The 57,671-nt window shown below is 63.1% G+C and carries 50 protein-coding genes and 1 pseudogene (1 of these 51 running past the window's edge); 33 read left to right on the forward strand and 18 right to left on the reverse strand.

What is annotated here, in order from left to right:
• Positions 1–801: 801 nt before the first annotated feature.
• Positions 802–1,272, reverse strand: coding sequence for a hypothetical protein (locus AB4Y34_RS00005; protein ID WP_368714853.1), 471 nt, complete (start codon positions 1,270–1,272; stop codon positions 802–804).
• Positions 1,273–1,684: 412 nt separating this feature from the next.
• Here AB4Y34_RS00005 and AB4Y34_RS00010 point away from each other — a divergent pair, with 412 nt between their 5' ends.
• From AB4Y34_RS00010 to AB4Y34_RS00020, 3 genes are read left to right on the forward strand one after another with little or no spacing between them, the layout of a single operon-like run.
• Entirely contained in the window at positions 1,685–2,134 is a 450-nt protein-coding gene (locus AB4Y34_RS00010; RefSeq protein WP_368714854.1) for a hypothetical protein, read from the forward strand.
• On the forward strand, positions 2,131–2,745 hold the full coding sequence (locus AB4Y34_RS00015) for a hypothetical protein (protein ID WP_368613002.1): 615 nt from the start codon (positions 2,131–2,133) through the stop codon (positions 2,743–2,745). Before AB4Y34_RS00010 ends, AB4Y34_RS00015 begins: the two co-directional genes overlap by 4 nt.
• Positions 2,742–3,455 carry a hypothetical protein gene (locus AB4Y34_RS00020; protein ID WP_368714855.1) on the forward strand — a complete coding sequence of 238 codons (714 nt, stop codon included), beginning with the start codon at positions 2,742–2,744 and terminating at the stop codon, positions 3,453–3,455. Before AB4Y34_RS00015 ends, AB4Y34_RS00020 begins: the two co-directional genes overlap by 4 nt.
• 62 nt (positions 3,456–3,517) lie before the next feature.
• On the opposite strand, the pseudogene AB4Y34_RS00025 reads toward AB4Y34_RS00020, so the two are convergent.
• Positions 3,518–3,688: pseudogene (locus AB4Y34_RS00025) on the reverse strand (integrase core domain-containing protein); the annotation flags it as partial.
• Between the two features lie 313 nt (positions 3,689–4,001).
• Between AB4Y34_RS00025 and AB4Y34_RS00030 the strand changes: the two are divergent.
• From AB4Y34_RS00030 to AB4Y34_RS00045, 4 genes are all read left to right on the forward strand, one after another.
• A complete protein-coding gene (locus tag AB4Y34_RS00030) occupies positions 4,002–5,039 on the forward strand; it encodes a M14 family zinc carboxypeptidase (protein ID WP_368598036.1) in 1,038 nt (345 codons plus the stop codon).
• Complete coding sequence (locus tag AB4Y34_RS00035) at positions 5,036–5,884, forward strand: alpha/beta fold hydrolase (protein ID WP_368714856.1); 849 nt, start codon at positions 5,036–5,038, stop codon at positions 5,882–5,884. The genes AB4Y34_RS00030 and AB4Y34_RS00035 overlap by 4 nt, the downstream gene beginning before the upstream one ends.
• A gap of 198 nt (positions 5,885–6,082) precedes the next feature.
• The gene (locus AB4Y34_RS00040) at positions 6,083–10,921 is read left to right on the forward strand and encodes an NAD-glutamate dehydrogenase (protein WP_176379321.1); all 4,839 of its coding nucleotides are present in this window, start codon (positions 6,083–6,085) and stop codon (positions 10,919–10,921) included.
• A gap of 171 nt (positions 10,922–11,092) precedes the next feature.
• On the forward strand, positions 11,093–11,998 hold the full coding sequence (locus tag AB4Y34_RS00045) for a cation diffusion facilitator family transporter (protein WP_368714857.1): 906 nt from the start codon (positions 11,093–11,095) through the stop codon (positions 11,996–11,998).
• A gap of 82 nt (positions 11,999–12,080) precedes the next feature.
• Here the strand turns inward: AB4Y34_RS00045 and AB4Y34_RS00050 are convergent, their stop codons facing one another.
• Positions 12,081–13,061, reverse strand: a complete 981-nt coding sequence (locus AB4Y34_RS00050) for an aldo/keto reductase (protein WP_368714858.1) — start codon at positions 13,059–13,061, stop codon at positions 12,081–12,083.
• Positions 13,062–13,401: 340 nt separating this feature from the next.
• On the opposite strand from AB4Y34_RS00050, the gene AB4Y34_RS00055 reads away from it, so the two are divergent.
• Positions 13,402–21,699, forward strand: a complete 8,298-nt coding sequence (locus AB4Y34_RS00055) for a hemagglutinin repeat-containing protein (RefSeq protein ID WP_368714859.1) — start codon at positions 13,402–13,404, stop codon at positions 21,697–21,699.
• Between the two features lie 171 nt (positions 21,700–21,870).
• On the opposite strand, the gene AB4Y34_RS00060 is transcribed toward AB4Y34_RS00055, so the two are convergent.
• Both AB4Y34_RS00060 and AB4Y34_RS00065 read right to left on the reverse strand, forming a co-directional pair.
• On the reverse strand, positions 21,871–22,101 hold the full coding sequence (locus tag AB4Y34_RS00060; protein ID WP_368714860.1) for a SymE family type I addiction module toxin: 231 nt from the start codon (positions 22,099–22,101) through the stop codon (positions 21,871–21,873).
• 74 nt (positions 22,102–22,175) lie between these two features.
• Complete coding sequence (locus tag AB4Y34_RS00065) at positions 22,176–22,664, reverse strand: hypothetical protein (protein ID WP_368714861.1); 489 nt, start codon at positions 22,662–22,664, stop codon at positions 22,176–22,178.
• Between the two features lie 365 nt (positions 22,665–23,029).
• On the opposite strand from AB4Y34_RS00065, the gene AB4Y34_RS00070 reads away from it, so the two are divergent.
• The 6 genes from AB4Y34_RS00070 (at position 23,030) to AB4Y34_RS00095 (ending at position 28,385) form a co-directional block, all read left to right on the forward strand.
• Positions 23,030–24,004, forward strand: coding sequence for a hypothetical protein (locus AB4Y34_RS00070; protein ID WP_368714862.1), 975 nt, complete (start codon positions 23,030–23,032; stop codon positions 24,002–24,004).
• Between the two features lie 233 nt (positions 24,005–24,237).
• Positions 24,238–24,684: a hypothetical protein gene (locus AB4Y34_RS00075; protein ID WP_176379325.1), complete on the forward strand. Its 447-nt coding sequence runs from the start codon at positions 24,238–24,240 to the stop codon at positions 24,682–24,684.
• An 88-nt stretch (positions 24,685–24,772) separates the two neighbouring features.
• Positions 24,773–26,530 carry a ShlB/FhaC/HecB family hemolysin secretion/activation protein gene (locus AB4Y34_RS00080; protein ID WP_176379326.1) on the forward strand — a complete coding sequence of 586 codons (1,758 nt, stop codon included), beginning with the start codon at positions 24,773–24,775 and terminating at the stop codon, positions 26,528–26,530.
• 58 nt (positions 26,531–26,588) lie between these two features.
• The gene (locus tag AB4Y34_RS00085; protein ID WP_368714863.1) at positions 26,589–27,269 is read left to right on the forward strand and encodes a CsgG/HfaB family protein; all 681 of its coding nucleotides are present in this window, start codon (positions 26,589–26,591) and stop codon (positions 27,267–27,269) included.
• Positions 27,270–27,355: 86 nt separating this feature from the next.
• Positions 27,356–27,709 carry a DUF4810 domain-containing protein gene (locus tag AB4Y34_RS00090; protein ID WP_176379563.1) on the forward strand — a complete coding sequence of 118 codons (354 nt, stop codon included), beginning with the start codon at positions 27,356–27,358 and terminating at the stop codon, positions 27,707–27,709.
• A gap of 10 nt (positions 27,710–27,719) precedes the next feature.
• A complete protein-coding gene (locus AB4Y34_RS00095; protein WP_176379328.1) occupies positions 27,720–28,385 on the forward strand; it encodes a DUF799 domain-containing protein in 666 nt (221 codons plus the stop codon).
• Positions 28,386–28,638: 253 nt separating this feature from the next.
• Here the strand turns inward: AB4Y34_RS00095 and AB4Y34_RS00100 are convergent, their stop codons facing one another.
• The gene (locus tag AB4Y34_RS00100; protein ID WP_176106557.1) at positions 28,639–28,944 is read right to left on the reverse strand and encodes a DUF4148 domain-containing protein; all 306 of its coding nucleotides are present in this window, start codon (positions 28,942–28,944) and stop codon (positions 28,639–28,641) included.
• 210 nt (positions 28,945–29,154) lie between these two features.
• Positions 29,155–30,159, reverse strand: coding sequence for a LysR family transcriptional regulator (locus AB4Y34_RS00105; RefSeq protein ID WP_176365981.1), 1,005 nt, complete (start codon positions 30,157–30,159; stop codon positions 29,155–29,157).
• Positions 30,160–30,335: 176 nt separating this feature from the next.
• On the opposite strand from AB4Y34_RS00105, the gene AB4Y34_RS00110 reads away from it, so the two are divergent.
• The 6 genes from AB4Y34_RS00110 to AB4Y34_RS00135 all read left to right on the forward strand — a co-directional run bounded on the left by AB4Y34_RS00110 (position 30,336) and on the right by AB4Y34_RS00135 (position 40,109).
• The gene (locus AB4Y34_RS00110; protein ID WP_176379329.1) at positions 30,336–31,202 is read left to right on the forward strand and encodes an alpha/beta hydrolase; all 867 of its coding nucleotides are present in this window, start codon (positions 30,336–30,338) and stop codon (positions 31,200–31,202) included.
• Between the two features lie 34 nt (positions 31,203–31,236).
• Positions 31,237–32,460, forward strand: coding sequence for an efflux RND transporter periplasmic adaptor subunit (locus AB4Y34_RS00115; RefSeq protein WP_176379330.1), 1,224 nt, complete (start codon positions 31,237–31,239; stop codon positions 32,458–32,460).
• Between the two features lie 43 nt (positions 32,461–32,503).
• Positions 32,504–35,689 (forward strand): efflux RND transporter permease subunit, encoded by a 3,186-nt coding sequence (locus tag AB4Y34_RS00120; protein WP_368714864.1) that lies wholly within the window; start codon positions 32,504–32,506, stop codon positions 35,687–35,689.
• 13 nt (positions 35,690–35,702) lie between these two features.
• Entirely contained in the window at positions 35,703–37,337 is a 1,635-nt protein-coding gene (locus AB4Y34_RS00125) for an efflux transporter outer membrane subunit (RefSeq protein WP_368714865.1), read from the forward strand.
• A gap of 233 nt (positions 37,338–37,570) precedes the next feature.
• Positions 37,571–38,722: an acyl-CoA dehydrogenase family protein gene (locus AB4Y34_RS00130; RefSeq protein WP_368715156.1), complete on the forward strand. Its 1,152-nt coding sequence runs from the start codon at positions 37,571–37,573 to the stop codon at positions 38,720–38,722.
• A 58-nt stretch (positions 38,723–38,780) separates the two neighbouring features.
• On the forward strand, positions 38,781–40,109 hold the full coding sequence (locus AB4Y34_RS00135; RefSeq protein ID WP_368714866.1) for an Nramp family divalent metal transporter: 1,329 nt from the start codon (positions 38,781–38,783) through the stop codon (positions 40,107–40,109).
• 153 nt (positions 40,110–40,262) lie between these two features.
• Here the strand turns inward: AB4Y34_RS00135 and flhC are convergent, their stop codons facing one another.
• The 6 genes from flhC to AB4Y34_RS00165 all read right to left on the reverse strand — a co-directional run bounded on the left by flhC (position 40,263) and on the right by AB4Y34_RS00165 (position 44,117).
• Positions 40,263–40,832, reverse strand: a complete 570-nt coding sequence (flhC, locus tag AB4Y34_RS00140) for a flagellar transcriptional regulator FlhC (protein WP_176106550.1) — start codon at positions 40,830–40,832, stop codon at positions 40,263–40,265.
• A gap of 14 nt (positions 40,833–40,846) precedes the next feature.
• A complete protein-coding gene (gene flhD, locus AB4Y34_RS00145) occupies positions 40,847–41,167 on the reverse strand; it encodes a flagellar transcriptional regulator FlhD (protein WP_018434215.1) in 321 nt (106 codons plus the stop codon).
• A 746-nt stretch (positions 41,168–41,913) separates the two neighbouring features.
• A complete protein-coding gene (locus AB4Y34_RS00150; protein WP_176379334.1) occupies positions 41,914–42,450 on the reverse strand; it encodes a GNAT family N-acetyltransferase in 537 nt (178 codons plus the stop codon).
• A gap of 41 nt (positions 42,451–42,491) precedes the next feature.
• Positions 42,492–43,340 (reverse strand): helix-turn-helix domain-containing protein, encoded by an 849-nt coding sequence (locus tag AB4Y34_RS00155; protein WP_176379335.1) that lies wholly within the window; start codon positions 43,338–43,340, stop codon positions 42,492–42,494.
• Between the two features lie 172 nt (positions 43,341–43,512).
• Complete coding sequence (locus AB4Y34_RS00160) at positions 43,513–43,815, reverse strand: addiction module antidote protein (RefSeq protein ID WP_013092181.1); 303 nt, start codon at positions 43,813–43,815, stop codon at positions 43,513–43,515.
• The gene (locus tag AB4Y34_RS00165) at positions 43,812–44,117 is read right to left on the reverse strand and encodes a type II toxin-antitoxin system RelE/ParE family toxin (protein ID WP_368714867.1); all 306 of its coding nucleotides are present in this window, start codon (positions 44,115–44,117) and stop codon (positions 43,812–43,814) included. The genes AB4Y34_RS00160 and AB4Y34_RS00165 overlap by 4 nt, the downstream gene beginning before the upstream one ends.
• Before the next feature lie 342 nt (positions 44,118–44,459).
• On the opposite strand from AB4Y34_RS00165, the gene AB4Y34_RS00170 reads away from it, so the two are divergent.
• The 6 genes from AB4Y34_RS00170 to AB4Y34_RS00195 all read left to right on the forward strand — a co-directional run bounded on the left by AB4Y34_RS00170 (position 44,460) and on the right by AB4Y34_RS00195 (position 46,940).
• On the forward strand, positions 44,460–44,828 hold the full coding sequence (locus AB4Y34_RS00170; RefSeq protein WP_176379337.1) for a nuclear transport factor 2 family protein: 369 nt from the start codon (positions 44,460–44,462) through the stop codon (positions 44,826–44,828).
• A 22-nt stretch (positions 44,829–44,850) separates the two neighbouring features.
• Complete coding sequence (locus tag AB4Y34_RS00175) at positions 44,851–45,132, forward strand: hypothetical protein (protein WP_368714868.1); 282 nt, start codon at positions 44,851–44,853, stop codon at positions 45,130–45,132.
• A gap of 62 nt (positions 45,133–45,194) precedes the next feature.
• On the forward strand, positions 45,195–45,665 hold the full coding sequence (locus AB4Y34_RS00180) for an RbsD/FucU domain-containing protein (RefSeq protein ID WP_176106544.1): 471 nt from the start codon (positions 45,195–45,197) through the stop codon (positions 45,663–45,665).
• The gene (locus AB4Y34_RS00185; protein ID WP_176379339.1) at positions 45,662–46,069 is read left to right on the forward strand and encodes a VOC family protein; all 408 of its coding nucleotides are present in this window, start codon (positions 45,662–45,664) and stop codon (positions 46,067–46,069) included. Before AB4Y34_RS00180 ends, AB4Y34_RS00185 begins: the two co-directional genes overlap by 4 nt.
• A 102-nt stretch (positions 46,070–46,171) precedes the next feature.
• The gene (locus AB4Y34_RS00190; protein ID WP_176379340.1) at positions 46,172–46,606 is read left to right on the forward strand and encodes a DoxX family protein; all 435 of its coding nucleotides are present in this window, start codon (positions 46,172–46,174) and stop codon (positions 46,604–46,606) included.
• Between the two features lie 61 nt (positions 46,607–46,667).
• On the forward strand, positions 46,668–46,940 hold the full coding sequence (locus AB4Y34_RS00195) for a hypothetical protein (RefSeq protein WP_368715157.1): 273 nt from the start codon (positions 46,668–46,670) through the stop codon (positions 46,938–46,940).
• Between the two features lie 22 nt (positions 46,941–46,962).
• Here the strand turns inward: AB4Y34_RS00195 and AB4Y34_RS00200 are convergent, their stop codons facing one another.
• Both AB4Y34_RS00200 and AB4Y34_RS00205 read right to left on the reverse strand, forming a co-directional pair.
• The gene (locus tag AB4Y34_RS00200) at positions 46,963–48,423 is read right to left on the reverse strand and encodes an MFS transporter (protein WP_368714869.1); all 1,461 of its coding nucleotides are present in this window, start codon (positions 48,421–48,423) and stop codon (positions 46,963–46,965) included.
• Positions 48,424–48,580: 157 nt separating this feature from the next.
• On the reverse strand, positions 48,581–49,882 hold the full coding sequence (locus AB4Y34_RS00205; protein ID WP_176379342.1) for an MFS transporter: 1,302 nt from the start codon (positions 49,880–49,882) through the stop codon (positions 48,581–48,583).
• Positions 49,883–50,174: 292 nt separating this feature from the next.
• Between AB4Y34_RS00205 and AB4Y34_RS00210 the strand changes: the two genes are divergently transcribed.
• The 7 genes from AB4Y34_RS00210 to AB4Y34_RS00240 all read left to right on the forward strand — a co-directional run bounded on the left by AB4Y34_RS00210 (position 50,175) and on the right by AB4Y34_RS00240 (position 56,042).
• Positions 50,175–50,882, forward strand: a complete 708-nt coding sequence (locus tag AB4Y34_RS00210) for a response regulator transcription factor (protein ID WP_368714870.1) — start codon at positions 50,175–50,177, stop codon at positions 50,880–50,882.
• 225 nt (positions 50,883–51,107) lie between these two features.
• On the forward strand, positions 51,108–52,064 hold the full coding sequence (locus AB4Y34_RS00215) for a 4-hydroxyproline epimerase (RefSeq protein ID WP_176379344.1): 957 nt from the start codon (positions 51,108–51,110) through the stop codon (positions 52,062–52,064).
• Positions 52,061–53,212 carry an NAD(P)/FAD-dependent oxidoreductase gene (locus tag AB4Y34_RS00220; RefSeq protein WP_368714871.1) on the forward strand — a complete coding sequence of 384 codons (1,152 nt, stop codon included), beginning with the start codon at positions 52,061–52,063 and terminating at the stop codon, positions 53,210–53,212. The genes AB4Y34_RS00215 and AB4Y34_RS00220 overlap by 4 nt, the downstream gene beginning before the upstream one ends.
• Entirely contained in the window at positions 53,205–53,480 is a 276-nt protein-coding gene (locus AB4Y34_RS00225) for a (2Fe-2S)-binding protein (protein WP_368714872.1), read from the forward strand. Before AB4Y34_RS00220 ends, AB4Y34_RS00225 begins: the two co-directional genes overlap by 8 nt.
• Complete coding sequence (locus tag AB4Y34_RS00230) at positions 53,477–54,769, forward strand: NAD(P)/FAD-dependent oxidoreductase (RefSeq protein ID WP_368714873.1); 1,293 nt, start codon at positions 53,477–53,479, stop codon at positions 54,767–54,769. Before AB4Y34_RS00225 ends, AB4Y34_RS00230 begins: the two co-directional genes overlap by 4 nt.
• 158 nt (positions 54,770–54,927) lie before the next feature.
• Positions 54,928–55,695 (forward strand): AraC family transcriptional regulator, encoded by a 768-nt coding sequence (locus AB4Y34_RS00235; protein WP_176120213.1) that lies wholly within the window; start codon positions 54,928–54,930, stop codon positions 55,693–55,695.
• A 17-nt stretch (positions 55,696–55,712) separates the two neighbouring features.
• Positions 55,713–56,042, forward strand: a complete 330-nt coding sequence (locus tag AB4Y34_RS00240; protein ID WP_176106534.1) for a hypothetical protein — start codon at positions 55,713–55,715, stop codon at positions 56,040–56,042.
• A gap of 72 nt (positions 56,043–56,114) precedes the next feature.
• Here AB4Y34_RS00240 and AB4Y34_RS00245 read toward each other — a convergent pair whose 3' ends face one another.
• The 3 genes from AB4Y34_RS00245 to AB4Y34_RS00255 form a co-directional block, all read right to left on the reverse strand.
• Complete coding sequence (locus tag AB4Y34_RS00245) at positions 56,115–56,369, reverse strand: hypothetical protein (protein ID WP_176106533.1); 255 nt, start codon at positions 56,367–56,369, stop codon at positions 56,115–56,117.
• A 153-nt stretch (positions 56,370–56,522) separates the two neighbouring features.
• Positions 56,523–56,855, reverse strand: coding sequence for a hypothetical protein (locus tag AB4Y34_RS00250; protein WP_176379349.1), 333 nt, complete (start codon positions 56,853–56,855; stop codon positions 56,523–56,525).
• A 202-nt stretch (positions 56,856–57,057) separates the two neighbouring features.
• Positions 57,058–57,671, reverse strand: partial view of a bifunctional sugar phosphate isomerase/epimerase/4-hydroxyphenylpyruvate dioxygenase family protein gene (locus AB4Y34_RS00255; protein WP_368714874.1) — the 3' portion only. The gene runs 1,276 nt beyond the window's last position; the window shows 614 of its 1,890 coding nt (coding positions 1,277–1,890); the start codon falls outside the window, past its right edge; the stop codon is at positions 57,058–57,060.

Here is a 57,671-nt window from a genome sequence, read left to right on the forward strand (position 1 = left end):
GGATGATCCTCAGGAAGCTGAGGCTTTTTTACGCCGCTGTTCTGGCCGCTTTGCTCAACCGCTCAATCGCTGTCGAATACCAGCCGTGAGGGCAAGCGCCGTCCAAAACGAATTATTCAGACCCGACTAGATATTGTAGACAGTTCGAATCATCTATAGCTTCGTCGGCATATATTGAATGAAAGCCGCCCAAAGCCACTACTAATACAAAACATTTGATAAGTCTATATGACAATGCCTTTCCCGTGCTGTGCATCATAATTCCCTGTTTCAAAAAGTCGTGCCTCAAGTGCGCGCCTCCATTCAATTCCTCGCGCGCGATACGCGCGAATATAGGCCGGTAATTTACCGTATTCTGCGGTGTTGACCTTGTCAACCAGCTCTGCAATTCCATGTCCCGGTCCGGCGTTAAAAAGCCATGCTTACTAGTGCATCATATTCATACTGGAGCAACGGAACCCGTATCCGGCGATTAATGGCAGACTCACATTCTTCAAAATTTGTTTTTGCGAGTTGTCGCGCACGCTCCACTGAAATCACATCGCCAACGTGCAGATGATCTGAGGGAGAACCTTATGCCCGAATCCAACTGTAGGATATCCCTTGCTATCAACATAGACTTTAAGGATCATCCCATCAACAACGGGCAAGCCCTTATAAGTTCCGTTCAAAACGCCACTTTCACATACGGCCATAAACGCCAATCCATCATTCGAAAGACGCCAGGGTTTGCCGTGCCTACTGCAATGCACGTCAACACACGAATTCGGGTCTGTATTTGTTAGTACTGTTGCAAGCGCATCAGGCATTGCGCCCCCTATGACCGATGTAAATGTCGATGGATTGCGCGCCGCGTGTCCTGTACCGGGCTGTACGCCCCGCGTGATCTGTAACGCCGTGCGTCAGTTCGCCCGATGGCAAACGGACCGTATAAAGGGTGTCGGGTAGCGCGCGCCCGTTGTGGTCTTTTAGCGTGAACTGTTCATCGAACGGGCCCGCAGATCGATTGCGACAGCGGCATTCGTCGTCTTGCCCTAAAGCCCGCGTCATGTCGTAACCAGTTGGGAGAGTCCTGATCGCATTAATCGAAATCCACTCTCCGGTTTTCTTGTTCGTCGTCATTGCGTGAGGCATATCAGTAAATCCTTTGTATATCTTGAATGTAATACGACAACCAAGACATTCCCGGCCATCTGATCCCTCGAACATATCCGAAAAGCCAGCCTTCATTTCTTCAATGATCTCCTTTGCGGAGCGCATTCTTTCGTACATTGGACATCCATAGGTTAATTGTCGATCTCAGACCATCAGACCTCGACCATGCGTAACAATGGCACCAGTGTCCCACGCGCTATGGTTCAGGTTGAAGCACACCCGCGAATAAACCATCCAAGATGCTTAGCCGTCAACCGCCTTAAATCGGGATAAGGGCGTTTTGACAACTATTTACGACTGTGTCCGGTATCTTGATTTCTATTGCATATTCCTGCTGGCGCAGGATGAAAGAATGGCGACATTGAGTCGCCCTATCGTCATGGATTGAACCCGGTCAGTGCTTCGTTGAGGAAGGATTCGTAACGGCCACTCTGTCCAAAACGGGCTTATCCCGATTTAAAGCGGTTGACCGTGGTCCGTTTCGATGATTAATTCGCGAGGCGTCGTCTGAAAACTCTTGAGGAGTGTAATGGAGCAACTGAATCAGCAGAGCAGTGGAAAGGATTGGACAGTCGAGGAAGAATGCGACCTTTGCCGTATCACCTATTCGATCTATTCAAACTTCCCGCCGATGCCGCACGCTCAGGCCCTGAACGCTGAAACCGGCGAGTTCTTTCCGTTTGACAGGGTTCGTAAGATGAAATCCGGTTATGCCATGGCCGAAGCGCTGGGTTACGCATGGGCGTGCAATTGTCGCGGACGCAAGGCAGCGCCGAAGTTTGAGGAACTCGAGCAATATTTCGAGCTTGTTGACGCGAAGACCAAGGCTCCCGTCGAAGGGATGACCTATAGGCTATCCAGCGATGGTCAATGTCTTGTCGACGACGCGACGCTGGCAGGCGGGAGAACGCGCGCGTTCTCATTGAAGCGGCATCCGAATCTAACCTTCGTGGCGTGGCGTGAGGGGGATGTGCGATGAGCGGCGCAATCAGCCAGGAGGTGCGATTGCTTGCCGCGATCGCTTACGGGGAGGCATCCACGGCCAACGACCCGCATGAAATCGGGGGAATTGCGTTTGCCGTGGCAAATCGGTGTCGTGCATGGGGCGGAAAGACCGTGTCCGAGTTGCGCGCCGCAGACCCGAACTATTCCTACGCATGGGATGGCTCCAACGCTAGATTCAACAAATTGATGCGTGCCACTGACAGTGAAATTGAACCGAATCCTGGGATGAAGCTGGCTCTCGATTGGGCTCAAAAGGCATTGGCCAACGATGGACCGGACCCGTCGAACGGTGCATTCTGGTGGGACGGGCTCGACTTCAAGACCAGATACGCGAGCCGTCCCAAGGTGCTAGACGGGTTCAAATGGGGCTCCCCATCTGACAACATTTTCGGCGTGCCAGAGAAGCGGCGCGAAGTCATCAAGTATTGGAGAGTCCGTAATAAGAAGACTGGGCAAATCGTCGACGGCGGCGAACGCGGCCGCTACGATTCGGTATGGGTTTCGACGGCCGCTCACGGTGGCACCGTATTTTGGCGGCACAACCCAGATTACCTGAACGCTAACGGAGCAAAGGCATACCGATGAAATCCACCGTGATGCTGATGGCGGCTCTGGCCGCCATGTCGAGCAATGCACACGCGGTCCGATCTTACGACAGTTACGATGCGCTCTATTCCGCCCAGCCGGGCGTGGTGTTCGGTGCCCCGATCAAGCAACCTGCCGGGCCTCTCCACCTTCATTCAGATCTCGGGGGGCAGGGTAGTTACACGGAACTGAGAACCACTCTGGACGGAAAGCCTGTGCGAATCGAGGTTGCAGAGAATCACATAACGGTCAATGGCAAAAGCTATCGCTTTGCGCGCGCGACGATGTTTCCGGATGAGTATGCAATAGACATTTATCCGGGCAACGCTCAGGTGTTCTTGGCGGGAGGGACGAGCAATCGTCCTCCGCTTCTGTGTATGGAAGGGTACGGCAGTGGTTCAGGCGAAGCCGACCGGCACCAGCAGATATTCCTTTTGGTGAACCCTCTAGCTCGCAAGCCGACATTGTTGCATCTGCCAAGTCTGCTTTCGTCATGTCTGGCTGTAGTGGCGACGAAGGACGGCAAGCTTGCCTTTCCGAAGAACAGTTACCTGTTCGATGATGCACAAGAATCCCGCGTTGGGTTGTTAGTGACGTACTACGCGTTTGAGAATCAGCGCTTTGTCCCGGTCCCGGCTCTAAGCCAACTTCGGCTCAGATTTGCGCAGCCAGAGATACCGTTTCAATTTTCGGTCCAAGACAAGAACTAAGCGACCGACCATCTCCCCTCGCGCCGGCTTACTTACAGAGCCGGTATCGGGTTGCCGATCGCCAGAGATTCGAACCAGTGCAGGTTCAGGCATTCATCCCGGGATGGGCCGTTGAACGTTTGGATGAAGCTGTTATCCGTCGGTTTGGCTGGACGGCTGAAGTCGATCTGTACCTTGTAGTGGTACGCCCACATGTCCAGCAGACGACCAGAGAACTCGCTGCCGTTGTCGGCGCTTTCCGGGAAGTCCAGTCGATTCCGTGCTTCCGAGCCTGGCTAACTGTGCGTTCGTCCAACGAGTTTCGTTTCCCGGCACGCCCGAATCGATGTTTACGAATTTACGGGGTGCGTCAGCTGCGTCAAGCGTTTGCATCTGCTTATCTCCTTCTCTCTAACCGCGGCACGGCCCACGCATCGACGCGGCGCTGCACCTCGATCCTACGCAACTGCCGATCGGCTGGACGCTCCCGCCTACTGACACACAGCCAGGCTATAGTGCGTGTTTTCCGGCCGCCCTTAAAAATCCCGACACCCCGGTCACGCCGTCATGCCGACACCTTTGAGCTTCCTTCCGGACAGTTTTGCCGAATATGAAGATCTCAAGTCAATCCTCGACCAGGGCAGGGCGAGCTTCGAAATCCGCGCGATCTGCGAGACCGAGGTACGCAGCCGGCGCTTTTCCATCTACACCGCGAGCATCGGTTCATCCGATCCGCTCGCGCCGGCCATTGGCTTTTTTGGCGGCATTCACGGGCTCGAGCGAATCGGCTCGCAACTCGTGCTCGACTATATGCGCTCGCTGCTCGCGCGGCTCGAATGGGACGAACTGCTGGTGCGTGAATTGCAGTCCATCCGGTTGATCTTTTTGCCGATCGCGAATCCCGGCGGCATGTGGGCTGCGACCCGCGCCAATCCGCGCGGTGTCGACCTGATGCGCAACGCTCCGCAAGACGCCGACGCGCGTGTGCCCCTGCTTGCGGGCGGCCAGCGCGTCGGCGCGTGGCTACCGTGGTATCGCGGCCGCGCGGGCGAGCCGATGGAGGTCGAGGCGGCCGCGCTGCTGCACGTGGTCGAAACGCAACTCGCCGCGCGGCCGCTGAGCATCGCGCTCGATTGCCATTCCGGTTACGGCTGGAGCGACAGCATCTGGTTTCCGTACGCGCGGACCCGCCAGCAGATGCCGCATCTTCCCGAAATGTACATGCTGAAGAGCATGTTCGAACACGCGCATCCGCATCACGGCTACACGTTCGAGCCGCAAAGCCATCAGTATCTGCTGCACGGGGATCTGTGGGACTACGCGTACGACCGCACGCCGGTGCCGAACATCTTCCTGCCGATGACGCTCGAACTCGGCTCGTGGCTGTGGATCAAGAAGAACCCGCGCCAGCTGTTTTCGCGGCAGGGCATGTTCAATCCGGTCATGGAGCATCGCACCGCGCGCGTGCTGCGGCGCCATGCGAACCTGTTCGACTTCCTCGCGCGCGCGGCGTTTTCGTCGCGGCGCTGGCTGCCGCAAGGCAACCAGCGCGAGCAGTTGCTGCAAAGCGCGCTCGACCACTGGTACAGGCCGGATCGCGAATGAGCACATGGATCCTGCTGCGCGGACTGACGCGCGAAACGCGGCATTGGGGGCGCTTGCCGGCGGCGTTGCGCGAAACCCTGGGCCAGAGCCCGGACGCCGCCACCCCCAACGCAACGACCACGACCGGCCTCCATTTGCTGCTGCTCGATCTGCCCGGCAACGGTGAATACGTGCGGCGGCGCGCGCCCGCGAGCGTCACGGGCATCGTCGCCTTCGTGCGGCAGTCGGCGCGCGAAACGGGCGTGCCGGGTCCTTACAACGTGATCGCGATGTCGCTCGGCGGCATGGTCGCGACCGACTGGGCGCAGCGTCATCCCGGCGAAATCGAACGGCTCGTGCTGATCAATACGAGCATGCGGCCATTCAGCCGCATGCACGAGCGGCTGCGGCCGTCGGCGTGGCCGGGTCTGCTCGGCGTCGCCGCCCACTGGGGCGATGCGGCCGATGCCGAGAGCGGCATCCATCGCCTCACGTGCAACAACCTCGACACCTTGGGCGCGGATCTCGCCGCTTGGACCACGATCCGCCGCAGCGCACCGGTGAGCCGCGCGAATGCGCTGCGGCAATTGTGGGCGGCCGCCCGCTTTAGCGCGGCGCCCGCCGCGCCGGGGTGTGCACTGCTAATTTTGTCGTCGGCAGCCGATGGGCTCGTCAACCCGCTCTGTTCGGCGAAGCTCGCGGCGGCGTGGGGCGCGCCGCATCGCGAGCATCCATGGGCCGGCCATGATCTGCCGCACGACGATCCCGCGTGGACCGCGGCGCAGATTCGCGCATGGCTCACTCAGCGCGCCGAAGACAGCAATGCGGCCGCGCCGGGACCCGCACCGGCCAAGCCCGCGCGTTGAGCATCGCGCGGCATTGCCGCGCCGCAGCGACGCGGCCCTTTCCAACCCAACTGTGACAATTCTTCGACGACCCGTCAGCGGGTATTACCTGACTTCGCGAAACGGACGCATCGCACACTGCAGGCGCATAATTCCAAGTCAGACGTTGCCTGCGAATCACGCGATACTCACCATTGCCGCCAGCCAGGGGAGTCGATCATGCAAGCAAAGAACGAAGAAGCCGTCACGCACCTGCTGAACGATGTCGTCGAATTTGCGCGGGGGCGGTTGCCGGAACCGACCTTCAATATCGTCGAACCCTTCCTGCGGCATTACTACGATTTCGTCGACACAGGCGATCTGCAAAGCCGCTCGATCGCCGATCTGTACGGCGCGGCGCTCGCCCACTGGCAGACCGCGCAGCGCTTCGTGCCGGGCGAGCAGCGGCTGCGCGTATATAACCCTATCCTCGAACAGCATGGCTGGCATTCCGATCACACGGTGATCGAGATCGTCAACGACGACATGCCGTTCCTCGTCGATTCGGTCTCGATGACGGTCAACCGCCATCGGCTCGCGCTGCATTCGGTCGTGCATCCGGTGTTTCGGATCTGGCGCGCGGCGGACGGCAGCATCGCACGCGTGAGCCAGGGCGCCGAAGAAGCCGGCGATACGCGCTCGCATCTGACCTCGTGCATCCATTTCGAAGTCGATCGTTGTGGCGATGCCGCAAAACTCGACGCGTTGCGCGACGATATCGCCCGGGTGCTCGGCGACGTGCGGGCGGCGGTCGAGGACTGGCCGAAGATCATCGAACGCGCGAAGCAGACGATTCAAGATATGAAGGCGCGCGAGACTGGTCCCGAGGGTGTCGAAGCGCGCGCGTTCGTCGAATGGATGGTCGCCGATCATTTCACGTTCCTCGGCCAGCGCGATTACGAACTGGTGCAGCTCGACGGCGGCTTTGGTTTGCGGGCGGTGGCGGGCTCCGGTCTCGGCATTCTGCGCGATGCGCAGGGGGCGGGCGGCGCGCCGGAAGTCACGCCCTTGCCGCCGGCGGCTGCGGAGATCATCTCCGGCTCGTCGCCGATCTTCCTGACCAAGGCCAATTCGCGCGCCACGGTGCACCGGCCCGGCTATCTCGACTATGTCGGCATCAAGCTGAGCGGCGCCGATGGCAGGGTGACGGGCGAACGGCGCTTCATCGGCTTGTATACGTCGACCGCTTATTTCGTGTCGGCCGCGGAGATTCCGATCGTGCGGCGCAAATGCGCGAATATCGTCAGACGCGCCGCATTCCTGCCGAAAGGTCATCTGGCGAAATCGCTGGTCACGGTGCTCGAAACCTATCCGCGCGACGAACTGTTCCAGGCCGACGAAGACCAGCTGTACGACACCACCCTCGGTGTGCTGCGTTTGCAGGAGCATCAACGCACGCGGCTGTTCGTGCGGCGCGATCGCTTCGATCGCTTCGTGTCGTGCCTCGTGTTCGTATCGCGCGACAAGTACAACACCGATCTGCGGCAACGCATCGCGAACCTGCTCGCCGACGCATTCAATGGTGAGAACGTCGAATTCACGCCGCTGCTGTCGGAATCGACACTCGCGCGAATTCATTTCGTCGTTCATGCCAAAGCGGGGGGCATGCCGAGCGTCGATACGCGCGAGCTCGAAGCGCGCCTCGTGCAGGTCGCGCGACGCTGGCAGGACGATCTGGCCGACGCATTGCTCGACGCGTACGGCGAAGAGCAGGGCAACCGTTTGCTGCAGCACTACACTGACTCGTTTCCGGCCGGCTATCGCGACGACTATCCGGCGCGCACGGCGGTGCGCGATATCGAACTGATCGAGCGCGTGCAAGGCAGCGAGCGGCTCGCAATGAACCTGTACCGGCCGATCGAATCGGGACCGCGGGCGTTCCGCTTCAAGGTGTATCGCGCGGGCATGCCGATCGCGCTGTCGCGCAGCTTGCCGATGCTCGAACATCTGGGCGTGCGCGTCGACGAAGAGCGGCCTTATCTGATCGAGGCGCCGGGCGCGATGCCCGCGTGGATCCACGACTTCGGCCTCGAACTTGCGGACGATACCGAGTTCGACATCGAGCGGGTCAAGGATCTGTTCGAACAGGCGTTCGAGCAGGTGTGGACCGGCACGATCGAAAGCGACGACTTCAACCGCCTCGTGTTGCGTGCGCAGCTCAATGCGCGCGAGGTGACGATTCTGCGCGCGTACGCGAAGTACTTGCGCCAGGTCGGTTCGACGTTCAGCGACGCGTATATCGAACGCGCGGTGACCGGCAATCCGGCGATTGCGCGCATGCTCGTAGACCTGTTCGTCGCGCGCTTCGATCCGGCGCTCGGCGCGGTACGCGAAGCCCGCGTCAACGCCTGTCTGGAGTCGATCGACAGCGCGCTCGACCAGGTGCCGAATCTCGACGAAGACCGCATCCTGCGGCAGTTCCTCGGCGTGATCAAGGCGACCAAGCGCACCAACTACTACCGCCACGACGCTCAGGGGCAACCGAAGCCGTACCTGTCGTTCAAGTTCGATCCCGCGCAGGTGCCCGGCCTGCCCGAACCGAAGCCGATGTTCGAGATCTGGGTCTATTCGCCGCGCGTCGAGGGCGTGCATCTGCGAGGCGGGCGCGTCGCGCGCGGCGGCCTGCGCTGGTCGGATCGGCGCGAGGATTTCCGCACGGAAGTGCTTGGCCTGATGAAGGCGCAGATGGTGAAAAACGTCGTGATCGTGCCGGTCGGCTCGAAGGGCGGCTTCGTCGTCAAGAATCCGCCGCCGCAGAGCGAGCGCGATGCGTGGATGCGCGAAGGCGTCACGTGCTATCAGACCTTCCTGCGCGGCTTGCTCGACGTAACCGACAATCTGGCGGGCACCGACGTCGTGCCACCGCCTGCCGTGGTGCGCCACGATCCCGATGACCCGTATCTGGTCGTCGCCGCCGACAAGGGCACGGCCACGTTCTCCGACTACGCGAATGCAATCTCGCAGGAATACGGATTCTGGCTCGACGACGCGTTCGCGTCGGGCGGCTCGGTCGGCTATGACCACAAGAAAATGGGCATCACCGCGCGCGGCGCGTGGGAGTCGGTCAAGCGGCACTTCCGCGAAATGGGCGTCGACACGCAGAGCCAGGACTTCACGGTGGTCGGTGTCGGCGACATGTCGGGCGACGTGTTCGGCAACGGCATGCTGCTGTCTCCGCATATCAAGCTGCTCGCCGCGTTCGATCACCGCCATATCTTCCTCGATCCGAATCCCGATCCCGCCGCGAGCATGGCGGAGCGTGCGCGGCTCTTCATGCTCGACCGCTCTAGCTGGGCCGATTACGATCCGTCGCTGATCTCGGCGGGCGGCGGCGTGTTCCCGCGCAGCGCGAAGACGATTCCGCTGTCGCCGGCGGTGCAGGCGGCGCTCGGCACCAGCGCGGCGGCGCTGTCGCCGGCCGAGCTGATGCGGGTGATTCTGCAGGCGCCGGTCGATCTGCTTTATAACGGCGGCATCGGCACCTACGTGAAGGCGAGCCGCGAAACCAACCAGCAGGCGGGCGATCGTGCGAACGACGCGATCCGCGTGAACGGTGCCGACCTGCGCTGCAAGGTGGTGGCCGAGGGCGGCAATCTCGGCTTGACGCAACTCGGCCGCATCGAGTTCGCGCAGCGCGGCGGCCGCATCAATACCGATGCGATCGATAATTCGGCCGGTGTCGATTGCTCGGATCACGAGGTCAACATCAAGATTCTGCTGGGTCTCGTCGTCGCCGATGGCGAGATGACGGAGAAGCAACGCAATGCGCTGCTTGCGGAAATGACCGATGAAGTCGGTCTGCTCGTGCTGACCGACAACTACTACCAGACGCAGGCCTTGTCGATCGCGGGCCGCTTCGGCGTCGAGCTGCTCGATGCCGAAACGCGTTTGATGCGCTATCTGGAGAAGGCGGGGCGGCTCAATCGCGTGATCGAGTTTCTGCCTACAGACGAAGACGTCGCCGAGCGTGCCGCCGCGAAGCAGGGACTGACGACACCCGAGCGCGCGGTGCTGCTCGCGTACAGCAAGATGTGGCTCTATGACGCGCTGCTCGAGTCGTCGATGCCGGAGGACCCGCTCGTCAGCGACATGCTGATCGAGTACTTTCCGAAGCCGCTGCGGCAGCGTTTCCGCGAACCGATGCAGCGCCATCCGCTGCGCCGTGAAATCCTCGCGACGCATCTGACCAATGCGCTCGTGAATCGCGTCGGCTGCGAGTTCGTGCATCGGCTGATGGAGGAGACCGATGCGCAGCCCGGCGACATCGTGCGTGCGTGCATCATGGCGCGCGACGTGTTCGATCTCGATCAGATCTGGCGCAGCATCGACGCGCTCGACAACCGCGTCGCCGACGACGTGCAGGCGCGCATGTTCGCAGAGGTCGCGCGGCTCGTCGAACGTTCGGCGCTGTGGTTCCTGCGGCATCTGCAAACGGGCGCAGCCAACGGCGACGTGAGCGGTCTGCTCGCGCGCTGCCGCGATGCCGCGCAGCGTCTCGCGCCGCAATGGCCGGTGCTGTTGCCGGCCGCCGATCTCGAAGCGTTGTCGGAGCGGCAGCGAGCGTTCGTCGATGCGGGTGTCGATAGCGATCTCGCGGTGCGGATCGCGAGCGGCGAGGTGTCGGCCGCGCTACTCGATATCGCCGAAGTCGCGTCGACGTGCGAGCGCAATCTCGAACAGGTCGCGGGCGTCTACTTCGCGCTCGGCACGCTGCTGAACTACAGCTGGATCAGCGAGCGCGCCGCTTCGTTGCCGGCGCCGACGCATTGGGACATGCTCGCGCGCGCATCGGCGCTGGCCGAACTCGCCCGCCTCAAGCGCGCGCTGACCACGAGCGCATTGGCTGGCGCGACCGATGCGTCGACGCCCGATTCGCTGGTGCAAACGTGGCGCGAGAAGCGCGCGGCGCAGCTCGAGCGTTATACGCGTCTGCTGACCGATTTGCGTGCGACGGGTGGCGCGAGTCTTTCGGTGCTGCTGGTGGTCGTGCGGGAGATGGCGGCGCTCGAGCGGGCGTGAGCTGCGCGAAGGTGGAAAGGGCACTTGGGGTGCTGGCGGCACGGCGACACGTCGGGTCTGATTCCTGCGGGCTGGTGTGTCGTTGTCGTCCATAATACCGAGTGCTTGCCGATCGCTTCGGTCGTGCAATACCCGACAATACCCAGCACCTTCACGGACGTCCGCCCGCAGATGAAAGAAGAATCGCCGAAAGCCATTTTCTACGCGCTCGCCGCCAACCTCGGCATCGCCGTCTGCAAGTTCGCCGCGGCGTCGTTCACCGGCTCCGGCTCGATGTTCGCCGAAGCGATTCACTCCACCGCCGACTGCGGCAATCAACTGCTGCTGCTTTTCGGGCTGCGCGAAGCGCGCAAGCCGGTAAGCCCTTTGCATCCGATGGGCAGCGGCCGCGAAATCAACTTCTATTCGCTGCTGGTTGCGTTGCTGCTGTTTTTCGTCGGCGGCGCGTTTTCGGTGTATGAGGGCGTGCATCGGCTGATTGCGCGCGAGCCGTTGCAGTACGCGTTCGTTGCGTTGGCGGTGCTCGGTGTGTCGGTGGTGCTCGAAGCGCTATCGCTGTGGGGCGCGATCAAGGAGATTCGCAAGACGTATCCGGACAAGAACCTGTGGCAGTGGTTTCGCGAGACGCGCGAATCGGACCTGCTGGTCGTGGCCGGCGAAGATGTCGCCGCGCTATTCGGTCTCGCGATCGCCTTCGTCGCTGTGCTATTGACGATGATGACCGGCAACCCCGTGTATGACGCGATCGGTTCGGTCGGAGTCGGTCTTCTGCTGATGACGATCGCGTGGCTCGTCGCGCGTGAAGTGAAGTCGATGATCGTCGGTGAATCGGCGAGCCCGGAAGTGCGCAGCGCCATCGACGCGCATCTGCGCGCGCGTCCGGAGATTCGCAGCATCATCAACATGATCACGCTGCAGTGGGGACGTCACGTGGTGGTGGCGGTGCAGGCGGAAATGATCGACTATGCAAGCGGCCGCGCGATGGTCGATGCGATCAATGTTATCGAGGCCGACTTGCAGGCCACGTTTCCTCAGGTGCGCTGGGTGTTCTTCGAACCGGATGTGCCGCGTAGTTAGCGAAGAGGAGGCGAAACGCCCCGCACTGAAATCGCGGGCCATTCCGCCTGAGCCAACTGGACTCCTGTACGCGCCAAAGCGATTATTTAAACCCTGCCACCGCATGCGGCACATACAGTTCTTCGAGCCGGTGAATCTCTTCATCGCTGAGCCTCAACGACAGCGCTGCGACCGCATCGTCGAGATGATGCAGCTTGGTTGCACCGACGATCGGCGCGGTAATCGGCTTCTTCTGCAGCACCCACGCTAGCGCAACCTGCGCGCGCGGCACGCCGCGCTCTTTCGCGATCTCGCTGACCCGCTCGACGATACGCCGATCCGCTTCCTGCGTCTGCGCGTACAGTGTGCGGCCAAACTCATCGGTTTCAGAGCGCGCGCTCTCGGTGTCCCAGTCACGCGTCAAGCGTCCGCGTGCAAGCGGACTCCACGGAATCACGCCGATGCCTTCGCTCTCGCACAACGGCAGCATTTCGCGCTCTTCCTCGCGATACAGCAGATTCACGTAGTTCTGCATCGTCACGAAGCGGGTCCAGCCATTGCGTTCGGCCACCTGCAGCGCCTTGGCAAACTGCCATGCGTACATCGACGACGCGCCGATATAGCGCGCCTTGCCGGCTTTCACGACGTCGTGCAGCGCTTCCATCGTTTCTTCGATCGGCGTGCCGTAGTCCCAGCGATGGATCTGATACAGATCGACATAGTCGGTACCGAGCCGCCGCAGGCTGTGATCGATTTCCGCCATGATCGCCTTGCGCGACAGCCCCGCGCCGTTCGGACCCGGATGCATGCGGCTATTGACCTTGGTGGCGAGCACGATCTCATCGCGTTTCGCAAAGTCCTTCAGCGCACGGCCGACGATTTCCTCGCTGGTGCCGTCCGAATAGACGTTGGCGGTATCGAAGAAGTTGATGCCGTGATCGAGTGCCTGCTTGATGAAAGGCCGCGCGGCTTCGTCGTCGAGCGTCCAGGTGTGCGTGCCGCGCGAGGGCACGCCATAGCTCATACAGCCGAGACAGAGACGCGATACATCGAGGCCGGTGCGGCCGAGTTTCACATAATCCATCGTGTTGCTCTCCTATGGTGAAGCGCACAAAGCCGCTGCGAGGGAAGGACTTTCGATTATAGGGAAACGACGGCAAGCGCGTCGTCGCGAGCCGCGGCCGGTTTCGATCGCTTCAATGCAAATAGCGAGTGCCGTGAACGACAGTTAAGAAAAGTCTACAAAGGCGTGGATTTGATGAGGCGTTGGAATCACTGGAAAAGCGGTAGACAACTGCGATCGTTAAATATCGACAAATTCAGAATAATTCAGAATTGTCTCGTAGTCTTCATTTGCTCTCCTTGATAACCTTTTGATGGCGTTGCATTGCGCAGGGCTTCATCGGGGATCACAGGTATAGGCAATGAATAACCGTTGTTATCGGCTTGTGTTCAGCAAGCTTCGGGGTATGCTCGTCGCCGTTGCGGAGACTGCAACCGGACATGGGAATGCCCGTTCCGGTGAGGCCGACGCACCGGTCGCGCTGCCATCCCTCACGCTGTTCGCGATGCGTCACGCGGCCTTCGCGGTGCTGGTGCTCGCCGGATTCGCTCCCGCTCTCTCGGATGCGCAGATCGTGCCATCGGGCGCGCACGCGCCGAATGTCATCCAGACGCAGAATGGTCTGCCACAGGTAGACATCAACCGTCCGTCTTCCGCTGGTGTATCCGTCAATACATACGGACAGTTCGACGTACAGAAAAACGGCGCCATTCTCAATAACTCGCCGTCTATCACGAACACACAACTCGCAGGCCAGGTGAACGGTAACGCGAATCTTTCGCCAGGCCAGTCCGCGCGGATCATTCTCAACCAGGTCAACAGCAATTCGCCCAGTCAGCTGCGCGGCTTTCTTGAGGTGGCCGGGAGCAAGGCCGAGGTCGTCGTCTCAAACGGATCGGGCATCATAGTTGACGGCGGCGGCTTCATCAATACCACGCGCGGCGTTCTCACCACCGGTACACCGATACTCGATGCGGGCGGCAACCTGAGCGGCTTTAACGTGACTGGCGGCCTCATTACAGTCGAAGGCGCGGGTCTCAATAACCCGGATATCGACCGGGTGGACCTCATCGCGCGCGCGGTGCAGGCCAACGCTGCCATTTACGCGAACAACCTGAACGTCGTTACGGGCGCGAATCAGGTCAATCACGATACGCTCGCCGCTACCCCGATTGCAGGCGATGGTGCCGCGCCAGGTGTGTCGATCGACGTGAGTCAGCTTGGCGGAATGTACGCGCAACGTATCGTGCTGGCCAGCAATGAATACGGTGTCGGGGTGTCCAATGCGGGCGTGATCGCCGCCCAGGCGGGTGACCTGACGCTCACGACGCAGGGCAAGCTGGTTCTCACCGGCAAGACAACCGCGAGCGGCAATCTTGCGGTGTCAGCGGCGGGCGATGTGCAGAACAGCGGCTCGACCTACGCGCAGCAGAACCTGAGCCTCAGTGCGGGCAACCTCACCTCGACCGGCACGCTGGGTGCCGGGATCAACGCCGACGGGATTGCCGGTCAAAGCGGCGATCTGAACCTGAGCGCATCCGGTATCCTGTCCGCGACCGGCCAGAACCTCGCGGGTGGCCGCGCATCGCTTCAGGGGGCGTCACTCAATCTCGCCGGTAGCAGCACGCTAGCAAACGACGACATTGCGTTGACGGCAACGGGCGGCGACCTCAACACATCAGGCGCAACGGTGACGACCGGCGGTTCGCTCAATGCCACGGCGACGGGTGCGCTCTCCAACGTGCAGGGGCAACTCTCTGCGACGGATATCGCGGTGTCCGGGGCATCCATCGACAACACCTCGGGCCTGATCGACGGCGACCAGTTGCGCGTATCGAGCACGGGTGCGCTCATCAACCGTGACGGCACGATCCAGCAGACGGGTGCAACTGACCAGACAATCACCGTGGGCGGCGCGCTGGATAACACGGGCGGCACGATTGCCTCCAACGCGCAGCACCTCACGGTGAGCGCGCAGTCGATCACGAACGACAGCGGCAAGGTTGCGCACGCGGGTACAGGCACGCTGGCCGTGAGTTCGGCAGGCGCACTCTCCAACGTTGGCGGCCAGATTGCGACGAACGGCGCGCTGCAGACCGCAGCGGCCTCGCTCGACAATACGGGTGGCAGGCTCGCCGCGCAGCAATCCGCGAGCATCGCCGCCGCCAGCGGCATCGTCAACCGCGACGCCGGGCAGATTTACGGCGACGCGGGCCTCACGGTTTCCACCCAGGGCGATTTCGACAACTCGGGCGGCTCGGCACAGAGCGGTGCAGACCTGACGCTCGACGCGTGCGGCAGGATCATCAACGCGGGCGGTGTGATTGCCGCGAACGGCGCGGCCGGGACGCTCGCCGTTGCGGGTTCGGACATTGACAACACGTCCGGCTCGATCACGAACGCGGGAACCGGACAGACCACTCTCAGCGCTGCCGGCACGATCACGAACACCGCGGGCGGGCTGGGCGGTAACGGCGATGTACAGGCTAACGCGCAGAACCTCGTGAACCGCTTAGGCGGGCAGCTGGTGGCGGGCGGCGCCGCCACGCTTGCCATCACGGATACGGTCGATAACACGGCTGGCACGCTCTATGGCGGCACGGCGCTGAACCTGAACCAGCCCGCCGCGACGCTCATCAATGATGGCGGCGCCATCGAGAGCGCGCAGGACGTGTCGCTGCGGGTGGCGTCCATGTCGAACGCAGGCGGCGCGGTGCGCGCCAATCGCGACATCGGCATGAGCGGTACGCTCGCGGGCGACGGCGGGATGACGGCGGGCCGTGACCTCACGCTGGCCCTCGAAGGCGACTTCGCGAGCAATGCCGCAACCTCCCTGCATGCGGACAACAACCTGGCACTCGGTGTTGGCGGCACGTTCACGAACACCGCTGCACTGGAAGCAGGCAACGCGCTGACGGTGAGCGCGGCCAATGTCGTTAATGCGGCCGGCGCGGACATGAATTCGGCGGCGACCACCGTCAATGCCACCGGCGACATCGCGAACGCAGGCACGATCGAGGGCGATGCGGTCACGACAAACAGCGCCAGCCTGAACAACACGGGCGCGGTGATTGGGAACAGCGTCATCGTCAACGCCACCGACGTGACCAATGAGGGCGCGCAGGCGGTTATCGCGGGGGCATCGTTCCTTGGAGTCTACGCGGGCAGTTCGCTGACGAATGCGGACGGCGCCCTGATCTACAGCGGCGGGAACCTGGAACTGGCGCGCGACAATGCGCGCGACTCCACGGGTCTGCTCGCGAACCAGACCGGCATCATCACGAACAGCGCGGCCAGCATCCAGGCGGCGGGCGATATCGACGTGGCCGCGCACACGCTCACGAACCATCGCACGGGCGTTCAGACTGAAGCCGGGACGCCTGTCACGACCGAGGGGCCAACGCTGACGCTGTGGACGATGGGCATGCCGGTTGACGAGGTCGCCAGCTACCACAGCGCGATCTATGAGCAGTGGATTTTCAGCGGCACAGGGGCCATCGGTGGGCAGGTCATCGGCAAGCTGGCCAAGCCACTGGTCGTGACGTTGCCTGCTTCGCAGGTGACCAGCATCGACGCTACCAGCCAGACGTTCTCGCTCACTACGCCACTGACGGATACCTACAGGGTGTGCCCGACCACCTACTGTGTCGCGGACCCGCAGACCCGCACCATTACCAATAACGCGGTGCAGTATTACCAGAGTCTGACGCAGAACAGCGACGGTACGGTCACGATCGCTTTCTATCCGGACTTCGATCCGGCGAAGAACATCGCACCGGACCAGGTCAGGATCAATACGTCGCTTGGCGACGACAGCCACGATTACGTTGAACTGAGCCGCACGTCCACCATCACCACCGTGACCGACCAGCTTCTGAACCCCGGCACGGCGGCGACGATCCAGGCGCAGGGTTCGATCCGCGTCAACGCGGACGGCGGCACGATCAACAACGACTCGTCCACCATGGCCGCAGGCGGGGACCTCGTGCGCCGCGCGACGGGCGGCTCGGTAAACGATACGGGCATCCTGTTGCAGCAGACCGGCACGCAAACGGATGTCTCGACCTACTACTGGCACGCAAAGATCAGCGACAGCAACGACACGAGGACGGATGTCAAAGATGACGCGGTGCCGTTGCCGTCCACCACGGTTGCCTCGCTGCCCGCGATTGCGACGGCCAACCAGACCGTCCAGACCGACGCCCAGGACATTACCATCGGCTCGGTGGATCGGGTAGGCCAGACAGTCACCGGCGCAGGCGTATCCGGCGGTGACGCAACCGGCACCCAGCTGGGAAGCACCAGCGCCTCGGGTAACCGCACGCAGACGCTCGGTGCTGGTCTGAAGCTTCCGGCCAGCGCGCTGTACACGTATCAGAGCGCACCCGGCGCGCCCTATCTCGTCGTCACCGATCCGCGCCTGACGAGCTATTCGAAGTTCATTTCAAGCGACTACATGCTCGCCCAGCTCGGCCTGAATCCGCAGGTGATCGAGAAGCGTCTCGGTGACGGCATGTATGAGCAGCAACTGGTGATGGAACAGGTCACGCAACTGACCGGGCGCACGTTCCTCGGGCCTTACACCAGCAACCTGGACGAATACACGGCGCTGCTGGACAACGGCGTGTCGTATGCGAAGGCATTTGATCTCACGGTGGGCGTCGGGCTGACCGCTGCCCAGATGGCGCAACTGACGACCGACATGGTGTGGCTGGTGAGCCAGACCGTCACACTGCCGGACGGCTCGCAGCAGACGGTACTGGTACCCCAGGTTTATCTCGCGAAGTCCAGCACCGTTGATCTTCAGGGCAGCGGTGCGCTGGTGGCCGGTAACCGCGTGAACCTGAACGCGACCGGCGATGTGACGAACAGCGCCCACGTCGCAGGTGACGTGGCGACCACGGTCATCGGCAACAACATCGTGAACCGGGGCGTGATCGGAAGCGGCGGCGCGACGACGGTCGCCGCCGTGCAGGATGTGACGAACATCGGCGGTCGCATTGGCGGCGTCGATACGGTAGTCAGCGCAGGCCGCGATATCGTCAACCAGAGCACAACCGCCCAGGCCGCGGTAACGGGTGGCAACGCCGGCTTCACTTCGAGCGCAACCGGCATGGCGGTCCAGTCGGTGGGCACGATTTCGGCATCGGACAGTGCGACCGTCATGGCAGGCCGGGACGTGACCATGAGCGGCGCAGCGATCCAGACCGGGGGTGATGCGACCATCGCGGCGGGTCGCGATATCAACGTGGGCACCACGACGCTTACGGCCACCCAGGATGCGGGAACCACTGACGGCCTGAATGGCTACCACAGCACCACCACAACCAGCGTTGGCAGCACGATCACGACCGGCGGTAACCTCACCACCGTCTCGGGCAACAATACGACGCTGACCGGTGCGCACGTTCAGGCGGGCGGCGATGCGACGATGGTGGCGGGTGGCGACCTGACGGTGACTGCGGCGAAGGACACCGCCACGTATACCGGCCAGTCGATGGGCGGCAAACTCGCGCACCACAAGGATTCGACCTACGACGAAACCGCCCAGGGCAGCAGCATCAACGCGGGCGGCACCGTTGCGCTGGCGGCGGGCCAGGGCGGAACGGGCAACCTCTCGGTTCTCGGCTCATCGGTGAGCACGGGCGGTGTCAACGGCGCGACCGGTGGCGGTGTCATCCTGCAATCGACTGGCGATATCACGGTCGGCGCGGTGACGGAAACTCACGATGCGGATCACTGGTCGCAGACGAACCATTCGAATGCGCTGTCGAGCAACAAGATCACCGACACGTCCACCTCGCATACGGTGCTATCGGTCGGTTCGACCGTATCGGGCGATACCGTGGCGGCCAGTGCGGCGCACGATCTGAACATCAACGGGTCCACCGTTGCGTCAACGAACGACATGACGCTCGCGGCGGGCCATGATCTGAACATCACGACCACCCAGGATACGAGCGAGCGCAGCACGCTTCACGAGGAGCAGGCTTCGGGCTTCGGCGCGATGAGTGGCGGCGGCGCGAGCATCAACTACGGCACGCGCGAGCAGAAGGACACCACGCACGACAGCACCGTCACCAACAACGGCAGTCTGGTCGGCAGCACGAACGGCAGCGTGACGATGGCGGCGGGCAACGACCTGCATGTCACGGGCAGTGCCGTGCTGGCCGCCCAGGACGTCACGGGCATGGCGGCCAACGTCATCATCGACGCGGCGACGAATACGTCACACCACGACGAAACGCAGGAGATGAAGCAGAGCGGCTTCACGCTGGGCCTGTCCGGCAGCGTGGGCGATGCGATCAACAGCGCTGTCCAGCAGGGGCAGAGCCTTGCGAGCGGCAACAGCGACGGGCGCGCAACGGCGCTGCATGCCATCGCGGCGGGCGGTAACGCTGGCATGGCCGTGTCAGGGGCCAAGGCGCTGGCCGATGGCGCCAAGGGTCCGAATGCGCCGAGCATCGGCGCGCAACTGAGTTTCGGTTCCAGTCAGAGCAGGAATACGTTCAACGAGGACCAGACGACGCATGCCGGCTCGACAGTCCAGGCAGGTGGCACGACCACGTTTGTTTCAACGGATGACGGAACCGCGGGCTCGGGCAACATCACGATTGCCGGTTCGAACGTGAGCGCGAATGACGTGATGCTGGCCGCCAGGAATCAGGTCAATCTGCTCAATTCGACCGATACCGATATCACCGCCAGCACGAACAAGTCGAGCAGCGCGAGCGTCGGCGTGTCCTACGGCACGCAGGGCTTCGGCGTGTCGGCGTCGATGTCAAATGCGCATGGCGACGCGAACAGCGACGCAACGATGCAGAACAATTCGCACGTGAGCGGGGCGAACAGCGTCACGATCGTGAGCGACGGCGATACAAACATCATCGGCTCGAATGTGAGCGGTGGTGCGGTCACGGCCAACGTTGGCGGCAACCTGAACGTTGAAAGCGTGCAGGATACGACCGCGAGCACCGCGCATCAGAGCAGTGTGAGCGGCGGCTTCAGTGTCAGCCAGGGCGGTGGCAGCGCGAGCTTCAGCGCCCAGAACGGCCACGGGGATTCGAGCTATGTCCAGGTCAATGAGCAGGCGGGTATCCAGGCGGGTGATGGCGGTTTCAACATCAACGTCAACGGCAATACCGACCTGAAGGGTGCGGTGATTGCGAGCGACGCCGATGCGTCGAAGAACAGTCTGACGACGGGCACGCTGACGTTCAGCGATATCGAGAACCAGTCGCACTACAGCGCGTCGAGCAACGGTATCAGCGCGGGCGTGGGCGTAGGCAACACCGGCAAGGCGACGGGTCCGGGTTCTGTTAGTGGCGCACCCGGCGTTACGCCGATGATCTCGCAGAACGAGAATGGCGACGAAAGCGCCACCACGCGCAGTGCTGTGAGCGCGGGTGCGATCAATATCACGGACGGCGCGAAGCAGACGCAGGATGTGGCGAGCCTCAGCCGCGACACGACGGATACCAACGGGACGGTCTCGAAAACGCCGGACGTGAACGACATCCTGAACCAGCAGGCGGACACGATGGCGGCGGCGCAGGCGGCAGGCCAGGTAGTCGCGCTGGGTATTGGCGCATATGCTGAAGCGAAAGAGCAAGCGGCAAAGGACGCGGGTGACGCAGCCGCAGCCGCAGCATGGGATGAGGGTGGGGAAAACCGCATAGCGCTTCACGTTGTAGGGGGTGCGTTGATCGGTAGCCTTGGTGGTGGCAGTGTCTTTACTGCGGTAGGAGGCGGGTTGGGCGCTGGACTGTCGGCAGCGCTGGCACCGCCACTGGACAGCCTGTCGAAGGGAATTGCGGAGAGTACCGGCTCGACGCTGCTGGGCAACCTGGCGTCGAATGTGCTGGCGTCGGCAGGCGGTGCGCTCGTGGGTGGTTCGGCAGGGGCGTCCACGGCAGCCAATGCGGATCTGTACAACCGGCAGTTGCACCCGAAGGAAGAGACGCTTGCAGACAGGCTGGCCGATCAAAGCGGCGGCAAGTACACCGCGCAGCAGATCGAGGACCAGATGGCGCAGATGAACCTGACGGCAAACGGCCTGACAGAATCGGGCGGTGTGCGGGTGGCGGTCGGGGATCAGCCCAACGATGGTACGAGCTGGACGCCGTACGGCGTGAACCAGGCTGGACAGCAGGTGTGGGCGCAAAGCCTTGGCGCGGGCGATCCCAGTTTGCAGTCGTACATTGTGAATGGTGCACAGGGCGGCGGGCTGACGTATCAGGCAACAACGACTGGCTCGAATCCGGGGGCGTTCCGGTTGCCGGACTTTGTGAACTTCCAGGTGGATTACTTCGTGGGCAGCGTGTGGGGGACGTTCACACGGGATGGGAATGCGTTCTTCGGTACGGGCGTAAATATGGCGCTTCCGAATCCTGTTCAAGCATCAGCCAGCATTACTGCTGGATGGCTCAATCAATCCAGCGTTGCACCCGGGCAGACAAATAACTTTGCCGGGGGCTATGCTGGTGGCATGTCTGCCGCTTATGGCATATTTGGTGCTGGCATTATGAACTCGCCGGGCAATGGGACCGCGACAGTTATTGGCGTTGGTGGTGGAGTGAGCGCAGGCAAGAACACCAATATTGGCGGCACTGGCGGTGGGTATAGCAGTGACCAGGGCAAGACAGGAATGGGGTGGTAACTATGGTTGGTATTCCTGGCTCAACGCCTAAAACAAGAGGCCAGAAAATAGTGGGTGCTGTTGTCTTCACGGCGATCATGGGCTTTATCGTCTACGTGATCGTAAAGAACATATTCTTTAGCTGAAGCGACAGACCCGGCCTTGAGCCGGGTCTGTTGTTTATGGGGTCGTTCAGTCTGGCGTGATGACGAGTCGGCCGTACTGGACTTCAATCCTCACGCGTTGACCGGGTTCGAAGCCGGCCTGCTCAAGCCACTTGCCGGCAATGCGCAGCCAGGGGAAGAAGGTAGGTGTACGCCAGTCCCTGCCTGGTTTCGGTGAGGGTCGCCAGCGCATGAGCTGCTGGACGGTGGCGCGGCGCTCGGGATGAGGGTGCAATGCATTAAGATTGGCGTCAGCCATAGTCAACTCCTTGGGTGAGCTGGTTGTGGTTAGCGGGCCGTGAGTGCTGGTAACACTCACGGCCCGCGCTTCGTTTACGCGGTGCTGCGTTCGGTGCGTCGCCGCCTGAGCGGTTCGAGAAGCTGTTCGGTCATGGCGAGCAGGAAGAAGCCCCAGACGATGGCGGCGTAGCACCAGAAGCTGTCAAGATTCTTGAGCCAGACGAACTGTGAGGAGCCAAAGATACCGAGCAGCGCGAGCGCAAAAAGGATGGCTGAGACGTATGGAAAAAGTACCCAGTCCCAGCGGATGTAAAGCTCGGTGTGTATCTCGCCGATGAAGATATAGGCGAAGGCAGCAATGCCACCGGACCAGATTGCCTTCAGGATAAAAATCAGAAAGAAGCGTCGGGTCTGAACGTCAATAGGCAGATCATCGTCAATGCCGAACCAGACCAGGCCATCCCAGGTGATGTGCGGTCCGGTGACGAAAAAATAGGCGACGACGAGCATTGGCCAGGCGAGGATCTTGGAGAGGTCCTGAAGGCTTTTTACATCGGTGAGCTTGGGCATCAGGTCGGTCATGCGGCATCTCTTCTCTAGCGGCTACGGGCCGGTCCACGCCGGCTGGTTACGTTGCGGGTTTCGGCTGAACGCAGCGAGTCCCATCGCCTCGTCTGGTACTTGATGATGCCCTTCGGCGCGCGTTGCGCGACCTTGACGGAGTCGTCGCTGGGTTGGTTCACGAAGGCCTGTGCGGTTCTGGAGCAGTGGGACACGAGCGCCCTGTTCCGCCGGGTTTGCCGTCGCGCTGCGCGCGCCGTCAAACCCGGCGGGACGATGATGTCCGCAGGCGTGACACTCCTTAACAAAGGTGGAACGCGTTGCTGGCAGACTTGCGTCCTAAGGCCAGAAACCGCGTCGGGGCAAAAAATTGGAGGCCCGGATGCGTGTCAGGCAAAAAACCATTTGCACGTGCCGGATGCGTCAGGGAAAACTGTCGATCGACAACGGCGGGCGTGTCGGATGCAAGCGTCTGGGCCGAGGGTGGCGACAATCGCGCGCTGTTACACGCGGCCGGCGGCGCGCTGATTGGTGGCCTCGGCGGCGGCAGCACGTTCGGGGCTATCGGTGGTGCTGCCGGGGCGGGCCTGTCGTCGAAATTTGCGCCCCAACTGGAAGGCATTTCGAAGGGGGTAGCATCTGAAACTGGATCGGATCTGCTGGGCAACCTCGCTGCGAATGTGACGGCGGGTGTAGGTGGCGCGCTGGTGGGCGGTACGGCGGGCGCGGCTACTGGATCGGCGGTCGAGTTGTACAACCAGATGAACCATCAGAAAAAGGACCTGGTATCGCAGGCGTGCGGAGCGGAAGCGCAGTGCAGTGACGCAACGCTGAATGCGGCGATTCAAGCGCAAGGTGCCAATGCAGATACGGCATCCGCCAATATGAAGACAGGTGCGCTTTACGGTGTGCCCGCTGCTGTGGTCATTGCGCTTGGGCCGGAAGCGGTAACTGCGGCGCTTCTTGCGGGGGGATTTGACTACGCGGGAAGTTACTATAACTTTAAGAATGTGCCGGGTAGCGACGCACCAAACATCACCAACTCGTATTTAGCTGGAATGGTGGGTGGTCTGAGTACCCCACTTGCGATAGGTGGCGCTGCCATTGCTGGATTAGGAAGGTTCGGAAAAATTGGTGCGAATGGCTATAACGCTGCAGTGAGCGGTGTTGGCGCTTTTGGGGTTGCCGGAATGACAGGAAATAACCCAGATGCCGCTGCAGCAGGAGCTACAATTTCTTCGGCTCTGGGTTCTGGGGCGAAAGCAGCCCTACCTGCTCCACTGGGCAGCGTTTTGAATCAAGCAATTCAAGGCGCAGCAGGTCCTATTCAGACGGCCATTCAAAATAGGTTATCGAAATGATGAAAAATGAATGGCGAAAGCTATTGCGATTGTACATAAAAGCGTATCTATCCTTGGCGGGAATTGTAGCGGCTTTTTTAGGGGGCTCTATTGTGCAGGGGGCAGGATGGAGGCCGGCTTTGGCTGGGATGCCTCTTTATGTAACCTTGTTTATTGCGATCTCGTTCAAGTTGATCCGAGACATCTTCAAGCTGAAGAGGCTGGGGTCTCAGCGACAAGATGAAGGATAAGGAATGGATAAGAGTTCGATGCTGGAAGCATTTAGGCGCGCAGTGCCACGGACCCGCCGGAGAGGGCTGTTCTTTCTTCATATAGCGGTTGTTTTGGTGGCAATGGCCCGACTTCGGGGAGAGAGCTGGAATGCAGCGCTCGTAAAGGCGATACTTGTCGCCATAACGTTTGTTGCTCTGTTTGTTTTCGAAACGTATAACGAGAAACAAGCAATTTCTGGAAAGCCAAGACTCGATAGTGGGCAACTATGGAAGCGCTTCTTCGTTGTGTGCGCAGTGCTATCGGTGATTTATATTGGGGTGGCTGTAGGTTTGGCGGTGCTCGCGGGCAATCCAGATGGATTGCAGGAACTATTTCCTATTTATTTTCTAACTTTGGCTTGCTGTTCCGTCGTCTTATTTTGGGAGTTTAAGCATCTCAGCGACGGTGGAGGCGACACCTCAACTTGATATTGCTTGCGTCCAAACATCAGAGGGCGCTTTTTAACAATAGAGTATCGCCTGACTGGCAGCTCAGTCGCCTATCCAAAAAAACCGCATGAAAATCCGCAAAAGGCTGGCGGCATTGCCGCTCACAGCCGTGATAACGCTCGCCCACGCGCAGCAGACGCCGATGCCCACACCAGCGGACAAAGCAGCAGCGGCACGCGCGAACGCCGAGCAGAACCAGCAGGTCGAGCAGCAACGCAATGCACAGGAACGCAACGCCACTGTCAATGCGCCTTCAGTGCGTTCGACAGCTGAGCGCGCCTCGGGCTGGCCTGAACTGCCAGCTGAAACGCCGTGCTTCCACATCGATGTGTTGGTGCTAGACGTTCCTGCAACGCTGTCTGATGCAGTGCGCTCGCAAGGCGCATCCGCATTGCCGCTTGACCGCTTTGCGTTCGCCCGCGAATGGCTCGACCATTACCGGGGGCAATGCGTCGGCAAGGCGGGACTCGACACGCTCACCAAGGGACTGCAACAGGCCATCCTGAGCCGTGGCTACATCACCACGCGCGTCTTGCTGCCCGAACAGCATCTTTCAACCGGGACGCTGAAGTTCGCACTGGTGCCGGGTGTGATCGGGCAGGTTCGCTTTGCCGATCCTGCCACGCGCGGCACATGGAAGTCGGCATTCCCGACGCGAGATGGCAACCTGCTGAACCTGCGCGACCTCGAGCAGGGACTTGAACAGATGAAGCGCGTCAGCAGCCAGGACGTGGACATGAAAATCGAACCCACGGAGGTACCTGGCGAAAGCGATGTTGTCGTGACGGTAAATCGGACCAAGCCGTGGACGGTGGTCGCTTCGGTGGACAACTCCGGCACGCGGGCCACCGGCAAGCTGCAGGGCAACCTGAGCCTGGGTATCGACAACCCGCTCGGGCTGAATGACATTTTCAAGGTCGGCGTGAGTCAGGACCTCGAATTTGGCGACAAAGGTCTCGGCTCGCACGGATGGAACGGCTTCTATTCCGTTCCGTGGGGTTACTGGACCGGCACGCTGTCCGCCTATACGAACACGTACTATCAGCAGATCGCGGGCGTCAACACGACTTTCGTGTCGAGCGGCAATTCGCAGACGGTCGATTTCAAACTGGCGCGTGTCCTCATGCGCAGCCAGAACAACGTGCTTGGTGTGCAGTTCCGGCTGACGAAGCGCTTTGGCGAGAGCTTCATCGAAGATACCGATATTCCGCAGCAGCATCGCAACAACACCTTCATCGAGGCGGCGCTAACTGACCGTCATTACTTCGGCGCGTCGCAGTTCGACGGCAGTCTCGCGTACCGTCAGGGTGTGGGCGGACTTGGGGCGACACCAGACTTCTACGAGAATGGTCCGACTTACCGCTTCCGCATGGCTGTGCTCGACGCGAACCTGTCGGTGCCGTTCCAGATCGCGAACCAGCCGCTACGCTACGTGACAAGCGTTCACGGCCAGTTCACCAACAACACGCTCAACTATATCGATGACCTGACCATCGGCAGCCGCTACACGGTGCGCGGCTTCGACGGCGAAACGATGCTGGCCGCCGAGCGCGGTTTCTTCTGGCGCAATGAGCTTCAGGTACCAATCGGCTCGACGGGTCAATCTGTGTACGCAGGTATCGACTACGGCCACGTGTTCGGGCCGAACGCCGCATTTCTCGTCGGTACACAACTGGCGAGTGCGGTGATCGGTGTGCGCGGCAGCGCATCGGCAAAGTTAGGTGCGCTCGCCTATGACCTCTTCGCGGGTACGCCGATCTATAAACCATCGGGCTTTTCAACTTCGCGGGTCACCCTGGGTTTCCAGGTGACCGCGCAATTCTGATATTCGCCCCGCCGACGCTATCCGGGTTTTCGGCATTTCAACAAAAAGGAAAAGCAAAATGAAGTTATCCAAAACATATGCGCTGGAAACCGTGGCTGTTGCCGTCGTGGTGGCGCTGGGCGGATGTGCAACCGAGTCGTCGCGCTCACTACCGGTGCCGCCCGTCGCCAGCGCGCAGAAGCCAGCGGTGGGCCAAGCCATCGGCATTTCAGTCGGCAAGTTCGACAACCGCTCGAGCTATATGCGCGGCATCTTCTCGGACGGGGTTGACCGTCTCGGTGGTCAGGCCAAGACCATCTTGATCACGTCTCTCCAGCAGAGCGGCCGCTTCAATGTGCTCGATCGCGACAACCTCGACGAAATCCGCCAGGAAGCGGGCTTCCTCAAAAAGGCCCAGTCGATCAAGGGTGCGCGCTTCGTCGTCACGGGCGATGTCACCGAGTTCGGTCGCAAAGAAGTTGGCGACCGGCAGCTGTTCGGCATCCTCGGCCGCGGCAAGAGTCAGGTGGCCTATGCAAAGGTCAGCCTGAACGTCGTCGATACGACGACATCCGAAGTCGTCGCGTCGAGCCAGGGCGCGGGTGAATTCAACCTTTCGAACCGTGAAGTCATCGGTTTCGGCGGCACGGCCAGCTACGACTCCACACTGAACGGCAAGGTGCTCGATCTGGCGATCCAGGAGGCCGTCAATCACCTGGTCGAGCAGGTCGATGCAGGGACGCTCAAGGCCGCACAGTAAGTGCGTGCTGGTCTATTGCGTTCGATCCACGTTCAACCGCACCAGCAATCAACTTGATGACGCGATTCACGATGAAACATAACCGCATGATGCGTGGAATCTATTTGCCAGTAACGACGGCAGCCGTGCTGCTCGCGGGATGCGCGGCGAACAGTCCCCAGCCGCTTTATCAATGGACCGGCTACCAGCCGGCCGTGTACGACTATCTGAAGGGAGAAAAGGCACCGCAGGAGCAGATCGAGGCGCTCGAAAAGTCCCTTCATGACATCCGCGGCAAGGGGCACACGCCGCCGCCCGGATTTCATGTACAACTGGGCATGTTATACGCGAGTGTCGGCAACGACACCCAGGCCATGCACGAGTTCGATTCCGAGAAGCAGCTGTTTCCGGAATCCTCGACCTACATGGACTTCCTGATGAAGAAACCGAAACAGCCCTGAGCGAGCCACCATGTCCAAGATACCTACCTTCAGACTCTGGTTTGCGCTGTCGACGGTCGCACTGCTGGCCGCGTGCGCGCAACCTGTGAAGCATGCCGACTATACGGCGTTCAAAAACAGCCGGCCGCACTCGATCCTGTTGCTGCCCCCGACCAACGAAACGGCGGACGCACAGGCGACCAACAGCATGCTCTCGCAGATGACGATGCCGCTCGCCGAATCGGGCTACTACGTGATACCGGTGGCGGTGATGGATGAAACGTTCAGGCAGAACGGCCTGACCATGGCGGCGGAGATCGAAGCGACCTCGCCTGCGAAGCTGCGCGAAATCTTCGGTGCCGACGCGGCCCTGTATTCGAAGATCACGCAGTACGGCACGGTATATCACGTCGTCGACAGTGCGACAGTCGTCACGGCATCCGCCCGGCTGGTCGATCTCAAGACCGGTGACGTGCTATGGCAGGGTAGTGCCAGCGCCAACAGCAACGAGGGCAACAACTATGCTGGAGGTGGCCTGATCGGCATGCTCGTCACGGCTGCGGTCAAGCAGATTGCGGATTCGCTGACGGACAAGGGTCACGATATCGCTGGCGTGGCGAGCTATCGGCTTCTGCATGCCGGGCCGCCGAACGGGCTGCTGTACGGGCCACGCTCACCCAAATTCGGCACGGATTGAACGCTCCTCGGTCAGCAGGAAACGGCTTGCGCTTACGATCGCTTCAATGCAAATGCGCCCGCGAAGCCACTTCGCGGGCGCATAAACGACAGACAGCAACACTCAATGCTGTACCGGGCGATACGGCGTCCACACGGGCGTATCGGTATCCCAGTTATCGAGTTCCGATGGTGTCATGATGTGCTCCTTGATGAAGAGGCGCGCTTCTCGTGCGGCAGGCGCGCCGGTTTCCGAATCAACCTCTGCCAACTCGTTACTGGCCCTTCGCGACGCGCGTCACTTCGCCGTTGGTCCCTTCCTGCAACGCGATGCGCGCGGCCTGCGTCTGGCCGATCAGGCCTTTGTTCGGATACGAGGTGCGATTCAGCGAGGGCAGCGAGCCGTCGCGATACGCGGCGACCAGTTCGGCCTTGACCTCGGCGCGCGTCTTCGTGCTCGCGCTCGGCGCCGGTTGCGTGTCATAAGTTCCTGCACGGCCGATACCGCCGCCGCCTTCCGCAAATGCCGGAACGCTGACGAGCAGCGACAGGGCGAGGCCTGCCAACAGATTACGTTTCATGATTCACTCCTGTCGATTCATTGGCAGCGTGATGGCGCTGCGACAGGGTGAAATGTAGACGTTGACGCGTTGCGGATAAATCGCGGTTTTGCGAAATGAATTGTCGCGATTCAGGAACAATCTCGAGCGAGCCTTGCATGAACCGTGCAATTGCGCGGGTGCCGCGGCATTGGCGCCGCGGCTGGAATTCACTGTTTCAATTAACGTACTTCAGGCGACCCATTCGGACATCACCGGTGTGTCGAGCGCCGGCGCGGACTCGCGCTGCTCGAACGTGCGCTTCGTGCAGGTGGCGTCGAGACTGCCGCGTCCGCTGAGTAATGGGCAACGATCGAACAGCTCCGCAATCCAGTCTACGAAAACGCGGACTTTCGGCGACAGATGACGACTGTGCGGATAGACTGCCGAAATCGGCATCGGCAAAGGTTTCAGTTCCGGCAGTACTTCGACGAGCTGGCCCGAGCGCAGATGTGGCAGCACCATGAAGAGCGCCGGCTGAATCAGGCCGAAGCCTTCGAGTCCGCAGGTCACGTAGGCATCGGCGTCGTTGACCGACACGATGCTCTTCATCTTCACCTCCACCTCGTCGCCGTTCACCAGGAACGCCCAATCGAGCGTGCGTCCCGTGCGGCTCGAGAAGTAATTGACGGCTTTGTGATTTTCGAGATCTTCGAGCGAAGTGGGAATCCCCGCGCGCTTGATGTATTCGGGTGCCGCGCACGTCACGCCCTCGAACAGACCGATGCGGCGTGCGACCAGTGACGAATCCTGCAGCGCGCCGACGCGTACCACGCAATCGACGCCTTCCTGCAGCAGATCGACGGGCCGGTCGGTCAGGCCCAGTTGCAGATCGATGTCCGGATAGCGCGTGTGGAATTCGCACAACGCCGGAATCACGAGCAGACGGCCAATCGAGCCCGGCATGTCGATGCGCAGCTTGCCGTGCGGCTTCTTGTTGCCGCTCTGGAAACTCGCCTCGGTCTCTTCGACGTCAGCGAGGATGCGCACACAGCGCTCGTAGTACGCGGCGCCATCGGGCGTCAGCGACAGACGGCGGGTGGTCCGGTGCATCAGCCGCGTGCCGAGAAACGCTTCGAGGTTCTGAATAATCGTAGTAACCGATGCGCGCGGCAGGTCAAGCGTCTCCGCTGCGCGGGTAAAGCTGTTGGTGTCGACGACACGTGTGAACACTTGCATGGCCTGAAGCCGGTCCATTGCAAACCTCCAGTAGGGGCTGGTGCGCAGGCGGGAATGGAGTCCGCAAAAACAATCGCAACCGGATTGTTCAAAGGCACCGAATTGTGTTGCCGGATTATAGGCATTTATTTGCGAGTCTGCTGAACCCACAATTCGCACCATTGAAGTTCTATGCGCATTTTGCGCGGCTCGACATGGATGCATTCAAATCGCCGTACCCGTCCGTTTCCATCGGCGTTTCCGCCGAAGACACTGACGCTGAGGCCAATGACGCAACACTTGAAGTCACCGACGTGGGTATCGATGGGTACGCTCAGCCCATTACGTTACGCCTGTATCGGCTGACGAAAAAAACCGCATTGCCGGTATTGCTTTATTTTCACGGCGGCGGCTTTACGAAAGGTTCGATCGAATGCGCGGACTTCGCCGCGCGGTATTTCGCAGAACACTTACCGGCGCTCGTGGTGTCGGTGGGCTATTCGCTCGCGCCGCGGTTTCCGTTTCCAGCCGCGCCGGAAGATGCGCATCGCGCGGCGCTGTGGGTGCAGACGCGGGCGCGAGCGTTTGGTGGCAATAGCAGAAAGATCGGTGTGGCGGGGCATGACGCGGGCGGCCAACTCGCCAATTGTCTCGCGTTCATCGCGCGCGATCGTGGCGACGTGCAGATCAGCGCGCAGGCGCTGTTCGGTCCGATGCTCGACCCGAGCCTGACGCGGCTTGGCGACGAGAAGCGGCTCGGTTCGGACATCACCGCGCGCGAGTGCGCCGCGTGTTATCGCGCGTATCTGCCGCAAGCGTCGCAGCGCATGCATCCGTATGCGGCGCCGCTCGAATCGTCGCGGCTCGCCGGCTTACCGGCCACGCTGATCGCCACCGCGCAGAACGACGTGCTGCATGTCGAGGCCGAAAAGTATGCAAGCAATCTGATCGACGCGGGCGTGCAGACCCAGGTGGTGCGCTTTCCGAGCGTGTCGCACGCGGCGCTCGCCGATCATCCGCCCGCTTTGCAGGAAGCGGTGCGCTTTTTCCAGTGGCGCTTCGATGCGCGCGCTCATCGATAAACAGAAATTCAATCAACGATACCGGGAGCTACACATGACTATCCTTCCTCTTTCCCGCCGCCGCGTGGCGCTTGCCGCGCTAGTGGTCGTCGTTCTTGCCGGGCTCGGCACGTTCGGCGCGATTCGCGTGGATGCAAGCTCGCCGGCCGCGCCGACCATCGTGCCGGAAGTCGACGTGGCGACCGTCGTGCAGAAGACGATCACCGACTGGCAATCCTATTCGGGCCGTCTCGAAGCCGTCCAGAAAGTGGACGTGCGTTCGCAGGTGCCAGGCACGATCGTGTCGGTCAACTTCAAGGACGGCGCGCTGGTCAAGCAGGGCGACACGCTGTTCGTCATCGATCCGCGTCCGTACGCGGCCGAAGTCGATCGCGCGGAAGCCCAGCTCGCGGCCGCGCAAGCGCGTACCGGTTACACGCAGAGCGACTGGGAACGCGCACAACGGCTGATCGTCGATAACGCGATCGCCAAGCGCGACTACGACGAAAAGCAGAACGCCGCGCGCGAGGCGAGCGCGAACCTGAAGGCCGCGCAAGCCGCGCTCGAAACGGCGCGCATCAATCTCGGCTACACGAAGATCGTCGCGCCGGTATCGGGCCGCGTGTCGCGCGCGGAGATTACGGTCGGCAACGTCGTGTCGGCCGGCGCCAGCTCGGCGCCGCTGACCACGCTTGTGTCGGTGTCGCCGATCTACGCATCGTTCGACGCGGACGAACAGACCTATCTGCAATACCTGAGCCGCGCGAAGGACGGCGGCAAGGTGCCGGTGGAACTCGGTCTCGCCGATGAATCCGGCTATTCGCGCAGCGGCACGATCGAGTCGGTCGACAACCGGCTCGACACGTCGTCGGGCACGATCCGCGTGCGCGCGAAGTTCGACAACGCGGACGGGGCGCTGATTCCGGGCCTCTACGCGCGCGTGAAGGTGGGCGGCAGCGCCCCGCATCCGGCGCTACTGATCGACGATGCCGCGGTCGGCACCGACCAGGACAAGAAGTTCGTGCTGGTCGTCGATCAAGGCAACCACGTGGTTTATCGCGAGATCACGACGGGTTCGATGCAGGGCAATCTGCGCGTCGTCAAGGACGGTTTGAAGGCGGGCGACCGCATCGTCGTCAACGGCGTTCAGCGTGTGCGCCCCGGCGACGCGGTGCGCGCACACATGGTGCCGATGACGACCGACGATGACCCGAACAGCGCCGCGCTCGCACAGTCGCACGGCAAGGCGGCGGACACCGGCGCGAAAGGCAATTCGTGAGCCGCGTGTTCCAACGCGCATGTTCCAAAGTTAAGAGCTTCCAATGAACATATCCAAATTCTTCATCGATCGCCCGATTTTTGCAGGCGTGCTATCGGTATTGATCCTGCTCGGGGGCATCATCTCGCTGTTCAAGCTGCCCATCTCCGAGTACCCGGAAGTCGTGCCGCCTTCGGTGGTGGTGCACGCGCAGTATCCGGGCGCGAATCCGAAGGTGATCGCCGAGGCGGTCGCAGCTCCGCTCGAAGAACAGATCAATGGCGTCGAGAACATGCTGTACATGCAGTCGCAGGCGAATAGCGACGGCAATCTGACGCTGACGGTCACCTTCAAGCTCGGCACCGATCCTGACCTCGCGACGCAGCTCGTGCAGAACCGCGTCAATCAGGCGCTGCCGCGTCTGCCTGAAGACGTGCAGCGACTCGGCGTGACGACGATCAAGAGTTCGCCGACGCTGACGATGGTCGTGCACCTGATCTCGCCGAACGATCGCTACGACATGACGTATCTGCGCAATTACGCGCTGCTGAACGTGAAAGATCGGCTCGCGCGGATTCAGGGCGTCGGCGAAGTGCAGCTGTGGGGCTCGGGCGACTACGCGATGCGGATCTGGCTCGATCCGCAGAAGGTCGCGCAGCGCGGTCTCACCGCGACTGAAGTCGTCAACGCGATTCGCGAGCAGAACATCCAGGTGGCGGCCGGTGTGATCGGTGCATCGCCATCGGTGCCCGGCACGCAGTTGCAGTTGTCGGTGAACGCGCGCGGCCGGTTGAAGACCGAGAGCGAATTCGGCGACATCATCGTGAAGACCGCGCCCGATGGCGGCGTGACCTATCTGCGCGATATCGCGCGGATCGAACTCGCGGCGTCGGAATACGGCCTGCGTTCGCTGCTCGACAACAAGCCCGCGGTTGCGCTCGCGATCAATCAGGCGCCGGGTGCGAACTCGCTCGCGATTTCCGAACAGGTGCGCGCAGCGATGAAGGAACTCGCCGTAGACATGCCGGCCGGCGTCGAATACCGGATCGTCTACGACCCGACGCAGTTCGTGCGTTCGAGCATCGAGGCGGTGATCCATACGCTGCTCGAAGCGATCGCGCTGGTCGTGATCGTCGTGATCGTGTTCCTGCAGACGTGGCGTGCGTCGATCATTCCGTTGATCGCGGTGCCGGTGTCGATCGTCGGTACGTTCTCGCTGCTGCTGGCGTTCGGCTTTTCGATCAACGCGTTGTCGCTGTTCGGCATGGTGCTCGCGATCGGTATCGTCGTCGACGATGCGATCGTCGTGGTGGAGAACGTCGAGCGCAACATCGAAAGCGGGCTCAGCGCGCGCGATGCGACCTACAAGGCGATGCGCGAAGTGAGCGGGCCGATCATCGCGATTGCGCTGACGCTCGTCGCCGTGTTCGTACCGCTCGCGTTCATGACGGGTCTCACGGGCCAGTTCTACAAGCAGTTCGCGATGACCATCGCGATCTCGACGGTGATCTCGGCGTTCAATTCGCTGACGCTGTCGCCGGCGTTGTCCGCGCTGCTGTTGCGCAGTCACGGCGAGAAGGAGGACTGGCTGACGCGTGTGATGAACCGTGTGCTCGGCGGCTTCTTCAAGCGTTTCAACAAGGTCTTTCATCGTGGTTCCGAAGCCTATGGCCGCGGCGTGACCGGCGTGCTGCGTCGCAAGGGCGCGATGCTCGCGGTGTACGCGATCCTCGTCGGTGCAACCGTATTGATGGCGCGGATCGTGCCGGGCGGCTTCGTGCCCGCGCAGGACAAGGAGTATCTGATCGCGTTCGCGCAGTTGCCGAACGGTGCGTCGCTCGATCGCACGGAGAAGGTGATCCGCGATATGAGTGCGATCGCACTGAAGCAACAGGGCGTCGAAAGCGCGGTGGCGTTCCCGGGTCTGTCGGTGAATGGTTTCACGAATAGTTCGAGCGCGGGCATCGTGTTCGTCACGCTGAAGCCGTTCAAGGAGCGCGGCGACAAGAAGCTGTCGGCGGGCGCGATTGCCGGTGCGTTGAACCAGCAGTACGGCGCGATCAAGGACTCGTTCGTCGCGGTGTTCCCGCCGCCGCCGGTGCTCGGGCTCGGCACGCTCGGCGGCTTCAAGTTGCAGCTCGAGGATCACGGCGCGGTCGGCTACGCCGAACTTAACAAGGCAGCCGAAGCCTTCGTGAAGCGCGCGGCGCAAACGCGCGAACTCGGGCCGACCTTCTCCAGCTATCAGATCAACGTGCCGCAACTGAATGTCGATCTCGATCGCGTGAAGGCGAAGCAGCTCGGCGTGCCGGTCACGGACGTGTTCGACACGATGCAGATCTACCTGGGCTCGCTGTACGTGAACGACTTCAACCGCTTCGGCCGCGTGTATCAGGTGCGTGTGCAGGCGGATGCGCCATTCCGTCAGCGCGCCGACGACATCCTGCAACTGAAGACGCGCAACGCGGCGGGCGAGATGGTGCCGTTGTCGTCGCTCGTCACGGTGACGCCGACCTACGGGCCGGAGATGGTGGTGCGCTACAACGGCTACACGGCGGCCGACATCAACGGCGGCCCGGCGCCCGGCTTCTCGTCCGGACAGGCGCAGGCCGCGGCCGAACGCGTGGCTGCCGAAGTGCTGCCGCGCGGCGTGAAGCTCGAGTGGACCGACCTCACGTATCAGCAGATCCTCGCCGGCAACGCGGGCCTGTGGGTGTTCCCGATCAGCGTGCTGCTCGTGTTCCTCGTGCTCGCGGCGTTGTACGAAAGCCTGACGCTGCCGCTCGCGGTGATCCTGATCGTGCCGATGAGCGTGCTGTCGGCGCTGACCGGCGTATGGCTCACCGGTGGCGACAACAACATCTTCACGCAGATCGGTTTGATGGTGCTGGTGGGCTTGTCGGCGAAGAACGCGATTCTGATCGTCGAGTTCGCGCGTGAGCTCGAACACGATGGACGCAGTCCGCTGCAGGCGGCAATCGAAGCGAGCCGTCTGCGTCTGCGGCCGATTCTGATGACGTCGATCGCCTTCATCATGGGCGTGGTGCCGCTGGTGCTGTCGAGCGGCGCGGGCTCGGAGATGCGTCACGCGATGGGCGTTGCGGTGTTCTTCGGCATGCTCGGCGTCACGCTGTTCGGCCTGATGCTGACGCCGGTGTTCTATGTGGTGCTGCGTTCGCTCGCGGGCGGGACGATACACGTCGCGCAGAAGGATGCGCCGCGCTATGGGGCGGCCGTTACGGACGCCTGAGGAGAAAACAACAATGAAACGCTTTGAATCTCGCTTTGTATCCTTGCGCGGATGGGGCCGCGCCGCCGCGAGCGGTTTGCTGATCGCGCTGCTGGCCGCTTGCTCGGTGGAGCCGACGTACAAGCGTCCCGATGTCGATACGCCGGCGGCGTTCAAGGAAGCGCCAGCGGTGAAGACGTCGGCTGCGGCGGCGTCGGGCGCGGCGGCTGGTTCGGCCGGGGCGACACAAAACAACGGCACGTGGAAGCCGGCCGAGCCCGCCGACAACGCGCTGCGCGGCGAATGGTGGAAGGTGTTCGGCGACCCGCAACTCGACGCGCTCGAAGAGCAGGCAGCCGCTGCGAACCAGGACCTGAAGGCCGCGGCCGCGCGCGTGCAGCAAGCACGCGCGGTCACGCAGGCCGCGAAGTCAGACTGGTTCCCGAAGCTCGACGCGGGCTTCGGCCCGACGCGCGAACGCGCGTCTGCGGCATCGCAATTCCAGCCGGACAGCGCGGGCGGCACGACCGGCACGATCTGGCGCGCGCAGGTCGGCGCGTCGTATGAAGCGGATCTGTTCGGGCGCGTTAGCTCGAACGTGAACGCGGCGCGCTCGGACGAGCAGCAGAGCGAAGCGCTGTTCCGTTCAGTGCAGCTGTCGTTGCAGGCCGACGTCGCGCAGAACTACTTCCAGTTGCGCGAGCTCGACACGGACCAGGATCTGTACCGTCGCACCGTCGCGTTGCGCGAGGACACGCTGAAGCTCGTCCAGCGTCGCTTCAAGGAAGGCGATATCAGCGAGCTGGATCTGTCGCGTTCGCGTAACGAGCTCGCCAGTGCGCGTGCCGATGCGGTCGGCGTCGCGCGGCAGCGGGCGGCCTCCGAGCATAGCCTCGCGATTCTGCTTGGCAAGCCGCCCGCGGATTGCACGTTCGCGGAACAGCCGCTCGCGCTGGTGACGGTGCGCGTGCCGGCCGGTTTGCCGTCGGCGCTGCTCGAACGCAGGCCTGACATCGCGGCAGCCGAGCGCGCGATGCAGGCGGCGAATGCGCGCGTCGGGCTCGCGAAGTCGGCGTTCTTCCCGAAGCTCGATATCACCGGTGCGTTCGGCTTTGAATCGGCGACGCTCGGCGATCTGTTCATGTGGTCGAGCCGCGCGTTCATCCTCGGTCCGGCCGTGGGTACCGCGCTGACGATGCCGATCTTCGACGGCGGCCGTCGCAAGGCCAATCTGGCGCAGGCGCGTTCGAAGTACGACGAGGACGTCGCGCAATATCGCCAGCAGGTGCTCGTGGCGTTCCGTGAAGTCGAAGACAATCTCGCCGATCTGCGTTTGCTCGACGATCAGATGCGCGAGCAGAACGACGCGGTCGATGCGTCGCAGCGCGCCGCGCATCTGTCGCGCACGCAGTACACGGAGGGCGCGGTCAGCTATCTCGACGTGATCGATGGCGAGCGGCAGGTGCTGCAGTCGCAATTGCAGGCGAGCCATCTGGCGGGCACGCAGGCGGTCGCGACCGTGAATCTGATTCGCGCGCTCGGCGGCGGTTGGGGCGATCTGACGGCGGGGGGTACGGCGGTGGGGGCGGTGCCGGTGCCGATTGGTGCTTCCGGTACCGCGGCTGAAGCTGCAGCCGTTTCGGCGCAACAGCAAGTGGCGAAGCGCTGAATACCTAACCCTGTAGCAAGCGCTTCATCAGCCTCATCAACCACGCCGGGCCGCGCAAGCGCCGCCCGGCGTTTTTCATGCAAATCGTTTTTCGCGCTTTCGATGTGCAAATCGCTTCGTAGACCACGTGCGCGCGGCTCCCTATCATCGTCCGATCCAGCCAATGACGACCCTAGGGCAAACCAGTGACTTTCGTGCATGACGGCATCGCGCAGATTAGCGAGCAGCAGCATATGGATTGCGCGCGCGACCTCACCACACTGCTAGCCGCGTTGCGCGCGAGCGCCGCGCAGCGCGATCGCGAAGGCGGTCATGCCGCGCAGCAAAAGCAGTGGATCGCCGACGCGGGCCTGCTGACGCTCGCCGTGCCGCGCGAATTCGGCGGTGCTGGCGCGCGCTGGTCCGCGATTTATGACGTGGTGCGTCAACTGGCGCGCGTCGATAGCGCGCTCGCGCATCTGGTCGGCTTCACCTGTCTGCAGGTGGTCAGCATCGACCTGTGGGGCAATTCACGGCAGCGCGAGAAATATCTGCGCGGCACCGTCGAGCATCGCTGGTGGTGGGGCAATGCGGTGAATCCGCTGGATACGCGCCTCATCGCTACTTCGACGCACGACGGCGGCTACCTGCTCGACGGCCAGAAAGGCTTCTGTTCCGGTACGCGCGGCTCGCAGATGATGACCGTGTCCGCTCACGATCCATCGACCGGCAAACCCGTATTCGCGGCGGTGCCGACCACGCGCGAAGGCATCACGGTTCACGACGACTGGGACCCGATCGGCCAGCGGCAGACCGACAGCGGCAGCGTGTCGTTCGCGCGCGTCAGGGTCGAGCCGCACGAGGTGCTCGAACGACCCGACACGCCGCGCGCGAGCTTGCGCACACTGATCTCGCAACAGGTGCTGACCAATCTGTTCGTCGGGATCGCACAGGGTGCACTGGAAGAGGCGCGAGCCTACGTGCACGAACATGGCCGGCCGTGGATCGCGTCCGGCGTCGCCAAAGCGACCGACGACCCCTACCTGATCCAGCGCTTCGGCGAGATGCATATCCAGACGGTCAGCGCCGCGGCGCTGGCCTTGCGCGCCGCGAACGCGCTCGACGAAGCGTGGCAGCAACGCCCAACGCTCGATGCCGAGAGCCGTGCGCGGGTCGCGCTCGCGACCTCGGAAGCGAAGATCGTCGCGCATCGGGCGGCGCTCGACATCGGCGAAAAACTCTTCGACGCCTGCGGCGCGCGCGCGACTCATGCGCCGCTCGCGCTCGATCGATTCTGGCGCAACGCGCGCGTGCACACGCTGCACGATCCGCTCGACTACCGCGTGCGCGACGTCGGCCGCTACGCGCTTAGCGGGACATTGCCGGAAGTTTCTCTGTACACTTGAGGCCGTTTGCGACGCCCGCCCGAGGCGTCGCGTCGATTCCTCCCGAGAGATTTCCGGCTTGCTGTTCAAACTACCTACAACCGCCACAGCGCCGTTCTGCCCGTCCGAGGTACAGGGTTCGGTGGCCGTCTCCGCGGGCGCGCCGTTCTGGAAAAAGATCCTGCAATTCGCGGGGCCCGGCCTGCTGGTATCGATCGGCTATATGGACCCGGGCAACTGGGCCACCGCGATCGAAGCCGGTTCGCGCTTCGGCTACAGTCTGCTGTTCGTCGTGCTGCTGTCGAGCCTCGCGGCGATGGCGCTGCAATGCCTGAGCATGCGGCTCGGCATCGCGACCGGGCGCGACCTCGCGCAACTGTCGAGCACGCGCTATTCGCCAGGCGTCGCGCGTGCGCAGTGGCTGCTCGCGGAGCTGTCGATCGTCGCCTGCGATCTCGCCGAAGTGCTCGGCGGCGCGCTTGCGTTTCATCTGCTGTTCAACTGCTCGCTGACCACCGGCGTGTTGCTCACCGCGTTCGACACGCTGATCGTGCTCGGCCTGAAGGGCAAAAATTTTCGCGACCTCGAAGCGATCATGCTCGGCCTGATCGCGACGATCGGCGTCGGCTACATCATCGAGCTTGCGCTCGTCAGGCCGCATTGGCCGTCGGTCGCGCAGGGGCTGATTCCGTCGTGGCAGGCGTTGAATTCGCGCGAGCCGATGTATCTCGCGATCGGCATTCTCGGCGCCACGGTGATGCCGCATAACCTGTATCTGCACTCGTCGATCGTGCAGACCCGCGCGGTGAAGCGCGACTCGGCCAGCATCCGCTCGGCGATCGGCATGTCGCGTATCGACACGATCGCATCGCTCGTGCTCGCGGCGCTGATCAACATGGCGATCCTGATTCTCGCGGCCGCCGCGTTTCATGCGACAGGCCACGACCAGGTCACGCAGATCGAGGACGCCTACCGGCTGCTAGCGCCGATCGTCGGCACCGGCTTCGCCGCGTTCCTGTTCGCGATCACGCTGCTCGCGTCGGGACAAAGCTCGACGTTCACCGGCACGGTGGCGGGGCAGGTCATCATGGAAGGCTTCCTGAAGATGAAGATTCCGTGCTGGCAGCGGCGCTTCATCACCCGAGCGCTCGCGCTGATTCCGGCGCTGATCGGCGTGCGGATGCTCGGCAATGGCGCTGTCGGCCAACTGCTCGTCGCGAGTCAGGTCGTGCTGAGCCTGCAACTGCCGTTCGCACTTTATCCGCTGATCCGCATGACGAGCGACCGTTCGCTGATGGGCAAGTTCGCCAACACGCTGCCGACGCGGCTGCTCGTGTGGACGCTGTTTGTGGTGATTAGTGCCGCGAATCTGTGGCTCGTGGTCCAGACGGTGGGGCTGGTCGGTTGATCTGACCGGCGGCGAGGACTTATTCGCAACGCCGGTTGGCTCGGCGCGCAGGCGAAAAAAATCCGCGCAGTTCAATCACTGCGCGGATCCACGTGAGCTTCGGTTTGAATCGGAATCGGCTTGGCCGCGTCTCGCGACGGGCGCCTCGAACGGTCAGGCGGCCTGCGCGGCCTGCGCCGCACCGAGCGCTTCCCGGCGCGCGGCGGCTGCCTTCTTCGTCTTGCCGGCACGCGACGGTGGCTGGCACGCGCCGCATACGACGTTGTGCTGCAGGTCGTGCTTGTGCGCGACGAACTTGCCGGTACAGCGGCAGCACCTGGTCAGCTGCAGGATGTCCGCGTCGAAGAAACGCACGAGCGTCCACGCGCGCGTCAGATCGAGCACCGGCTCGGTTTCGCTGTGCTGACAATGTTCGAGATACAACCGATATCCCTTGGTCAGCGCATCGAGATGCGAGCAGCGCGCTTCGTTCTTCAGGAACAGGTACGTGTTGTAGAACAGCGACGCGTGAATGTTCGCGAGCCACGTCATATACCAGTCCGCCGAAAACGGCAGCATGCCCTTGGGCGGCGATACGCCCTTGACCTCGCGATACAGGCGGATCATACGGTCGCGCGACAGCGTCAGCTCGCTCTCGAGCACCTGCATGCGGGCGCCGAGCTCGATCAGTGCGATCGCGCGAAATACTTCCTGTGCATCTTCGGTCAGGCTTCGCTTGAGCATTGCAGTCATCTCGATCAGGCAAATTGCTCGGCGGGCTGACCTGCAAGCAGGATCGCCGTGTGGGTCGGTGCGACTGCGGCGTGCTTCGTCGTTTGCGTCAACGCCGACAGCATCGCGTGGTCGTTGAAACGGAAGAAGCACAAAAGCTGGTCGGAAGAGGCCAGTTTGACGATTTGCGCGAGCGACAGCCCGGCAAGCAAATCAGCCAGTTCCGACGACAGTCCCAGCCGGAACATTCCGACCGGTTTGTCCTCGCGCAACATGCGTTGTGCGAGCATGATGTAAGACAAATTGATCTCGCGGATTGAATCCAGCGTCTCGCTGCTACGGTCCATTTTCTCTGTTTCCGAAGCCCCGAATTTCTATGTCGGCTTTGCGCCGTTATGTCTTTTCTGCCTCGCCGGAAACGCTGCCTCCGGCTACATGTTGCTACCTGCTACAGACAGCGAACATTTGATACAAGACGTTACATTTCGTAACAGCTCGGGACGAATTGTATGAAGGGTAAAACCAGAAATCAATCCCTCCACAAAAAAATATCTCAAAAAACCACATCATTTTTCGGTAACTTTTTCACGCCGTTGTAATGAATGATGCCAAGTGGATTTTTAACCTTTCGAGAGTCGCCTCTAATCCATGAAAACCCTTGCTGGATGGGCGCCGAGCGTACTTGTTCGCGCCACGCATCTGCCACCGTGCGGCGATTGGAAAATTCGTTTTGAATTGGAAAGGAAATGGAAAGCGATGGAATAGACGGTAATAAATACTCGTCTTGCGCCTGGGGCGAGGGACGGATGAGCGATGTAACGGCAAGATGCGCCCCCAGTTACAACTGCGCAAGCCACGGCGGGATTTGTAACGGCTCGGTGCGGTTGGCAGGTGGACGGGCGGATTCGTTCGGCCCCGAGACCGAAAAGCGGTCGCAAATGTGTGCCGATTACATTGCCGACGAGGACGGCGAGGAGCCAGAGCCGTGCAGGATGCCTGACAGATATGTTGCTGCGATGGGCGCCGATATCTACAGCCTTGCCGAGGCACCGGAATCGGCCTCAGGGGGGGCGCCGTCAGTGCTTCCGGGGCGCTATGCGAGGAATCTCGCCATCAGATCCTCGTCATGGAATTCGCCGTCGACGTCCAACGCGCCGACTTCGCATCCATATTTGCGAAAGCCGAGCCATTCATACAGCTTGCGCGCCGCGTCGTTGCGGCTACCCACCGTCAGTTGCACCTGCCGCAAACCGTCGACGCGTGCGGCGCGCGTCAACAACTCGCTGAGCAGCGCACGCCCGACCCCACGACCAGCCGCTTCCTGTGCGACATACATGCCGACGACGTTCGCCTTGTGCCGTTCCTTGTGGGCCTGGTTGCGCAGCAGACCGACGACGCCGATCAGCGGAGCATCCGCCGATGCATACGCGCCGAGTAGGAACGAGCCTTCCGCCTCCGAGCCCAGCAACGTCGCGTCATGCTGCGCGGCGCCTTTCGCGAGCGCTTCGTCGTAGCTTTGTCCGAACGAAGCGGGGTGCGCCTTCAGCCCGCGCAGACGAAACTGGAAATAGGCGTCCCGGTCGGTGGGTCCGAGTTGGCGTATGAGCAGGGTGTCGGCGTTGACGGACATATCACTTGTTCGTGGTGAGTCGGGACGGGGTACGCGGGGGACTAGCCGCGCTGGTGTTCGGCAAACTCGCGCAGCGCGGCCGCAGTTTGCTGATCCGCCGGAAAGAACGCCTCGATAGCGAGTTCCGACAGCGTAACGTCAACCGGCGTGCCGAACACCGTGGTAGTGCTGAAAAACGACAGCACGCCAAGCGGCGTGCGCAGCCGCAATGGCACGGCGATCTGGTTGAGGACTGCGTCGTCCGGCATCGACGCGTCTGCATCAGGCGGCGCGGGATAGCCGGCCAACTCGTCGCGCAGCGCGCTCAGCGTGTCGTCGCCGCTGACGTCGATCTGCCGTTGCAGCCGGGCCAGCACATGCTCGCGCCATGCATGCCAGTTGACGATCGACGCCGCGATGCCTTGCGGATGCAGGCTCAGTCGCAGCGCGTTGACCGGCGGCTTCAGCAATTCGGGACTCGCGCCGCTCAACAACGGCGCAAGCGCATTGTTGGTCGCGACGATGGTCCAATGCCGGTCGATCGCGAGGGCCGGGTAGGGCTCGTGCCCCTTGAGCACAAGTTCGACGGCTTCGCGCGCGGCGGAGAGCTGCGGGTCGGAGAGCGGACGTTCGCGAAACAGCGGCGCGTAGCCGGCCGCGACGAGCAGGGCATTGCGCGCGCGCAACGGCACGTCGAGACGCTCGGCGAGATGCATGACCATTTCCCGGCTCGGTAGCGCGCGCCCCGATTCGACAAAGCTCAGATGGCGCGTCGAAATGTCGGCCTCCGTGGCGAGCAGCAGCTGACTCTTGCGCCGCCGTTGCCGCCATTCGCGGAGAAGTTCGCCGACCGCCCGAGTGCCTCTCGACGGGGATGACGGAGCCGTTTGTGCGATAGAGAGTGTGTTCATGCCACCGATGATAGTCAAAGCGTGCAAGCAATCGATTACCTGAGAGGTAATGCCCCGCCAATTTCAACCAACGCGACGTGCGGCCGATACCATCGATTCACATCAACGATTGCGCCGGCCCCGGCCGCCAAGCGCGAACGCGGGCGACACCGTGGCCAGCGCGGCGCCCCGCTCAGGCGGCGGCCAGGCGCAGCGGCACGGCGGTGAATTTGACGCCGATCGCACTCGCCAGCTTGAGGACCGTGTCCATGCGTGGCTTGGAGCCGGGCGCGAGTGTCTTATACAGGCTTTCGCGGCCCAGGCCCGCTGCCGCAGCGATCTTCGTAATGCCGCGTGCCTTGGCGATGTCCGCAATGGCGGCGAGCAGCAGATCGGAGTCGCCCTGATCGAGCGCGGCGTTCAGGTAGGCCGCGACCATTTCGTCGTTGTCGAGGTACTTCGATGCGTCGAAGCGTGCGGTTTTGATCTTGCTCATGACCGTTCCTTTCTGATGGTTGCCCACATTGTTCCGGCATGCCTGATATCGGCCTGTTGCGTGGACTTGTTACCCCCGCACAGCAGCAGATACATCATGCGCCCCTCGCGCGCGTAGTAGACCCGGTAACCCGGGCCGCAATCGATGCGCATCTCGAACACGCCGTTTTTCAGCAACTTCGTGTCGCCGAAAAGCCCGCGTTCCGCGCGCCGGATTCGCACGAGAATTTGCGCCTTGGCCTTGAGGTCGGTGAGGCCGTGAAGCCAACGATCGAATTCATCGGTGCAGTTGATCGTGTACACGCGCGGTGTTTCGATCTGCGGATGATTGTATCCCCGAGGATACGGTCGCGCAAGCGAAAAAAGTGTCTCGATAAAGCGGTCCAAGCCGTCCTCCTGTTCATTGCATTGCCTGCCTCTCGATGTCATCGGCAGGCTTCGTGAGGTTAGCGATGCGAAGGTTTCTTGACGACTCGGCCGAATGGCCTATTTGGCGTGAAGGACAGTGAAAGACGCTGCATCCGCTTGATTACCTCCCACGTAATCGACGCAATGCACGCGAACCGTCAATCTTCACTCCGAGCCCGCCGCATGCGATGCGTATGACGCGCGAAGTGCTCAGTCCTGCCAATCGAGGAGTTTGAGATGAATGCACATACCGATCTGATCGACCGTTATTTCGATACCTGGAACGAAACCGATGGTGCGCGTCGTCGCGAGTTGATTGCGGCCACGTGGAGCGCCGACGCCGACTATCGCGACCCGCTGCTGGCGGGGGCGGGCCACGATGGCATCGACGCGATGATCCGCGCGGTGCACGAGCGTTTTCCGCATCACACGTTTCGCCGCACGACCGACGTCGACGGCTTCGCGAATCGTCTGCGCTTCTCGTGGGCACTGACGACGCCCGCCGGCGAGGCGATCGTGAAGGGCTCGGACTTCGGCGTGGTGGACGCGCATGGACGCTTGCAAGCGGTCACCGGTTTCCTCGACGAAACCCCCGGCGCCGCCTGAGGCGCTTTTCACGGAGACGATCATGCACGACCCCGCCGCCGTCAGGCCCGCACAAGTCCATCTCGCGTTGCTGCGCGTCGCGGCCGCGCTCGATGCGGTATCGAGCGCGATCGCCGGTTTTGCGCTGCTCGGCGGCGCGCGGGCGTTCATGTTCATCGCACTGTTCGGTTGGCGCGAGCCGGTGCTCGGCGGCGCGGGGCTCGTGCTGCTCGCTCTGGTCGGATGGCTGCGCTGGCAATGCGGTGCGAGCGCAGCGCCGCAAGACCCGCGACGCGCTTGCTACAATCGATCGTCGTGCGGATGATTGCGTGACACGCACGTCCTCACCGCCGCGGCATGTTCCCAACCGAACGACCAGGAGACCCCGTGCTGAAAAATCTGGACCCGCTGCTGAACGCCGATATCCTGCACGCGCTGCGCTCGATGGGCCACGGCGACGAGCTCGTGATCTGCGACGCCAACTTCCCGGCCGACGCGGTCGCGCGCGAGACCGTGCTCGGCAGGCCGCTGCGCCTCGACGGCGTCAGTTCGCCGCGCGCGATCCGCGCGGTGCTGTCGGTGCTGCCGCTCGACACCTTCATCGAGCATCCCGCGTCGCGCATGGAAGTCGTGGGCGAGCCGCACGCGATTCCCGCGGTGCAGCGCGAAGCGCAAGCCGAAGTCAATGCGGGCGAGGGGCGCGAGGTGCCCTTCGTGTCGATCGAGCGCTTCGCGTTTTACGAGCGTGCGCGCCGCGCATACTGCGTGATCGCGACAGGCGAAGAGCGCGGCTATGGTTGCTTCGTGTTCACTAAGGGCGTGTTGCTCGCGCCGGACGCGCCGCACGCACAACCATGAGCTTCCAGCTAGACAGTCTCGATCATCTCGTTCTGAACGTCGCTGACGTCGAAGTGAGCGCGGCGTGGTACGCGCGGATGCTCGGCATGCGACGCACCGAGTTCATGTCGCGCAGCGGCATGCGCGTGGCGATGACCTACGGCAACCAGAAGATCAATCTGCGTCCCGCGTCGGCCGATACCGTCGTCTGGTTCACGTCGCGCGAGGCGGTGCCGGGCACGGCGGACCTGTGCTTCGTGACCACCGCGAGCCCGGACGAAGTCAAGGCGCACTGGCTCGCGCAAGGCGTAGCGATCGAGGCGGGGCCGGTGGAGCGCGACGGCGCGCGCGGCAAGATGACCTCGGTGTATTGCCGCGATCCGGACGGCAACCTGATCGAGGTCGCCACCTATCCACAAGCCTGAGCGGGCTTGGAAATCGTCGCCATTGCACATATGCTCAGGGGCGAGGCGGGGAACTGAGCCCGTCTATTCGGGTCTGCTGCTTATTCATTACAGGAGTCCCCCATGTCGCGTCCCGTCGATTTCGGCATTATTTTCATCGCCCGTCTTGCGCTTTCCGTGCTGTTCCTGTGGAGCGGGGTGATGAAGCTGCTGGGCTATGCGGGCTTCGTCGGCTACCTGCATTCGAAGGGCGTGCCGTTCGTGCAGATCGCCGCGCCGATCGCAACCGCGGTCGAGGTGCTCGGCGGCCTGCTGCTCGTGATCGGCTTCAAGGTGCGACCGCTCGCGCTGATCATGGCGGTGTATACGGTCGCGACCGCGGTGCTCGGCCACGACTTCTGGAATATCACAGACCCCGCGCTGCAGCACGACATGGTGATTCATTTCTGGAAGAACATCGGAATCGCGGGCGGTTTCCTGCTGCTGTTCGTCACTGGCGCGGGGCGTCTGAGCGTCGACAACGCGCGCGCGCCGCGCAGCGGACTCGGCGGCCTGTAGGGCGCGGCCCGGATCCTGCTACCAGCAGGGTTCCAATCCGCGCCAATCAAGGGAGCAGATGATGATTCAGAACTTCGAGCAAATGATCGGCGGCAAGCTCACGCAACTGTGCGCGAGTCTCGGCGAAGGGGCGACGCCGCATCGCGTGATCATCAGCCTCGCCGATTCTGCTAAGACGCTGGTGGTTCTGGATGCGTCCGGATTCATCGGTACGCTGAAGGCGGAGATCGAGGACCCGGAAAAACTGGTCGCCGATGCGATTGCGAAGGCGCGCAACGAAGGCCTGATCGAGCGCGCGATCGATACCGGCACGATTCAGGAAGCGTCGCTATAGGCGCCTGCGTGACACGCACCGTTTACTTACTCGCGGCTCTCGCCCCGCGTCCCGACGATGCCGTCGCGTGCGGCTCAGGATGCACGAAACACGCAAGCACGAGACCCAGCACCAGCAATCCCACCGAAATAGCCGTCGCCGCCTGCATCCCCGGCACGATCTGGGTCGCGGCGGCGCCGCCCGCGAGCGCACCGAACGCCGCCACGCCTACTGCGCCGCCGGCCTGGCGCGCCGTGTTCAATACCGCCGACGCCGTGCCCGCACGCCGCGCTTCGGTCGATGCGAGCACCGCCGTGGTCATCGCGGGCACCGCGAGTCCCATGCCCGACGGAATCAGCAAAAAAGGCAGCAGCAGGCCAATCAGCGGCGTGTCGGCATCGACCAGATGCAGCAGGCCGTAGCCGAGACCGGCCGTGATCGCACCGAGAATCATCGGCACGCGCACCCCGAGGCGGCCGATCACCCAGCCGCTCGCGACGTTCGAGATCAGGAAGCCGCCCGTCAGCGGCAGGAACGCGAGGCCCGCCTGCAGCGGCGTGTAGCCGCGCACACGCTGCAGGTAGAGGCTCAGCACGAACACCATGCCGTAGTACGTCAGGTTCACGCAGATACCGAACAGCACCGCGGCGCTGAACGTGCGCGTGCCGAACAGCGACAGCGGCAGCATCGGGCTCGCGACACGCGCTTCGACGAACACGAACGCGACCGCCGCCAGCAGCGCCAGCACGAAGCCGCCGGCGACCAGCGGATGCGCAAGCCCGAGCGGCCGCCATTCGATCACCGCGGCGACGAACGCGGTCAGCGCGACGATCGCGAGACACTGGCCGCCGAGATCGATGCCGCGCGGTATCGCGCCGGTGTTGCCGCGAGCGGCGGCGGGCGCTCCGCGCTGCGCGGTTTGCGGATGCGGAATCCACAGCAGCGTCGCCAGCAGGCCCGCCGCACAGATCGGCAGATTGACGAGAAAGATGCTGCGCCAGCCGAACGCGGCGATCAGCAGACCGCCGGCCACCGGCCCGGCCGCGATCGAAATCGCGCCGGACGCGGTCCACAGGCCGACCGCGCGCGCCCGCAGCTTCGGTTCGTGGCCGAACGACTGATTGAGCAGCGCGAGCGAATTCGGCAGCATCGCGGCCGCGCCGATGCCTTGCACCGCGCGTGCGGCGACCAGCATCGGGGCGTCGAGCGCGAGCCCGCAGGCCAGCGACGCCAGCGCGAACAGCACGATTCCGCACGCATACATGCGCCGCGCGCCGAAGCGGTCGCCGAGCGCGCCGGCCGAGAGCATCAGTACGGCGAACGCGAGCGTGTACGCATCGACGACCCATTGCAGTCCCGCGACGTCCGCGTGCAGATCCGCGCCGATTCGTGGCAGCGCGATATTGACGATGGTCACGTCGAGTTGCGTGACCACGAAGCCGACGCTGACGGTCGCGAGAAGGCGGCCGAGGGCGGGCGAAAAGGAGGGTGTGGATGAGTTCATGACTGCATCGTATGCCCGATGCAGCGTGCCACGTTTCGGTGTGGCGTGAAGTATGGATGTCGCCCGTGCGAGCGACGGCGCGTCGAAGGCCGCGCCGTCGCGGAGCGCCTCGTCGACGCGCTGGATGCGGATCGACGAAGCGAGCTCCGGCGTCGGCTCAACGCCCCCGCGGCGCGTCCTTGATGAACAGCGTGGTCAGCGCGCCCAGCACGCAGATCGCCGCGACATACAGCGGCGCGGCCAGCGGGTTCGACTTCATCATCAGCGACACGGCGATCGGCGTCAGACCGCCGAACACCGCGTACGCGACGTTGTACGAGAACGAAATGCCCGAGAAGCGCACCACCGGCGGGAATCCGCGGACCATCACGAGCGGAATTGCGCCGATCACGCCGACGAACAGCCCGGCCAGTGCATACAGCGGGACGAGCAGGGATGTGTCGACGGCCAACTGGCGAAACATCACGTAGTACGTGATTGCAAGCGCAACGCCGCCGACGAAAATCGTGCGACCCGCGCCAATCCGTCCGGCGATCGAGCCCGCCATCACGCAGCCGATCGTCAGGCACAGCGTCGCGACACAGTTCGCGAGCAGGGCGGTGGCCGGCTCGATGTGGAATTGCTTTTGCAGCAGCGTCGGCGTCATCAGGATCACGACGACGATCGCCGCCGACAGCATCCACGTGAGCAGCATCGACACGATCACCGCACGGCCGTGATCGCGCAGTACGGCCTTCAGCGGCACTTCCGCGGCGATCGCCTTGCGCTGCTTCAGCTCGGCGAATACCGGCGTCTCGTGCAGCCAGCGGCGCAGATACACCGAGAACATGCCGAACACGCCGCCGATGAGGAACGGAATACGCCACGCAAAATCGGAAATATCGGCCGGCGTGAAATGGCGATTGACCGCCGACGCGATCAGCGAGCCGAGCAGAATGCCGGCCGTGAGGCCGGCCGTCAGCGTGCCGCACGCATAGCCGACGTGCCGCCCGGGCACATGCTCGGACACGAACACCCATGCGCCCGGCACTTCGCCGCCGACCGCCGCGCCCTGCATCACCCGGAACAGCAGCAGCAGCACCGGCGCGAGCACGCCGATGCTCGCGTAGGTGGGCATCAGGCCCATCAGCAGCGTCGGCACCGACATCAGCAGCACGCTCAGCGTGAACATGCGCTTGCGGCCGAACAGGTCGCCGAAGTGCGCCATGATGATGCCGCCGAGCGGCCGCGCCAGATAACCGGCCGCGAAAATGCCGAAGGTCTGCACCTGGCGCAGCCAGTCCGGCATCGCCGCCGGGAAGAACAGCTGGCCGATCGCCGGCGCGAAGAAAACGAAGATGATGAAGTCGTAGAACTCGAGCGCTCCGCCGAGCGCGGCGAGACCGAGTGTCTTGTAATCGCTGTGCCCAAGCGGGCGTGGGGTGACAGCCTGTGCTCCACCCAGATTTGTTGCTTGCATTGCCATGTCTATCGTTGAATTGGGAGCCACGCGGGTCACGCGTGGACATACGGCGGTCGTCGGGCGAGAAGTGTGGCAAGCGCTGGGTAGAGCACGGAACACAGGCGCGCCGTCCGGATAGGGCGGGCGCGCTGACGACTGAGGCCGGCGCGGATTTTACAGGATGAAAGGGGAAGTGCCGCGGAAGCGCCCAATTGAGCGAAGAAAGCGCGGAAATTAGGAATGCTCCGAAGGGAGAGATCGGGGTGCGTCCCGGAGAATGGCTCGCGAGTCCTTATCGAGAGTTCATTCCATGCGCGTTGCTGTCCTTCAGCGTGACCCGGTCATGCGTCGGTCCATTGAATCAATGCTGGTGAGAGCCGGCCATTTCTGCGCGGCGTATGACGACGGCCGCGCGATGTCGAAATCGCTCGTGCACTCCACGATGGATCTGCTGGTGCTCGACTGGCAGGATACGCGGCCCGCCGGCGCGGACCTGTTGCGCTCGATGCGCGTCGTGGCAGGCGAGCACGTGCCGATCATGTTAGTGTCGAACGACAGGTCGGAGGAAAGCATGGTGCGCGCGCTCGCTGGCGGCGCCGACGAATACCTCGCGTTGCCGTTGCGGGACGCCGAGTTTCGCGCGCGAGTCGCGGCGCTGCTGCGGCGCGCTTACCCGGTGAGCTTCAGCGCCGCGACCTGCTTCGAGATCGGCCCTTACCGTTTCGACACGGTCCGCCGGGCCGTCGCGCTGCGCGGCGAGCCGGTGCCGTTGTCGCCCACGCAGTACCGGATCGCGGTGCTGCTCTTTTCCAGCATCGATCGCGTGATGTCGCGCGACCATATTTTCGCGACGGTGTGGGGCCGCGAACTGCGCGAATACACGCGGACCATCGACAGTCACGTGTCGCGGCTGCGTCTGCTGCTCGCGATCGAGCCGCGTAATGGTTTCCGGCTGCAACCTGTATACAGGAGCGGCTACCGGTTGCTGCGGGTCGGCGACCCTGTGCTCGGGGGGTGAAGATTTGCAGTCGGCCGGGTATATGCTGAAATCCGCGTCATCGGCCGTTGGGCTGGCCAGCGGCGTTCGGTGCCGTGTCCGGAGTGATGTTTGTCGGCGCCGATACCGAATAGCGGGACGTTCCCCGCGCCGCGCGCGCGGCGGATCACGCATCGTCCCGGTATGCCGAAATCGTCTCAATCCGCGCGCACGCGCACCAAGACCCACCCGCCCGCGATTCCTACCATGGGCGACATGAAAACCCTCAACATCATCGACTCGCACACCGGCGGTGAGCCTACCCGCCTCGTGGTGTCGGGTGGCCCGGATCTGGGCGGCGGCACGCTCGCGCAACGGCTCGACGTTTTCCGCACCCGCTTCGACGAGTGGCGTGCCGGCATCGTCACCGAACCGCGCGGCTCGGACGTGGTGGTCGGCGCGCTGCTCTGCGAGCCCGGCGATCCGAGCTGCGCGGCCGGCGTGATCTTCTTCAACAACGTCGGCTATCTCGGCATGTGCGGGCACGGCACGATCGGGCTCGTCGTGTCGCTCGCGCACATGGGGCGAATCGGGCCGGGACGGCACCGCATCGAAACGCCGGTCGGCGTGGTCGAGGCGGCGCTGAACGAAGACGGCGGCGTCGCGGTGCGCAACGTGCCCGCGTATCGTCACCGCAAGGCCGTGCAAGTCGACGTGCCTGGCTATGGCGTGCTGACCGGCGACATCGGCTGGGGCGGCAACTGGTTTTTCCTCGTCGCCGAGCATGACCACGAGCTGGAAGCCGCGAACATCGCGAGCCTGACGGCGTTCAGCTCGGCGATTCGCGACGCGCTGATCGCACAGAACATCACCGGCGCGAACGGCGCGCTGATCGACCATATCGAGCTGTTCGGACCGGGCTCGCGCGAGGGCCTCGACAGCCGCAGCTTCGTGCTGTGTCCGGGCAATGCGTACGACCGCTCGCCGTGTGGCACCGGCACGAGCGCGAAGGTCGCGTGTCTCGCGGCCGACGGCAAGCTCGCCGAAGGCGCGGTGTGGCGCCAGGAGAGCATCATCGGCAGCGTGTTCGAGGCGAGCTATCGCGCCGCGGGCGACGGCGTCCATGTGATTCCGACCATCACCGGTCACGCGCACGTCATGGCCGAGGGGCGTCTGTGTTTCGATGAGCGCGATCCGTTCGCGTGGGGTATCCGGACCGCATGAGCCCGGACGCGCTGATCATCGGAGCGGGTATCGTCGGTGCCGCGTGCGCGGCGGAACTGGCCGCGCTCGGCATGTGCGTCGACGTGCTCGACGCACAGCGCATCGGCGGCGGCGCGACGGCGGCCGGCATGGGCCACATCGTCGTGATGAACGACTCGCCCGCCGAATTCGCACTGAGCCGCTATTCGCGCGAGCTGTGGCTCGAACTCGCGCCGCAGCTGTGCGCGCGTGACGCGTTCGCGCGCTGCGGCACACTGTGGGTCGCAGCCGACGACGAAGAGTGGCAAGCCGCGCGCGCAATGCATGCGGCGTTTGGAAGCCAAGGCGTCGCCGCGCAACTGCTCGACGCAGCCGGGTTGCGCGCCTGCGAACCGGCGCTCGCACCATCGATGGCCGGCGGCTTGCGCATCGAGCACGACAGCATCGTGTATGCGCCGACCACTGCCGAATGGCTGCTCACCCAATCGCCGCACGCGGCGAATATCAGTGTGCGGCTCGGTGCGCAGGTCATGTCGATCGATGCGGGCGGTGTGACGCTGGCGAGCGGCGAGTGCATCAGCGCGGCGCACGTGGTCGTCGCGAACGGCCTCGGCGCGGCGCAATTGCTGCCGTCGCTGCCGATGCAGCCGAAGAAAGGCCATCTGCTCATCACCGACCGCTACCCGGGGCTGATCCGTCATCAACTGCTGGAGCTCGGCTACATCAAGAGCGCACATCACGCGACCGGCACGTCGGTCGCGTTCAACGCGCAGCCGCGTCCGACCGGGCAATTGCTGATCGGCTCGTCGCGCCAATTCGAAACGACCGATCCCGCCGTCGAGATGCCCGTGCTCGCGCAGATGCTGCAACGCGCAGCGCTGTATCTGCCGGCGTTGCCGACGCTCAGCGGCATTCGCGCGTGGACGGGCTTTCGTGCGGCGTCGCCGGACGGCCTGCCGCTGATCGGACCGGCCGGCGAGTTTGCGCCCGAAGTTGGATCCGGTTCCACGTCCCGCGTGTGGCTTGCGGTCGGTCACGAAGGGCTTGGCGTAACGACCTCGCTCGCGACCGCGAAACTGCTCGCCGCGCAGATCGCGGGCCACGCCGCGCCGATTCCGTTCGAACCTTATCTGCCGGTCCGTTTTGCTGAACAGGTGGCCCATGACTGACCCTGACGCGGCTAGCATCCGATTGACGGTCGACGGTTGCAGCATCGAAGTGAAACCCGGCACGATCGTGGCCGCTGCGCTCGCTATTGCGGGCATCCGCGGCTCGCGTCTGTCGGTCAAAGGCGAGCCGCGCGCCGCGCTATGCGGGATGGGCGTGTGCCAGGAGTGCCGCGTGACGATCGACGGTCGCTCGCACGTGCTCGCGTGCCAGACGCTGTGCCGCGACGGCCAGCGCGTGCAGACACGAAACGGGACAGTACACGCATGACGCGGCACTTCGACATCGTGGTGATCGGCGGTGGTCCGGCCGGGCTCAATGCCGCGCGAGCGGCGGCGCAGGCAGGCGCGACGGTCGCGCAGATCGATGACAACCCGCGCGCCGGCGGCCAGATCTGGCGCCAGGGGCCCGGCTATCCGCCGCAAGCGCCGCTGCATGCGTTGCTCGCGGCGTTGCTATCGCAGCGAAACTTCACTTACTGGCCAGCGACGCGCGTGATCGCGCCGCTCGGCGCTCAAGCTTTGCTGCTCGAATCCGCCGAACAAGGCGGCGTATCGATCACCTACGACAGGCTGATTCTTGCGACTGGCGCGCGCGAGCGTCTTCTGCCGTTTCCCGGCTGGACCTTGCCCGGCGTGACCGGCGCGGGCGCATTGCAGGCGCTGATCAAAGGCGGCATGCCGGTGCGCGGCGAACGCATCGTAATCGCCGGCAGCGGCCCGCTGCTGATGGCGGCGCTCGCCACCGCGCGAGAGGCCGGCGCGCATGTGATCGCGGTGGTCGAGCAGGCATCGGCTGCGAAGGTCGCGCGGTTCGGCGTGTCGCTGCTGCGCGAGCCTGCGAAGCTGCGTCAGGCGTTCAGTCTCACGCGCGGCTTCGCGGGACTGCGCTACTGGAGCGGCAGCATCGTGCGCGAAGCCCGCGGCGCCGAGCGCGTTGAGCAGGTGACGATCCGGCGCGGCGAGCGCGACGTGACGCTCGATTGCGAGCGCGTCGCGTGCGGCTACGGACTGCTGCCGAATGTCACGCTTGCCCAGGCGCTCGGCTGCGCGATCAACGACGCGGGCGAAATCGCCGTCGACGCTGGGCAGCGCACCTCGCTCGAACGCGTTTATGCGGCGGGCGAGTGCACGGGCGTGGGCGGCGCGGAACTCGCTTGCGCGGAAGGCGAGATCGCCGGTCTCGTGGCGAGCGGCGCGGTGGCTACCCAACGCGCCGCACTGGCGGCGCTCGTTACGCAGCGCGCGCGCTGGCGGGGCTTTGGCGCGCGCGTCGCGGCGTCGTTCGCATTGGGCGAGGCGGCTCGCACGCCGCCTGCCGATGCGACGCTGCTGTGCCGTTGCGAGGACGTGAGCGTCGGCGAGGTGCGCCGCTGCGCCGACTGGCGTGACGCGAAGCTGCAGACGCGCTGCGGCATGGGCCCTTGCCAGGGGCGCATCTGCGGCGCGGCCGCGAGCCTGTACTTCGGCTGGCCGGCCGCCGCGCCGCGTCCGCCATTCAGCCCGGCGCAAATTGGCACGCTGATGAGCGCCGCCGAGCCGCCGACAGCGGCGCTGTGACGGCTCCGCGCTACCCTCGACAGATATTGGCAGGCGGCGCGCCGCTCTATAATCGATCGCTATCGACTGCACGAGCAGGCTGCGCGGTCGCACCGGCGCAGTAATCCGCGAACGCAACCCAACGCAATCAACCAGGCACGCACAAACGGAACCGCACGATGAACACGCTGGCTCATCCGCTCGAACCGGACGATACGACGCTGTCCGGCATGCTGTCGCATTTCAGGTTGCTCGAGCCGGTATTCGATGCAATGCCGGATGTCGTGTTCTTCGTGAAGGACGCGGACGCGCGCTACGCGCTCGTCAACCGCACGCTCGCTTCGCGTTGCGGCTTCAAGGAAAAGGCGGCGCTGCTCGGCAAGACCGCGGAAGACGTGTTTCCGCGCCGCTTCGGGCGCATCTATACCGCGCAGGACAAGGCGATCATCGGCGTCGGCAACCAGATGCTCGATCAGCTCGAATTGCATCTGTATCCGGGCCGTCAACCGGGCTGGTGCCTGACCTGCAAACAGCCGTTGCGCGATGCGAGCGGCAAGGTCGTCGGCCTTGCCGGCATCTCCCGCGATCTGAAAGCCGACGAAAGCAGCCACCCGGCCTACAGCCGGCTTGCGGCCGTCGTGCGGTCGATCCAGGAAAATTACGTGCAGCCGCTGAACCTGAAGCAGCTTGCGGCGATGGCGGACATGTCGGTCGCGCAACTGGAGCGCTACTTTCACAAGGTGTTTCATCTGACGCCGCGCCAGGTGCTCCTGAAAACGCGACTCGATGCGGCGACCGCACTGCTGGTTTCGCATGACAAGGTCACCGACGTCGCCGCGCGTTGCGGCTACACCGATCACAGTGCGTTCACGCGGCAATTCAAGGCGACCGTCGGCGTCACACCGACCGAATACCGGATGTTGCTGCACGGCACGCTGCGCGGCTGAGCGGCGTCGGGCGTGTCATGGCCGGTCGCGGACATCACTATTACGTGTACGTCGTCGCGCTCGACGACAAGGTGTGGAGCGAGGCGCGCTTTCGTCGCGCGAATCCCGATTACCGTTTCGACAAGCCGTGCGTGTACGTCGGCATGACCGGGCTCGACCCGGACCTGCGCTTCGATCGGCACAAGGCAGGCGTTCAGGCGAATCGATATGTGCGCGACTACGGCTTGCGTCTGATGCCCGAACTGTACGAAGTGTTCAACCCGATGCCTTACCGCGGCGCGCAGGATATGGAAGTGGAGCTGGCGATCGGATTGCGCGAGGCGGGGTATGGGGTGTGGCAGGCTTGAGAGGCTTGAAGGAAAAAGGCCGCGGTAACGTCGATCGTCGCCGCGGCCTCAAATCGTTACGATGGTCGTGCTTTACTTCACTCCAAGCCCCCGCAACACCGCATTACCCTCGGACGTCAGGCGGATATGCTGCGTGCCCGCGTCGTTCGAAACGGTCTCGACGAGACCTGCTTCGTAAAGCTGCGGAATTTCGGGTTTTGCGGATGCATCGATCGGTGCGTGCAACAGCAGCAGCAGCGTCGCGAGTTCGTGATGGCTCAACAGACGGCGCAGGATAGTGGGCCGCTTGGCCGGCGTTTCGTTGGTATTCGGTTCGGGCTGGTTCATGGAGCGCACCTCGTGCGGGGACATGTCCGGGGATGTTGCGGACGAAGTCTTAAACGATTCTTAAGACTCCATTGTCCTGTAACACCGTGACATGAACGTTGCAATGGGTCAGATTCCGGCCCCCGCAACTTCGCCTTTATGCGCCACCAAGCCTTATGGCGCGCAGGTCTTGGCTGCCGATTCGATCCACAGGTTGCTTACATGACGCTTGCCCGCATAGAAACGGTAAGTTGTCGCGCCATTGTCGCTGCGAACCTTGATGATGTTCGAGTCGCCGAAATCGAGCATCTGGCCTTGCGGGATGCCGGTCGACCTGAACGCGGCGTTGTGGTGATTGGCCAACTGCGTCAGACAGGCGACCACGTCGTCGACGGAACGCTGCGTCGTCGTGTCCGTGACGGGTTCGCCGGAATCGGGGTCTTTCTGGAAATACGCGCAAGCGTTGAGAAGCAGCGAAAGGGACAGGACTGCAGCGAACTTCTTCATATCTCTCCTGGCGTTGATTCGGCGATTCGGCCGCGGGTCCACGCGTCGCGCGGGCTGGACCCCAAAACAGCCGCCATTATATCGAGACGGCGAACTGACCGATTGAGCGCGCAAATCGCGTACCTGAAACACCAAATCCGTATCGTCGCAGCGACTTTCCAAGGACGAAGGCGCCGCCGCGCCTGGGGTGTCTGCCTGCCCGTTACTTGCGGCGCTGTGCCTGAGCCGCGAGCCGCACCGCCGCATTGGCCGCGCCGTAGCCGTCATAACCACCGCGCCGCTCGACGATTTCGAGGAAAAAGCGCTGGTCGAGTTGCTCCGTATAAGCGTGGAAAAACTCGCCGCCGCGTTCGTCGCGGTCGTACAGGATATTGTTCGCGCGCATCGCTTCGAGCAGCGTGTCGGACAGCGCGTAGCGGGCCGCGAGGTCGTCGTAGTAATTGCGCGGAATGCGCAGGACCGGCACGCCGTCGGCGACGAACTCGGGGATCGCGCTGAAGATGTCGCCGGTACTGAAAGCGACGTGGTTCAGTCCCGAGCCGTGATAAGTGTGCAGCGCTTCGGCCACCGCCGTGTGGCGATCCACCGATGCATTCAGCGCGATCCGCACCGAGCCGTCGGCGCTGCGCAGCGCGCGGCTGCGCACGAGGCCGTACGGATCGGGCACGAGCACCCCCGGCTCGGCCTGGAAGCCGAACGCGGTGCGCAAAAACAGCACCCACGTGTCGAGCGCACTCGCCGGCACCGACAGGCACACGTGATCGATGCGCTCGAGCGGTCCCACCTCGGTCGGCCCGTTGATGTCAGTCAGCACGA

Origin of the sequence: Paraburkholderia sp. BR10954, from assembly GCF_040965775.1 — a bacterium.
GTDB classification, from domain to species: domain Bacteria; phylum Pseudomonadota; class Gammaproteobacteria; order Burkholderiales; family Burkholderiaceae; genus Paraburkholderia; species Paraburkholderia youngii.

Coding starts and splice junctions, on each gene's coding strand:
- AB4Y34_RS00005 (WP_368714853.1), bottom strand. CDS start 1,272: ATGTACGAAAGAATGCGCTCCGCAAAGGAGATCATTGAAGAAATGAAG.
- AB4Y34_RS00010 (WP_368714854.1), top strand. CDS start 1,685: ATGGAGCAACTGAATCAGCAGAGCAGTGGAAAGGATTGGACAGTCGAG.
- AB4Y34_RS00015 (WP_368613002.1), top strand. CDS start 2,131: ATGAGCGGCGCAATCAGCCAGGAGGTGCGATTGCTTGCCGCGATCGCT.
- AB4Y34_RS00020 (WP_368714855.1), top strand. CDS start 2,742: ATGAAATCCACCGTGATGCTGATGGCGGCTCTGGCCGCCATGTCGAGC.
- AB4Y34_RS00030 (WP_368598036.1), top strand. CDS start 4,002: ATGCCGACACCTTTGAGCTTCCTTCCGGACAGTTTTGCCGAATATGAA.
- AB4Y34_RS00035 (WP_368714856.1), top strand. CDS start 5,036: ATGAGCACATGGATCCTGCTGCGCGGACTGACGCGCGAAACGCGGCAT.
- AB4Y34_RS00040 (WP_176379321.1), top strand. CDS start 6,083: ATGCAAGCAAAGAACGAAGAAGCCGTCACGCACCTGCTGAACGATGTC.
- AB4Y34_RS00045 (WP_368714857.1), top strand. CDS start 11,093: ATGAAAGAAGAATCGCCGAAAGCCATTTTCTACGCGCTCGCCGCCAAC.
- AB4Y34_RS00050 (WP_368714858.1), bottom strand. CDS start 13,061: ATGGATTATGTGAAACTCGGCCGCACCGGCCTCGATGTATCGCGTCTC.
- AB4Y34_RS00055 (WP_368714859.1), top strand. CDS start 13,402: ATGAATAACCGTTGTTATCGGCTTGTGTTCAGCAAGCTTCGGGGTATG.
- AB4Y34_RS00060 (WP_368714860.1), bottom strand. CDS start 22,101: ATGGCTGACGCCAATCTTAATGCATTGCACCCTCATCCCGAGCGCCGC.
- AB4Y34_RS00065 (WP_368714861.1), bottom strand. CDS start 22,664: ATGACCGACCTGATGCCCAAGCTCACCGATGTAAAAAGCCTTCAGGAC.
- AB4Y34_RS00075 (WP_176379325.1), top strand. CDS start 24,238: ATGGATAAGAGTTCGATGCTGGAAGCATTTAGGCGCGCAGTGCCACGG.
- AB4Y34_RS00080 (WP_176379326.1), top strand. CDS start 24,773: ATGAAAATCCGCAAAAGGCTGGCGGCATTGCCGCTCACAGCCGTGATA.
- AB4Y34_RS00085 (WP_368714863.1), top strand. CDS start 26,589: ATGAAGTTATCCAAAACATATGCGCTGGAAACCGTGGCTGTTGCCGTC.
- AB4Y34_RS00090 (WP_176379563.1), top strand. CDS start 27,356: ATGATGCGTGGAATCTATTTGCCAGTAACGACGGCAGCCGTGCTGCTC.
- AB4Y34_RS00095 (WP_176379328.1), top strand. CDS start 27,720: ATGTCCAAGATACCTACCTTCAGACTCTGGTTTGCGCTGTCGACGGTC.
- AB4Y34_RS00100 (WP_176106557.1), bottom strand. CDS start 28,944: ATGAAACGTAATCTGTTGGCAGGCCTCGCCCTGTCGCTGCTCGTCAGC.
- AB4Y34_RS00105 (WP_176365981.1), bottom strand. CDS start 30,159: ATGGACCGGCTTCAGGCCATGCAAGTGTTCACACGTGTCGTCGACACC.
- AB4Y34_RS00110 (WP_176379329.1), top strand. CDS start 30,336: ATGGATGCATTCAAATCGCCGTACCCGTCCGTTTCCATCGGCGTTTCC.
- AB4Y34_RS00115 (WP_176379330.1), top strand. CDS start 31,237: ATGACTATCCTTCCTCTTTCCCGCCGCCGCGTGGCGCTTGCCGCGCTA.
- AB4Y34_RS00120 (WP_368714864.1), top strand. CDS start 32,504: ATGAACATATCCAAATTCTTCATCGATCGCCCGATTTTTGCAGGCGTG.
- AB4Y34_RS00125 (WP_368714865.1), top strand. CDS start 35,703: ATGAAACGCTTTGAATCTCGCTTTGTATCCTTGCGCGGATGGGGCCGC.
- AB4Y34_RS00130 (WP_368715156.1), top strand. CDS start 37,571: ATGGATTGCGCGCGCGACCTCACCACACTGCTAGCCGCGTTGCGCGCG.
- flhC (WP_176106550.1), bottom strand. CDS start 40,832: ATGCTCAAGCGAAGCCTGACCGAAGATGCACAGGAAGTATTTCGCGCG.
- flhD (WP_018434215.1), bottom strand. CDS start 41,167: ATGGACCGTAGCAGCGAGACGCTGGATTCAATCCGCGAGATCAATTTG.
- AB4Y34_RS00150 (WP_176379334.1), bottom strand. CDS start 42,450: ATGTCCGTCAACGCCGACACCCTGCTCATACGCCAACTCGGACCCACC.
- AB4Y34_RS00155 (WP_176379335.1), bottom strand. CDS start 43,340: ATGAACACACTCTCTATCGCACAAACGGCTCCGTCATCCCCGTCGAGA.
- AB4Y34_RS00160 (WP_013092181.1), bottom strand. CDS start 43,815: ATGAGCAAGATCAAAACCGCACGCTTCGACGCATCGAAGTACCTCGAC.
- AB4Y34_RS00170 (WP_176379337.1), top strand. CDS start 44,460: ATGAATGCACATACCGATCTGATCGACCGTTATTTCGATACCTGGAAC.
- AB4Y34_RS00175 (WP_368714868.1), top strand. CDS start 44,851: ATGCACGACCCCGCCGCCGTCAGGCCCGCACAAGTCCATCTCGCGTTG.
- AB4Y34_RS00185 (WP_176379339.1), top strand. CDS start 45,662: ATGAGCTTCCAGCTAGACAGTCTCGATCATCTCGTTCTGAACGTCGCT.
- AB4Y34_RS00190 (WP_176379340.1), top strand. CDS start 46,172: ATGTCGCGTCCCGTCGATTTCGGCATTATTTTCATCGCCCGTCTTGCG.
- AB4Y34_RS00195 (WP_368715157.1), top strand. CDS start 46,668: ATGATTCAGAACTTCGAGCAAATGATCGGCGGCAAGCTCACGCAACTG.
- AB4Y34_RS00200 (WP_368714869.1), bottom strand. CDS start 48,423: ATGAACTCATCCACACCCTCCTTTTCGCCCGCCCTCGGCCGCCTTCTC.
- AB4Y34_RS00205 (WP_176379342.1), bottom strand. CDS start 49,882: ATGCAAGCAACAAATCTGGGTGGAGCACAGGCTGTCACCCCACGCCCG.
- AB4Y34_RS00210 (WP_368714870.1), top strand. CDS start 50,175: ATGCGCGTTGCTGTCCTTCAGCGTGACCCGGTCATGCGTCGGTCCATT.
- AB4Y34_RS00215 (WP_176379344.1), top strand. CDS start 51,108: ATGGGCGACATGAAAACCCTCAACATCATCGACTCGCACACCGGCGGT.
- AB4Y34_RS00220 (WP_368714871.1), top strand. CDS start 52,061: ATGAGCCCGGACGCGCTGATCATCGGAGCGGGTATCGTCGGTGCCGCG.
- AB4Y34_RS00225 (WP_368714872.1), top strand. CDS start 53,205: ATGACTGACCCTGACGCGGCTAGCATCCGATTGACGGTCGACGGTTGC.
- AB4Y34_RS00230 (WP_368714873.1), top strand. CDS start 53,477: ATGACGCGGCACTTCGACATCGTGGTGATCGGCGGTGGTCCGGCCGGG.
- AB4Y34_RS00235 (WP_176120213.1), top strand. CDS start 54,928: ATGAACACGCTGGCTCATCCGCTCGAACCGGACGATACGACGCTGTCC.
- AB4Y34_RS00240 (WP_176106534.1), top strand. CDS start 55,713: ATGGCCGGTCGCGGACATCACTATTACGTGTACGTCGTCGCGCTCGAC.
- AB4Y34_RS00245 (WP_176106533.1), bottom strand. CDS start 56,369: ATGAACCAGCCCGAACCGAATACCAACGAAACGCCGGCCAAGCGGCCC.
- AB4Y34_RS00250 (WP_176379349.1), bottom strand. CDS start 56,855: ATGAAGAAGTTCGCTGCAGTCCTGTCCCTTTCGCTGCTTCTCAACGCT.